This is a genomic window from Nocardia anaemiae NBRC 100462 (assembly GCF_001612725.1).
GTDB classification, from domain to species: domain Bacteria; phylum Actinomycetota; class Actinomycetes; order Mycobacteriales; family Mycobacteriaceae; genus Nocardia; species Nocardia anaemiae.
The window spans coordinates 115,344-173,014 of the sequence record NZ_BDAZ01000001.1; the positions used below are offsets into that span (position 1 = coordinate 115,344).

Below are 57,671 nucleotides of genomic sequence, written 5' to 3' on the forward strand. Positions count from 1 at the left end.
GGCCAGCGCCAGAGTCTTCCTACTGAGCCTCGCGGTGGTCGACGATCTGCTCGCCATCATCCTGATCGCGGTGCTGTTCACCACGACGCTGTCGGCGCTGTGGCTGCTGGCCGCGGCGGCCTGTTTCGCGGGGTGGGCGCTGGCCCAGCACAAGCGGATCTCGACACCGCTGCTGTATGTGCCGCTCGCGCTGGTCTCCTGGTACGCGCTGCACGAGGCGGGCATCCATCCGACCCTGGCCGGTGTCGCGCTAGGCCTGCTCACCAGGGTGCGCAAGGACCCTGGTGAGACCGAAGCCCCCGCAACGCGGCTCGAGCATATGATCCAGCCGATCTCGGCCGGACTCTGCGTGCCGCTGTTCGCCTTGTTCGCCTCCGGAGTTCGGTTGGACGGCAAGGTTTTCCAGCAGCTGTTCAGCGACCGGCTGGCACTGGCGATAATTCTCGGATTACTGCTCGGCAAGACCCTCGGCATCTTCGGAATCAGCTGGGTGGCAATCCGATTAGGCATTGCCGAGCGTCCGGCCCACCTCGGCTACCGAGACATGTTCGCCCTCTCGGTGCTCGGCGCGATCGGCTTCACCGTTAGCCTTCTGGTGGCAGAACTCGCGCTGACGCACGTCGGTGACGGCTCGGCCGTCGAATTGGCCAAAGCCGCGGTATTGGTGACGTCAATGGCGGCGTCGCTCGCGGGTTCGGCGCTACTGTTGCGGCGTGGGCGTGTCCACCAGGCGCGGCGGGACGCGCGTGCGATAGAACGAGAGACCGAGGCGGAAGCAGTGCCGGGACAGGGAGAAGGGTCGACCAAGTGAGTTTCGCAAACGGCGGTAACGGGGATGAGTCGCGTCGCGGCCGCACTGTCACCTCGATTCCCCTCTCGGACGCCAACCCGGTCGGGTCGAGGAGCTTCGGCACACTGGTCCGCGATGCCACCGAGCAGATGTCGACGCTGGTGCGCGCCGAGGTCGAGTTGGCCAAGGCGGAGGTGACCGGGGAGATCAAGAAGGGGCTGCAGGGCAGCGTCTACTTCATCCTCGCGCTGACCGTGCTGCTGTTCAGCACCTTCTTCTTTTTCTTCTTCCTCGGCGAGCTGCTCGATGTCTGGCTGGCGCGCTGGGCGGCGTTCCTTATCGTGTTCCTGCTGATGATCGTCGCGACGGCGGTACTCGCCCTGCTCGGCTATCTGCGGGTCAAGAAGCTGCGGGCGCCGGAGAAGACGATCGATTCGCTCAAGCAGGCGCGCACGGTGCTGCCGAGCGGATTCGGCTCGCACGAGGAGCACCTCGCGCTCGCGGAGCCGACGCTCGAGCAGCCGTCGAAGTAGCGGCCGGGCGGCGCGGCAGCGTCGACTAGGCGGTGAGCCGGACCCCTACTAGGCTCGGTCGGCGTGTCGTCGAACTCATTTCCCGATCCGTCCAGCGTCCGCTACGACGGTCCGTGGACGCATCGGGACGTGCACGCGAACGGCATCCGCTTCCATGTCGTCGAGGCCGCGCCGGAGCGCACGGACGCACCTCTGGTCGTCCTGCTACACGGATTCGCCGACCTCTGGTGGTCCTGGCGGCATCAACTGACCGGACTCGCCGAACTCGGCTACCGCGCGGTCGCGGTGGATCTGCGCGGCTACGGCGACAGCGATAAACCGCCGCGCGGCTATGACGGTTGGACGCTCGCCGGTGATATCGCCGGACTCATTCGAGCGATGGGTTATTCCGAGGCCACACTCGTCGGACATGCCGACGGCGGACTGGTGTGTTGGACGACCGCGGTGCTGCATCCACGGCTGGTGCGCTCGATCGCACTGGTGAGCTCCCCGCATCCGGCCGCCCTCAAGAGCGCGGTGCTGCGGGATCGGCGGCAGCGGCGCACCTGGCTGCCGAATTTCCTGCGCTATCAGCTGCCGCGCTACGGCGAACACCTGCTGACCACCGGCAACGGTTTCGAGGTCGAGCGGCTGCTGCGGCAGCGCGTGAGCCGAACCTGGTCGGGCACCGGGGAATTCATCGAGACGGCCGATCGGATGCGCTCGGCCATCCAGATTCCGGGTGCGGCGCACTGTGCGCTGGAATATCAGCGCTGGGCCTTCCGCAGTCAATGGCGACCGGACGGTCGGCGGTTCATGGCCACCATGCGGGTGCCGATCCATATTCCGGTGCTCGCCATGCGCGGTGAACTCGACAGCTACATCCTGCCCGCGACCTTCCAGCGCGGCCGCCGGTTGTCACCACAGCGGCGCCAGGTCGTGATTCCGGGCGCGGGTCACTTTGCGCACCAAGAGAACCCGGACGCCGTCACGACAGAGTTGGCCAAACTGCTCACGTAAACGAGCGGCAACAGCTCGATCGGTGATATTAAGCGAACAGGCTCCCGATTCCGGCTCTCTGTCTGGATCGGCATTGGCCCGGTGCTGATACCGCACCGGGCCAAGCATCAACTACGAACCCTCGTCACGAAGCACCGCGGAGTCGGATCGATGGAACAGCCGACAACCGAGCGGAGGCGGTCAGTAGTCGAAGTAAATCCTCGTCACGATCTCGTCATTGAGGTTGAAGCTTTGGCCTTCACCGAAATCGTGGCGACCCGACTGCTCGGTTTCAAACCAACCTTTGTGTTTCACGGTTTCGATGTAGTAAGCGGGCAGACGTTCCGGAAAGTTCATCGACGTACGGCCTCCGTAGAAGCACTCGAGTGAAAGACCTTCCGAGGTCCGGCCGTGGTAATAGACGCAGAGTCGGTCCGCGTATGGGTCGTCCGCTGCCGCAGTTCCGATGGCAAGCGCCCCCAGACCGATCGACATGGTGACTGCTGCGGCCGCCGCCACCCAAGTTCGCCGAAGCTTACTCAACATGATTCATTCCTCCAGTGATACCCCCGGAGGACCAGCACTGCACCGTAAGTTGGTGGCAGCCTTTAGGATTCACTACCGCAGGGTCCCCCGGCGCCCTGCTTCGTACACAGTAGCAGTGAATCGCGTATGTCGGCCTACCATCCGAACCCACCGGCTGAGCGAGCTGGCACAACCAGTTGAACCCACTTATCATCAGGCGGCCGAGACGCCGTACCTGCCCGATCAGCTGAGCACGCAGGCTCCTGTCTCAACCGACGTCCTCGATGCCGGGGCTGCGTCGAGCTGGGAGCGGACTTCGGAGAGGGTCAGTACATAGCCGGTGTCGTCGTCGGTGACGGCAGCACCGAACACGATACCGAGCAGCCGCCCCTCGGTATCCACCAGCGGTCCACCGGAATTGCCTGCACGCACCTTGCCGCGGATTGTATAGACCTCTCGTTCTACTGTGCCGTTGCGATAGATGGTCGGCCCCGTCAGGTCGAGGACCTCTCGCACCCGTGCAATGCTCGCCGAATACAACCCTCCCCCAGGGTAACCAAGCACGATGGCACTGTCCCCAGATCGTGCGGGCGACGGAGCCTCGGAAATAGCCGGGGCGGTGAGCCCGGGAACGGCGAGCACCGCGACGTCTTTGGATGGATCGAACAGCACCACGGTGGCGTCCAATTGTCCGCCGCCAAAGTCCACCTTGATGGAGGTCGTCCCAGCAACCACGTGGGCGTTCGTGACGACACGCTCGGGTGCAGCCACGAAACCGGAACCCTCGAGCGCCCGCTGACAACTCGGGGCGACGCCGTGGATCCGCAGCACGCTCTGTTGCAGCGCGGCGGGGACCGGGCTACCGATCAGACCAGGATCGGGCGGTTCGACCGCCGCGATCGGCGCACGACCGAACGGTCCGATGACATCCGGCAACCCGGAAGTGTTGAGCAGCCTGGAGAATTCGTTCGGCAGCCGCCGCAGCCAATTCGGCGAGACATCGTTGACGTCGGCGAGCACCTTCGACCCATTGATGGCCGCGGCGATGGCGGGCTGGGACGAGGTGGCCAGCGGCAGCGCCAGCAGCCACGCGGTGACCAGCACCGCGACCGCCTGCAATACCGCGCCGACGACGCTGTCCACACTGCGGGTGAACGGATGTCGCATACCGCCGCGCGCGGCCCGGCCGAGCACCATGCCCGCGACCTCACCAACGATGACCAGCACCACGATCAACAGCACGCCGGTGAGCACCCGCGGTCTGCCCTCGTCGACGTGGATCAGGATGTGCGGCGCGATGAGAATGCCCGCGACCGCGCCGAGTACGACGCCGAGGAAGGCCAGCGCGGAAGCCACCGCGCCCTGGCGCCAACCGGAGGAGGCGGCAAGCAGCGCGAGCAGCACCACCGCGATATCGAGCCAAGCCGATGAACTCATAACGTCATCCCTACGGCCGCCAGCGCGGACTCTAGATCGCGGACATCGCTGTGGTCCCAGTCCCGTTCCCACCCAGCGGATTTGCAGATGCCCGCCAGAATGCCGCCGGTCAGTCCCCACACCAGCATTCCGTCCACCTGGAATGCCGGACTCTGATAGCCGAGGCTGCCGCGCACCATGAAGCGATTCGCCGGGTCCAGCAGATCGGCGAGGGGCACCCGCACGACGCGTTCGGTCTCGGTGTGGTTGACCACGCTGACCGCCCTCGGGGTGTGCCAGTAGGCGAGCACCGGGGTCACATCGAATCGCGACGGTGGCACGAACAGCTTCGGCAGTACGGCGAAGGGCTCGACGCCCTCGCGTGCCAGCCCGGTCTCCTCACAGGCCTCGCGCAGGGCGGTATCGATGGGTCCGGTGTCGCCGGGATCGACGGCACCGCCGGGAAAGGCGACCTGACCGCGGTGCTGGCGCATGGTGGACGCGCGCTGGGTCAGCAGCACATCGGCATTGGCGGGCAGCCCGCCCGGCGTCTCGGGATCGGCTTCGGGCGAACCGCTGAACAGCACGAGCACGGCCGCCTGCCGCGGTGTGGTGCTGACCGTCATGGCCCGGCGGACAGCACGCGCCAGGGACAATGTGTCGGTGGAATCGGTATTCGGGTCCGCCGCTCGGCGCAGCCACTTCGGGATGCTGTCCGGCATGGGGATCTCGGTCATGCCGCAACTCCCAAATTATTCGCGACCGTATCGGCGATATCGTCGACGCCGTTGAAGGCGCGCACCACCACCTCGGCGACCGAACCATCCGCGCGCAACAGCACCGTTACCGGCAGCACCGCGGGCGCACCGACCGCGGTACGCACCTTGGTGCGCGGGTCGAGGACGCCGGGCAACGTCACCTTCAAATCGGTCAGCAGCGCGAGCGCCCTCGCCTCATCCGGATCGCTGTGCACGGTCAGCACGGTAATCGCGTTTCCGGCCCGTCGCGCGTACTCCTGCACATCCGGCAACTCCTTGGCGCACGGTCCGCACCAGTACGCCCACAGGTTCAGCAATGCCGGTTTACCCGCGAGCGCGGCCGCCAGGTCGACCGATTTTCCGTCGGATAGGCAGGTCAGGCCGAGTCCGGCAAGCGGCCCGTGCCCCACAGCATCCGCCGCGGGCGCCGGACAATTCGCGAGTCCGGCGGCGGTGCGCGCCTCGACCGACGCGCTCGCCAGGGAATTTGCCGAATGGTCGCCGCTGGTCGCGGTGTCATCGTTTTCGCGGGGCCACAACGCGACCGCCAAGGCCACCACGGTGATCAACCCTGCCAGCGCCAAGCGCGCCGCGACAGGTATTCGTCTCACCGGCCCACCAGCTCGAGCAGATGCTCCGCCTCCGGACCCTTCACCAGCTTCGCCGCGATCTCCGGATCGGTCGGCCCGACCCCGAACGATGGACAGTCCTTGGCCAGCAGGCAGACACCGCATGCGGGCTTGCGGGAATGACAGACCCGACGCCCGTGGAAGATCACGCGATGGGACAGCATCGTCCATTCCTTGCGTTCGATCAGCTCGCCGATGGCGTGTTCGACCTTCACCGGATCTTCCTCGGTGGTCCACCCCCAGCGGCGCACCAGCCGACCGAAATGGGTGTCGACCGTGATGCCGGGTATCCCGAAGGCGTTGCCGAGGATGACGTTGGCGGTCTTGCGGCCGATGCCGGGCAACTGCACCAGTTCGTCGAGGGTGTGAGGCAATTCACCATCGAAGCGTTCGACCAGTGCCTGCCCGAGCCCGATCAGCGAACTGGTCTTGTTACGGAAGAACCCGGTGGGCCGGATGTATTCCTCCAGCTCCGCGCGGTTTGCCTCGGCGTAGGCGCGGGCGTCGGGATACCTGGCGAAGACCGCGGGTGTGGTCAGATTCACCCGCTCGTCTGTGCACTGCGCGGAAAGTATTGTCGCGACAGCCAATTCGAGCGGAGTTGTGAAGTCGAGCTCACAGTGCGCGTCCGGAAAGGCTACCGCGAGAGCGCGGTTCATCCGGCGGGCCCTTCGGGTACGGCCGAGCTGGGTTTCCGCTTGTCGCGCTCGGGATTTGCGCTTCGGCGCGGGGACCGCGGCGAGTTGCGCATCGGTCGCCTCGACGGCAGGCGCAGGCCCGCTCACGGCAGCAGTGGAGGGGGAGACACGCACGCGTCCACCATACGGAACCAGTCCACAACGGTGCCCTCCTAGATCTCTTGCCGTGTTCCATCTGAGACCTAGACCGTGTTTACTGCTCGTCATGCAAGGACTCGCTGTGGTGCTCTTCCCAGTGGTGCTGATGCTGTTTGCACTGGGCATGGAGCGGGTCGAGAATCGGCTCCGCAAACTTCTCGAACCCGACGAAGAGGTTCAGCAGTACCTGGACAAGGCAAGCAACGCCGAAGTGAAGGAGCTGACGAAGCTCGGACTGCCCGCCGCGGTGGCACGGATGCGCAAGCGCCGTTCCCGTGGCGAAGAGCTGGACGTCGCACGCGCCAGCTGAATCCCCTACCGACCGGTACCTGGCACGCCGCGCAATCCACTCGTTACGTGGTGTCTGTCACTACACTGCCGTAATGCCGCGTAGACTGCGCTGTTGGCCGATTCGCTTCGGTCCAGGACAGAGCCATTTCCCATAAGGAGCACATTCGTGGACGAGGCCCTCGCCAGAGCAGGCATCTTCCAAGGCGTAGAGCCCACCGCGGTGGCGGCCCTCGCCAAACAACTGCAGCCAGTGGATTTTCCGCGCGGCCATGTCATCTTCAACGAGGGCGAACCCGGCGATCGGTTGTACATCATCACCTCCGGAAAGGTGAAGATCGGACGCCGTTCCCCGGACGGCAGGGAAAACCTGCTGACCATCATGGGTCCGTCGGATATGTTCGGCGAGCTGTCGATCTTCGACCCGGGTCCACGCACCTCGACCGCTACCACCGTGACCGAGGTCCGTGCGGTCACCATGGACCGTGACGCACTCAAGTCCTGGATCGACCAGCGGCCCGAGATCGCCGAGCAACTGCTGCGTGTGTTGGCCCGCCGCCTGCGCCGCACCAACAACAACCTGGCCGACCTGATCTTCACCGACGTCCCCGGCCGGGTCGCCAAGGCGTTGCTGCAGCTCGCGCAGCGGTTCGGTACCCAGGAGGCCGGTGCGCTGCGGGTCACCCACGACCTCACCCAGGAAGAGATCGCGCAGCTGGTCGGCGCCTCCCGCGAAACCGTGAACAAGGCTCTGGCCGACTTCGCGCACCGCGGCTGGCTGCGGCTGGAGGGCAAGAGTGTGTTGATCTCCGACTCCGAGCGCCTGGCCCGCCGCGCACGCTGACGCTCGAACCCCATCGGCGACCGGAGAAACCGGCCGCCGACAAGACGCGCTGCGGCAGGTGGACGCCGTGGCATCCGAACCCGAAAGCACGCTGAGTTCAGCTCGAATGAACTCAGCGTGCTTCGGTGTTCTCGCCGCGCAGGTACTCCAACTGCGCCTGCACCGAACTGCGCGCGGCAGGCCAGAGCCGCTTGTCGACATCGGCGTAGACCTTGCGCACCACCGACATCGCGCCCGCGTTCGGCCCGAGTAGGCGTAACGCCTCGCGCACCTGATCGAGGCGCTCCTGCCGATGCGCGATGTAATACCGTGCGATCGGTTCCAGATCGGGATGATCCGGACCGTGCGCGGGCAGTAGGGTGCGGCCCGAACCCACCTCGACCAGCTTGTCAAGCGATGCCAGGTAATCGGCGAGAGCGCCGTCGGTGGAATCGAGCACTGTGGTGCCGAAGCCGAGGATGGTGTCACCGGTCAACACGGCATCGTCGAGGACGAAACTCACCGAATCCTTGGTATGGCCAGGGGTGTCCAGGACGGTGATCCGCAGTCCGGCGGCCTCGATCACCTCGCCGTCGACCAGCGGCGCATCGGAATCGCGGAGGAATTCGGCGGTCCTGGCCCGCACCGGCGTACCGGTCAGCTTCGCCAGTCGATCGATACCGCCGGTGTGATCATGATGCCGATGGGTGATCAGTGTGAGTGCGATATTGCCGTCGGTGACGCGGGCGATCGCCTCGCTGTGCGCCCTATCCTTCGGTCCCGGATCGATGACGACGTATTCCGATTGCCCCGGACCGCGCAGCAGCCAGGTATTGGTGCCCTCCAGCGTCATCTGGCCGGGATTGTCCGCGAGTACGACCGCCGCGGTCGGCGTGACCTGCCGCAGCTGGCCGTATGCGGGATGGGTGAGCGTCATCGAACCTGTCTAGCGCACTTCGGCGATCAGTTCGACTTCGACGGGGGTGTTGCGGGGCAGCTCGGCGACGCCGACCGCGGAGCGCGCGTGCACGCCCGCATCACCGAAGACCGCACCGAGCAATTCCGATGCGCCATTGATGACCTGCGGCTGATCGGTGAATCCCGGTGCGGAGGCGACGAATCCGACGACCTTGACAATGCGCACCACCGCATCGAGCCCGACCAGATCGTGCACCGCGGCGATCGCGTTCAACGCGCAGAACTTGGCCGCCTCCTTGGCCTGTTCGAGCGAGACCTCCGCGCCGACCTTGCCGGTCGCCGAGAGCTGCCCGTCCACGAACGGCAGCTGGCCCGAGGTGTAGACGAGCGAACCGGTGCGGATCGCCGGAATGTAGGCGGCGACCGGTGCAACGACCGGCGGCAGCGCCAGGCCGAGCTGGGCGAGGTTCTTCTCCCACTGGGTCATAGGTCCAGTCCCTTCGATTACTTGGGGCGCTTGAGGTAGGCGACATGCTGTTCACCGGTCGGACCGGGCAGCACGGTCACCAGTTCCCAGCCGTCGGCGCCCCATTGGTCGAGGATCTGCTTGGTCGCATGGGTCAGCAACGGAACGGTGGCGTACTCCCACACCTTCGAATCACTCATGCTGTTACTTTGGCAGCGCCTTCGGCACTGCGTGTTCGCGGCCCCCTGGTGTCTCGCGTCCGAGCCGTCGAGACTCGCGACTACGTCGCATGCGCTTCGACGACTCGGACGCGAGACGGGCCGCGAACGTCGCTCGTAAGACTCGCTCCGTTGGGGTCGATAGAGGGGCATCTCATCCTGCAGCCTTGAGATCTCACTGTCTGGGACGATTCGTCTGGAAAATGAGGCGCTGACCATATCGCTGGGACGCGGTGTCAGAACGAGTTATAGGCTCGCGATCGTGGGAGTACCAACAGCAGTGCCTATTTCGGCGGAGCCGGGGCTGGAAACGGGTTGGCCGGAGCGCGCGGATAGGGCCCGCCTGCACTATGTCTCCGGCAAGGGGGGAACCGGCAAGTCGACAGTGGCCGCCGCGCTGGCACTCGCGCTGGCCGCGGGCGGGCGGCGGGTGCTGTTGGTCGAGGTGGAGAGCAGACAATCCATTGCCCAGCTGTTCGATCTGCCGCCGCTGCCGCCCACCGAAACCAGAATCGCCACCGCGGACGGCGGCGGCGAAGTGGTCGCGCTCGCACTGGATATCGAGCACGCGTTTCTCGAATACCTGGATATGTTCTACAACTTGGGTTTCGCCGGGCGGGCGATGCGTCGGGTCGGCGCCATCGAATTCGTCACCACGATCGCACCCGGTCTGCGCGATGTCATCCTGACCGGCAAGATCAAGGAATGCGCGGTCCGGGTGGATAAGCTGGGCAAGCCCGTATTCGACGAAATCGTCGTCGACGCACCGCCGACCGGACGTATCGCCAGCTTCCTCGATGTCACCCAGGCCATGGTCGAGGTGGCCAAGGGCGGGCCGATCGCCTCGCAGGCCGAGGGCGTTTCGCGGCTGCTGCACTCCGATCAGACGATGATCCACCTGGTCACCCTGCTCGAGGCACTGCCGGTGCAGGAAACCGCCGACGCGGTCGCCGAACTCACCGCGAATGATCTGCGTATCGGCACCGTCATCGTGAATCGGGCGACCAAGGGTCAGTTGCCCGCCGACGTGCGAAATCGGGCGGCGCAGGGCGATATCGACCGCGACGCCATTCTCGCCGGACTCACCGCGGCCGGAATTTCCCTGTCGGACCAGGACTTCCAAGGCCTGATCACCGAAACCGTCGAACATTCCGCCACTTTGCGGGCGCAGGACGAAAGCGCCGCCGAACTCGCGAAAGTGGATGTATCGCGGATGTATCTGCCCGCGCTGGCCGACGGCATGGATCTCGGTGGCATCTATGAACTTGCCGAACATCTGAGCAAGCAGGGGGTCCGATGAGTAATCCGAATGTGGCCGCGCCACTAGACGTTTCGAGCATTATCGCCGACCGCACCGCGCGGGTGGTGGTCTGCTGCGGCTCCGGCGGCGTCGGCAAGACGACCACCGCGGCGGCCATCGCATTGCGCGCGGCCGAGCAGGGACGCAAGGTCGTGGTCCTCACCATCGACCCGGCACGGCGGCTGGCCCAGTCACTCGGGGTCGCCGATTTGGACAACTCCCCGCAGCGGGTCGCGCTCGGCCCGCAGGCCAAGGGCGAACTGCACGCGATGATGCTCAATATGCGGCGCACCTTCGACGATATGGTGCTCGAGCACACCAGTCCGGAAAAGGCGGAGCAGATTTTCGCCAACCCCTTCTATCAGACGGTCGCCTCCTCCTTCGGCGGTACGCAGGAGTACATGGCGATGGAGAAGCTCGGTCAATTGGCCGGGCGCAAGGAGTGGGACCTGATCGTGGTCGACACTCCGCCGTCCCGCAATGCCCTCGACTTCCTCGATGCGCCCAAGCGGCTCGGAAACTTCTTGAACGGCAGGATGATCCGGGTCATCATGGCTCCCGGTCGCGGCGTCACCCGATTGGTGACCGGCGCGATGAGCCTGGCCGTACGCGGTGTGTCGACCATCGTCGGCGGGCAGATGCTCAAGGACGCGTCGAATTTCCTACAGTCGCTGGAATCGCTGTTTGGTGGTTTCCAGGATCGCGCGGACCGCACCTACGCGATGTTGTCCAAGCCGGGCACGCACTTCCTGGTGGTCGCGGCCGCCGAACCGGATGCGCTGCGCGAGGCGTCGTTCTTCGTCGACCGGCTCTCCACCGAACGCATGCCGCTGGCCGGACTGGTCTTGAACCGGACGCACCCGGTGCTGAGTTCACTATCGGCCGATCACGCGCTGACCGCCGCCGATCAGCTGGCCGAATCCGACCCGCTGACCACCGAGGTACTGCGCATCCATGCCCAGCGGGTCGCCACCGCCAAGCGCGAACAGCATCTGCTGCACCGGTTCACCGGTGCGCATCCGCGGGTGCCGATCACCTCGGTGACCGCGCTGCCCTTCGAGGTCTCCGATCTGGAGGCGCTGCGTGCCGTCGGTGCCCAACTCACCGATGCGCACCTGGTCGAGGTGACCGCCTGAGCCGAAATCGCTGAGCGACTGTGTCATTCTGATGTCGGTTTGATATAGACCCATTAACGAAGCCGAGCCCGCAATCGCGGGCTCGGCTTCATTTCCACGGTTAGATTGCGATTTGATGTTGACGCTGGGCCTGGAAAAAGTCCGCCCAGGACGTCACCTCCGGATGCTGCTTGAGCAACGCACGACGCTGCCGTTCGGTCATTCCACCCCACACGCCGAATTCGACTCGATTGTCGAGCGCATCGGCCCCACACTGCATCAGCACCGGGCAGTGCCTGCAGATCGTCGCCGCCTTGCGCTGCGCCGCGCCGCGGACGAACAGTTGATCAGGGTCTACTTCCTTGCATCGGGCCTGGGCTACCCAGGCGATCCTTGCTTCGGCCTGCTCTACGTCCAATCGAGCGATGGGGGTTGTCATGTGCATTTGGTGTGCCCCTTTGCAGTCCGAACACCGGGTCAACGGCGCTCCAGAATCGCGTGTCAGTCTCGCAGCAACCCAAACCCCGCTGCGAACTGCACCACATTCCACTTTGAGTGTTAGCTCTATCACACTGGGTTCTCAATCTAGGTAAAGGTATGGCCTCTGCGCAAGACCGTCCCGAGACTTTTTGGTACGTCCGTCCCTGCAACCGTGATTCAGAACCGGGCGGTCGACTCGCCCTACGGCCCGCCCCTCCGCGACACGCCGGAATCCGTCCCGCGACACGCCCAATCGGGCAGGCTGCGTCTCGCTGACGCTCGGCTCCGCCCGCCCCGTGCGGCGCTGTGTCAATTGCCCCCTCGTTGCGCTCGCGCGAGAACTCCACGTTCCGCGCTACTCGCAAACACACCCGAGAGCGTCGAATCGGCACCCCGTACTCTTGGTTCGTGCCGATCACACATACGCTCGCGAGGCTGGCCGGCAGCTGCGCGCTGGCCGCCGTGCTCGTCGCCGGGTTGTTGTTCCCTCTCGCAGGTGGTTTCGGGTTCGTCTCCAACCGCGCCGCCGACGCCGTCGACAATGTGTCCGCGGAGTTGGTGGAGGGCACCGTCCCCGCCGTCTCGACCATGGTCGACGCGAACGGAACGCCAATCGCCTGGTTGTACGAGCAGCGACGCTTCGAGGTCCCCAGCGACAAGATCTCCAACGATATGAAGTTGGCGATCGTCTCCATCGAGGATCGGCGCTTCGCCGAGCACGCGGGTGTGGACTGGACGGGCACCATGCGCGCGTTCGTCACCAACACCAGCAGCGGCGAGGTTCAACAGGGTGCCTCCACCCTCGATCAGCAGTATGTGAAGAACTTCCAGCTCCTCGTCGTCGCCAAGACCGACGCCGAGCGCCGGGCCGCCATCGAGACCACGCCCGCGCGCAAACTGCGCGAGATCCGGATGGCGCTCACCCTGGACCGGGAGCTGACCAAGGACGAGATCCTCACCCGATACCTGAATCTCGTCCCGTTCGGTAATTCCTCCTATGGCATCCAGGATGCGGCGCAGACCTACTTCGGCATCGATGCCGCGAATCTGAATGTGCCGCAGTCGGCGATGCTCGCAGGCATGGTGCAGTCCAGCTCGAAGCTGAATCCCTACACCAATCCCGAGGGTGTGCTGCAACGGCGCAATACCGTGCTGGACACGCTGATCCAGAACATCCCCAGCCGCGCCGAGGAGTTCCGCAAGGCCAAGTCCGAACCGCTCGGCGTGCTCCCCGAGCCCAAAGGCCTGCCGCGCGGCTGCATCGCCGCCAACGATCGCGGCTTCTTCTGCGACTACGCGCTGCAGTACCTGGCCAACGCCGGTATCAGCCGCGAGCAGATCAATACCGGCGGCTACACGATCAAGACCACGCTCGATCCTGCTCTGCAGGATTCGGTGAAGCGCTCGGTCACCGAGGCCGCGAACCCGAATCTCGACGACATCGCGCAGGTGATGTCGGTGGTCGGACCGGGACAGGATTCGCATCCACTGCTGGCCATGGCCAGCAGCCGCACCTACGGCCTGAACCGCGCGGCCAATGAAACTGTGCAGCCGCAGCCGTATTCGATGGTCGGCGACGGTGCGGGCTCGATTTTCAAGATCTTCACCACGGCCGCGGCCATGGAAAAGGGCCTCGGCATCAACGCCCAACTCGATGTGCCCGGTCGATTCGAGGCGAAGGGCATGGGTAACGGTGGTGCGCGCGGCTGCCCGCCCGCGACCTACTGCGTGCAGAACGCGGGTAACTACAAGTCGCCGATGTCGGTGACCGAGGCGCTGGCGACCTCGCCGAATACCGCGTTCGTCAAGCTGATCCAGGCCGTCGGGGTCACCCCGACCGTCGATATGGCGGTGCGCCTCGGCATGCGCTCCTACACCGAGGCGGGCAGCTCGGGCCACGGCAACCAGAGCCTGGCGGACATGATCAAGGAGCAGAACCTCGGCTCGTTCACCCTCGGCCCGGTCGCGATCAACCCGCTCGAGCTGTCGAATGTGGCCGCCACCTTGGCTTCCGGCGGCCGTTGGTGCCCGCCCTCGCCGATCAAGGAGGTGATCGACCGCTCCGGTAAGACGGTGCCGCTCACCCAGCAGGCGTGCGAGCAGGTCGTCGATCCCGGGCTGGCGAACACCCTGGCCAATGCCATGGGTCAGGACGACATCAGCGGCACTGCGGCCGGCGCGGCGCGAGCGACCGGCTGGAACGCCCCGCTGTCGGCCAAGACCGGAACCACCGAGAGCCACCGCTCATCGGCGTTCCTCGGCTTCACCAACTCACTGGCGGCCGCGGCCTACGTCTACGGCGACAGCCCGACACCCGGTGAGATCTGCTCGTTCCCGCTGCGCGGCTGCGGCGACGGCAATCTCTTCGGTGGTAATGAACCCGCTCGCACCTGGTTCAACGCGGTCAAGCCGGTGCTCGGGAACTTCCCGCCACCCGCGCTGCCACCGCTGGACGACAAGTATGTGCGCGGGTCCAATCAGGCTCAGGTCCCCGATGTCGCGGGCATGACACAAGGTCAGGCGACGGCGGCGCTGGTGGCCGCGGGCTTCCAGGTCTCGCCGGTGAACGGCGTCGGTGCGCCGCCGAAGGGCACGGTGATGGGGACAGCGCCGAACGGGTCGGCGATTCCCGGCTCGGTGATCACCATCTATATCAGCGATGGGACCGAACGTGCGCCCGCACCGGCACCCGGACCGGCACCGGCGCCCGGGCTTCCGATTCCGGGCATTCCCGGCATACCGGGACTGCCGAGTATTCCCGGATTCCCAGTGCCGCGATAGCGTCTGGTGACAATACGAAAGCCGCCGACCCGGATCCCGGATCGGCGGCTTTCGTATATGTATGGCTACAGGCGCGCCTTCACGGCGGCCGAGATCCGGGAGCCGTCGGCCTTACCGGCGGCGATCGCGGTGGCGGCCTTCATGACCTGGCCCATCTGCCGCATGCCCGGCCGCTCGCCTAGTTCCTGGGCGACCTGCGCGATCGCGGTATCCGCGACATCGGCGACCTCGGCGTCGGTCAGCTGCGTCGGCAGATATTCATCGATGACGCGCGCCTCGGCGTGTTCGTTGGCGGCCAGGTCACCACGCCCGGCCTGGGTGTAGACCTCGGCCGACTCGTTGCGCTTCTTCGCCTCTTTCTGCAGTACCGCGATGACCTCGGCGTCGGAGAGCTCACGCGCCTGCGAGCCCGCGACCTCCGCGGTCTGGATGGCGGCGAGCAGCATCCTGAGGGTGGCGAGGCGCAGCGTGTCCTTGGCTTTCATGGCGGCGGTCATATCCGCGCGCAGCTGCGATTTGAGTTCCGACATGTGCCACACGGTAGCCGTTTCCCTGTTCCCGGCCCACTACATTCGGCGCTCGACCCGAATCCACCGTGCCAGCCGTAGCGACTGTTTGCCGGGTCGCTCGAAACGACCAGTCGACCGCTTGTGCGGAAACACACTCAGCGTTCCGCACCGGGGTCACCTATGCTGGGCAAATGCCCGTAATCTCGACCTCCGCCATCCGACGAACCGCGTTGGGAGCCGCCGGGGCCGCGGTGGCCGGTATCGGCTACGCCTCGCTGATCGAACGAAATGCCTTCGTACTGCGCGAGGCCACGATGCCCGTGCTACAGCCGGGCTCGTCGTCACTACGGGTGCTTCACATCAGCGATCTGCACATGATGCCTGGTCAGAAGCTCAAGCAGCAGTGGCTGCGTGAGCTGGATCGGCTGGAGCCGGACCTGGTGGTCAATACCGGCGACAATCTTTCGCACCAGAAGTCGGTGCCCGCGGTGGTGCAGGCCCTCGGCGGATTGCTTTCCCGCCCAGGCCTTTTCGTTTTCGGCAGCAATGACTATTTCGCGCCGGTGCCGAAGAATCCGGCGAAATACTTCAAGAAGGACCACCGCCGGGTGTACGGCGCGCCGCTGCCGTGGAAGGACCTGCGCGCGGCATTCACCGAGCGCGGCTGGCTCGATCTGACCCATGTCCGCCGTGATGTCGAGGTCGCGGGCATTCGCATCGCCAGCGCGGGCGTCGACGATCCGCACCTGCAGCGCGATCGGTACGACACCGTCGCCGGTGCGCCCAACCCGCTCGCCGTGCTGAGCATCGGCCTGACCCACTCCCCGGAGCCCCGGGTGCTGGACCGTTTCGCCGCGGACGGCTACGACCTGGTCATGGCCGGACATACCCACGGCGGCCAGCTGTGCCTGCCCGGATACGGTGCGCTGGTCACCAACTGCGGCATCGATCGCTCGCGGGTGAAGGGCTCGTCCAAGTGGGGCGCGCACACCCAGCTGCACGTCTCCGCGGGACTGGGCACCTCGCCGTGGGCGCCGTACCGGTTCTGCTGCCGCCCCGAGGCGACATTGCTGACGCTGGTCGCCGCACCGCCCAAGCGTCCCAATGCCGATAGCGGACAGGGCGTTTCACCCTCGGAAGCCATCGCACACTGAGTTCCGCTAAGGTCCTTTGCCGAGACTGACGTCAGGCAGGGGATAACGTGAGCGATCTCGACGACCGGCGCGAATCCGGTACGCCGTATCAGCAGCCTTATGGCGCAGAGCAATTCAGCCCTGTGCCGGGACAGCCCGGATCCGGGCAGTCCGATGCCACGCAGTCGGTGGCCGACGCGTCGCACGGCACATTCGGCGCGCCGGTCCAGCTCGATCCGGCCGTACTGTCGCCGTTCGGTCCCGATCCCACGGCCACACGGTGGCACGGCGGCGTCCCACCGGCGCCGCCGATGCCGTGGCAGCCCGAGCAGCAAACCGCAAGTGCGCCTGGTCAATTCGATCCGACCCTACAGTGGACGCCGCAGCCCGCTCCGGCATGGCAAGCGGCGCAATTCCAGCCCGCTGCAACACCATCCGGGCCGTATGGCGGGATGCAACCGCCCCAGGGCCCGGGCTCGAATGCCCTCTTCGGTGACCGATTCGCATCGGACTTGGCCGTCGCGTCGAGCGCGAACCGTCCGAGCCACGGGCGACGTGGCGCATGGATCGCCGCCGCGGTCGCGACGCTCGTGGTCGCGGGCGGTGCGACGGCGGCGATCGTCACGGCCAACCATGGATCGGATGACACCGCGGCACAGAATCCGGTTCCGTCGATGGTGAGTGCACTCACCTCAACGGGTTCGCATACGTCGACCCATCCGAGCACCACCAATCCTGCCCCCGTCAATAAGGAGCCCCCGGTCGTACCCGGTTACCAGGTTGTGGTGGCCTCGGACCTCGGAGCCGCCTATGACGTGCCCGCCGACTGGACGGTGGCTCCCGACGGCAAGGTCGGCGGTTTCGGCGAACCGCCCAATGCCGTCACCGGTAAGGGGCTGGCCACCGAGGGTAAGAGCTACTGCCCCGGCTCGACCCGCACCGTGGCCTTCCTGACCGGCTCCACCGACACCGATTCGGCAACCGCCGCAACCGAACTCGGCACTAGAACGGCCAAGATCGCCTACACCGACTCACCCGGTGGCACACCCGGCGCCGCCCAGCCGCTGCGCTCGCTCGACGGCTCCCAGCAGGGCATGTTCGTCGAGACCAAGGGCACCGCGACCAAGGTCAATCCGGGCTGTGCGACGGAGTATTCGATCTACACCTTCGCGACCCCAACCGATCACGGCAATTTCGTCATGGTGATCGCGGCCGACACCGGCGTCCCCAATGCCGTCGACGCGGCGACCGCGATGCGCATCTTCACCAGCATTCGACCCCATGGAGGCTGATTGACCTGCGGGTTTAACGTCTGGACCTGAGCTGTTGTAAGCTACTCCAGGTTCGCTTCACGGGGTGTGGCGCAGCTTGGTAGCGCGCTTCGTTCGGGACGAAGAGGTCGCAGGTTCAAATCCTGTCACCCCGACTCGTGGTTGAGACGAATGGTTCCGCCCCCGGCCCGCACAGGTCGGGGGCGGAGCTGTTTACGCTGGTCGGCTCGGCGGTCCGGGGTGGGCCACCACACCGCGCAGGCAATGACCGCTAGTAGCCCGCAGACCAGGGCGAGCAAGCCAACGATCACGAACGCATCCATCCATACCTCCCGAGACTTCTCGTAGGTGCACCCGGCGTCGCGACGGATCGGCACCGACCGGCGGCACGCGAGTGCCCGGCTGTCATCAGCCTGCTGGGACAATGTGTCCTGCGGTGGTGCGGCGATGTTGCCAAGTGTTGCTGTCTGCTCCCCCTCACTGTGCACCGCCGGTGCGAAATTCCGGAAGGCGGCGCGCCGGTGGAATGCGCGACGGTTCCGATATGTCCCCGGTCGTCCCATATGGGCGGTGAGCAGAGTCTTACCGCTTGCTAACGTGCGGTCATCTCGATGAAACGCGAGGTCCATAGCGTATACACGCATGTCGACACGGGTGGCCACACTGGCGGATGCGGCGGGACGGCCGCTGCGGGACGTTGTCTATACGACTTTGCGCGGCGAGTTGATGAACGGTGATATCCGGTTCGGCGAGCGGCTGACCGAGCCCAAACTGTCGACCCGGTTCGGTATCTCGCGGACGCCGGTCCGGGAGGCGTTGACCATGTTGTGCTCGGACGGGCTTTTGCAGCGGGAGGAATACGGCTTCACTCCGGTGCGGCCGAGCATTCCGTTGATCCGCGACCTGTACGAGCTGCGAATCACCTTGGAGCTCGGCGGAATTCAGCGCGCTATCGATAATCCGGCAATCGTGCACGATCATGCGCTGCTGACCGCCGAGCGCGCGGCCTGGCTGGCCCTGCGGGCGGATCCGCCCGAGCAGGAGCCCGGTTTCGTGGTGCGGGACGAGGAGTTCCACGTCACCCTGCTGACGGCGGCGGGCAATGCCGAGCTGGTGCGCTCACTGAAGGCGGTGAATTCGCGGATCCGGCATGTGCGGATGTACGACTTCATGGTCAACAACCGGATCGAGACCACCATCGCCGAGCATCTGGGAATTCTGGATGCCGTTCTGGCACAAGATCTTCCGTTGGCATATCGACTGCTGCACACGCACATCGGCGAATCGCTCGATGTCGTACTCGATCGGGTCACGCGTGCCATAGCCGCGATGTCCTTGGCAACTGAATAGGGAGTTTCGGTGACACTGGAATTCGATACGGTTCTGGTCGCCAATCGCGGCGAAATCGCCTGCCGGATCATGCGGACGGCGCGTGCGATCGGGCTGAAGACCGTCGCCGTGTACTCCGACGTCGATGTCGGTGCGGCGCATGTCGAAATCGCCGATGTCGCAGTGCATCTGGGGCCGAGTCCGGCGGCCGAGTCGTACCTGCGCGCGGACCGGGTGATCAATGCGGCACTGTCGACGGGTGCCGGTGCCATTCACCCCGGATACGGATTCCTTTCGGAGAACGCGGATTTCGCGACCGCGGTGACCGATGCCGGGATCGCATTCGTCGGGCCGACGCCGGAGCAATTGCGCATCTTCGGCGATAAGAACATTGCTCGCGAGACCGCTGAATCCGTTGGGGTGCCGTTGATTCCGGGTACCGGGCTGCTCGAATCGGCCGAGCACGCGATGGCCGAGGCCGAGCGCATCGGCTATCCGGTCATGCTCAAGGCGGTCGGTGGCGGCGGCGGTATCGGCATGCAGGCCTGCGGTAATGCCGATGAGCTTCGGTCGGCGTACGCGCGTGTGCAGCGTTTGGCCGCGACGAATTTCTCCTCGACCGGCGTGTTCCTGGAGCGGTTCGTGGCGCGGGCCAGGCATATCGAGGTGCAGCTGTTCGGTGACGGTCGCGGACGGGTGGTGAGCCTCGGCACCAGGGATTGTTCGCTGCAGCGGCGCAATCAGAAGGTACTGGAGGAGGCGCCCGCACCCGGATTGGCGTCGGAGCTGTCGGAACAGTTGCTCGCGGCGTCGCGGGAGTTGGCCAGGTCGGTGCGGTACCGATCGGCGGGCACGGTGGAATTCGTCTATGACGTCGAGCGCGGTGCGGCCTCATTCCTGGAGATGAATACCCGGCTGCAGGTCGAGCATCCGGTGACCGAGGCGATCACCGGGGTCGATCTGGTCGAGTGGATGCTGCGGCTCGCAGGTGGGGACAGCGCGATGGTCGACGACCTGCCCGAGTCCGGACCGGCGATCAGCGGATGGGCCGTGGAGGCACGGGTCTACGCGGAGGATCCGGGACACGATTACCGGCCGAGCGCCGGACTGATCACGGCGGCGACGTTTCCGGGGGATAGCGCGGTTCGGGTCGATACCTGGGTCGCGACGGGCACCGAGGTGAGTCCGTACTACGACCCGCTGCTCGCCAAGGTGATCGCGTCGGGAACCACTCGCGAGGCCGCCCTCGCGGGGTTATCCGATGCGCTGGCCGCGACCAGGATCTACGGGGTCCAAACGAATCTGCCCCAACTGCGGGCGGCGAGCGCCGATCCCGTGGTGCTCGCCGCGGAGCACGTGACGACGACACTGGTCGATATCCGGCCCGCCAGCCATCGCATCGATGTGTTGCGCGGCGGCACCATGACCACGATCCAGGATCATCCGGGCCGAATCGGCTTGTGGCAGGTCGGAATTCCGCCGTCCGGTCCAATGGATGACCTGTCGTTCACCCTGGCCAATATCGCCGTCGGCAACCCGGCCGGTGTGCCCGCGTTGGAATGCACGCTTCATGGACCACAGCTGCGTTTCGCCGATAGCACCGTGGTGTGCGTGACGGGCGCTTCGACCCCGGTCACGGTGGATGGGCAACCGGTCCCGATGTGGCAGCCGGTGACCGTCCCGGCCGGATCGGTCCTCGATATCGGCGCTCCGTCGGACGCCGGACTGCGCACCTACCTCGCGGTGCGCGGCGGCATCGATGCGCCGCTCTATCACGGCAGCGCCGCCACCTTCACTCTCGGCGGTTTCGGCGGCAGCACCGGTAAAGCCGTTGTCGCAGGAGACGTGCTTGGAATCGTCAGAGATCGGCCCGAACTCGCCGAGCCGCAATCGGTTCCGTTCGATGAGCGGCCCGAGTTCACGCACGTCTGGCAGCTGGCCGTCGGTATCGGACCGCAGACCGCACCCGCCTATTTCACCGACGCGGATATGGACCAATTCTATTCGCACCCTTGGAAAGTCGGCAGTCACGCGAATCGCACCGGCATTCGGCTGGAGGGTCCGAAGCCGACCTGGTCGCGCACCGACGGCGGCGACGCAGGCCTGCATCCGTCGAATCTGCACGACAACCCGTACAGCGTCGGAACATTGAATGTCTCCGGTGATACCCCGATCCTGCTCGGCCCGGACGGCCCGAGCCTCGGCGGATTCGCCTGTCCGCTCACCGTGATCTCGGCGCACCGCTGGAAACTCGGACAGTTGCGTCCCGGGGATACCGTACGCTTCGTGCCCGTCGACGATGACCGGGCCACCGCGCTGCGGCGTTCGAACGCCGCACGCGCCAAAGCCGACACTCCACCTGCGGCGCTCGGCCTGCTCACCGGCTCCCGCGGGCCGGTGGGGCAGGATGATCGCGGCGTCCTCGGCACCGTCGCGGCAGGTGCGGATCGTCCGCACGTCGCCTATCTGCGCGGCGGCGATGACAATATTCTGGTCGAATACGGCCGGATGGTGCTGGATCTCGGCCTGCGTATGCGGGTGCACGCACTCGCGCAGGCACTGGCGGGCACCGGCCTGCCGGGCATTATCGATGTGACGCCGGGTGTCCGTTCACTGCACATCCATTTCGATCCCGACGTACTGCCGCAGTATCGGCTGCTGGGCACACTGACCGATCTCGAATCCGAACTGCCCGCGACCCACGATCTCGTGGTGCCAAGTCGCACCATTCGATTGCCGCTGTCGTTCGACGATCCCTCGATTGCCGAGGCCATCGATCGCTACCGCAGCGGGGTCCGCGACACCGCGCCGTGGCTGCCCTCGAATACCGAATTCATCCGCCGCATCAACGGACTCGACAGCGTCGAGGATGTCCGTGCGGCGGTCTTCGATGCCGAATACCTGGTGCTCGGCCTCGGTGATGTCTATCTCGGTGCGCCGCTTGCGGTTCCGCTCGATCCGCGGCATCGGCTGGTCACCACCAAGTACAACCCGGCGCGCACCTGGACGCCATCGGATGCGGTCGGCATCGGCGGCAAGTACCTGTGTGTATACGGCATGGCATCACCGGGCGGCTATCAGCTGATCGGACGGACGGTGCCGATCTGGTCCAGCTACCGGCAATCCGCGCCATTCGAAACAGGCATCCCGTGGCTGTTCCGCTTTTTCGACCGCATCGTCTGGGAGCCGGTGACTCCCGAGCAGCTGCTCGAACAGCGCGCGGCCGCCGCAGCAGGGCGTTTCGATGCCGAGGTCAGCGATGGCACCTTCGCGCTCGCCGACCATCTGCGGCTGCTCGCCGAAAATGCGGAAGCCATAGCGGAATTCGAGACAAAGCAGGCCATCGCCTTCGAGGCGGAGAAGCAGGCCTGGCGTGCCGCAGGGGAATTCGAGCAAAGCGCGACCGTCAACGCGCCCGAATCCGTGACCGACCCACTGGCCGGATTACCGCCGGACGCGACGGTGGTCACCGCACCGATGATCGGCAATGTCTGGCGGGTGGCGGTCGAGGTGGGCCAGCGCCTCGGCGCGGGCGATCCGGTGGCCATCCTGGAGGCGATGAAACTCGAACTGCCGGTATACAGCCCGGGCACCGGCACGGTTCTGAAGGTGCTGGCCACACCAGGCGCGAAAGTGGAACCGGGAACCCCACTAGCAGTGATCGGAGCCGCCGAATGACCGCAGGCGTCCTAGGCAATACCGAAGTCCATGGCACGCCCACCGCACGGGTCGTCGCCGCCTATCGGCGGATCGCCGAGGTCGATCGGCCGGAGGTGTGGATCACCTTGCGCGCCGAGGCCGATGTCGCCGCCGAGGCCGCTGCCGTCGAGCAGCGGCTCGGCGCAGGTGAATCCTTGCCGCTGGCAGGGGTATTGGTCGCGGTCAAGGACAATATCGATGTCGCGGGACTGCCGACCACCGCGGCCTGTCCCGAATTCGCCTACACCGCGCAGGTCACCGCGGCGGCGGTCGAGCGGCTGGTCGCGGCGGGCGCACTGGTCCTTGGCAAGACCAATCTGGATCAGTTCGCGACCGGGCTCGTCGGTACCCGCAGTCCATACGGTGCGGTACGCCATGCGCATGATCCGAAGTTGATTTCCGGCGGTTCCAGTTCCGGATCGGCGGTTGCCGTGGCGCTGGGTATCGCGGATGTCGGAATCGGTACGGACACAGCGGGTTCCGGACGCGTGCCCGCCGCACTGCACGGAATCGTCGGTATCAAGACCACTTTGGGGATCATTCCGGCGCACGGGGTGGTTCCGGCGTGTGCGGACTACGACGCGGTAACAGTCTTCGCCACCGACCTCGACCGCGCGGTCGCGGCGGCCGCGGTCATGGCCGGACCGGAATCCAGGGATCCGCGCAGCCGGTCCTGGCCCGCCGATATACCGCTCGCCGCGCCGGAGACCATCCGGCTGGCTGTCCCGCGCGCCGAGGATCTCGTCGCGCTCAGTGATTCGTACCGAGATGCGTTCGCCCGCACCGTTTCCGCGGTGACGAGGGCCGGAATCATGACCGATGAGGTCGATATCTCGGTGATGCTCGATGCCGCACTCCTGCTCTACGACGGCGCGATCGTCGCGGAACGCTATGCGGCCGTCGGCGCATTCCTCGATACCGCACCGGCGAGCGCCGATCCGACCGTGACAGCGATTATCAATGCCGCGCGCGCGAAGACCGGCCCCGGATTCGCGGCCGATCTGGACACCTTGGCGCGGGCCAAGGCCGCGGCGGCGCAGACATTGCGGGGCTTCGCCGGACTGCTGTTGCCGACGACCACGGAGCATCCGAGTATCGCTGCGGTACAAGCAGATCCGTTCGGCATCAACCGCCGCATGGGCACCTTCACCAACTTCTGCAATCTGCTGGATATGGCGGCCGTCGCCGTCCCCGGCCAACCCACCGCGACCGGCACGCCGTTCGGAGTGATGGTCGTCACGCCCGCCTTCAGCGATCAGGTCGCCATCGATATCGCCGCCCGCATCATCGGCGCGGACAACACCCCGACACTGGTCGAAGACGGTGTCGACCTGGCCGTCTTCGGGGCACACCTGCGTGGCCAGCCGCTGCACTGGCAACTAGCGGAGATCGGCGCGCGATTCACCGGCGAAATCCGTACCACCGACGCCTACCGACTGACCGCACTGGACACCACGCCCCCCAAACCGGGATTGGTTCGCCACGGCGCGGGCCTCGGCGCGCCGATCGTCGGCGAACTGTTCCGGGTATCAGCAGCGGGTCTCGGTCGCTTCCTAGCCGCGCTGCCCGCCCCGATGGCACTGACCAGCATCGAATTATCCGATGGACGTGCGGTTATCGGCTTCGCGTGCACCTACGACGCCGCGGGTACCGCCACCGATATCACCTCGTTCGGCGGCTGGAAGGCGTACCTGCAGAACCAGAACTTGCTGCTCGGCTAACTGCTCGTGGCCCGGCCGGGCCGGTCACCCCTCGTGAACCGGCCCGGCCACATACACCCTTGGATGGGATCGTCGGCGCGCACCGAATGGTTACCTTCGGCAGCGGCGACTGATTCGCCGGTCAGCTCCGGGAAGAGCCATCCGAAGTGGTTGCCCCCGATAAAAAGCGCCAGCCGGGACGGTCACCCCTCGCGGACCGGCCCGGCTGGCACTACCCCCGTGACGCGACCTGTTACCCCTCGTGAACAGGTCGAGTCCGGTTCCCCACCCCCGGTGGTGGCTTGTGTTGCGGTGTTGACACAAACAATGCCGTCGCGGGCTTGTTGGGCACTTAAGAAGACCTTGCAGGAGAAAAAGCGCAGGTAGCCGCTTTATTTGCGGAAGTTCCCGACAAGTTTGCGGCGCGTCGGCGCGAATCGGCGGATGATGGAGATTGAGGCGCCAAGGAGAATGGGAGCGGCGATGGAAACCGTGGTTGTCTGGGTGCTGGCCACCCTGCTCTATTGGTGGGGCCTGTTGTAGTTCCGAGGCCTGGGGCCCGCGGAATCCTGCCCCCCGCACAACGAAAGCTCCGCCTCCGACCGAAATGGTCAGGGGCGGAGCAGTTTTCAGACCTGAGTTATCAGCCGTCCAGTCCGGCGCGGACACCCTCCTCGACGCGCTTGCCGAGCTCGGCGTCCACGTTCTTCCAGTATTCGAAGACTCGGGACAGCACCGGCTCGCGCACACCGCCGAGCACATGGCCGACGATATTGTCCACCAGGCGATCTCGCTGCTCGTCATCGAAGACCTCACGGACCAGGGTGCCCGCCTGGGTGAAGTCGCCGTCCTCGGCGTGCTCGATATAGCCAGCGCGTACCACCGTCGGCTCGAACTCCCAGACGCCGCCATCGGGCGCCCGCTCCGGATCCGCGTGCGGGCCGCCGAACGAATTCGGCGCGTAGACAGGCACATTCGCGTCGTTGTAGTCGTAGCACATCGCGCCCTCCTTGGAATAGGAGTTCACCTGCGCGGCCCGTGCGCGGTTCGGCGGCAGCTGCGCGTAGTTGGTGCCGATGCGATAGCGGTGCGCGTCCGCGTAGGCGAATACCCGGCCGAGCAGCATCTTGTCGGGCGAAAAGCCGATGCCGGGAACGACATTCGAGGGTTCGAAGGCGGCCTGCTCGATATCGACGAAGTAGTTGCCCGGATTGCGGTTCAGGGTCCACTTGCCGACCTCGATCAGCGGGTAGTCCCGATGCGACCACACCTTGGTCAGGTCGAACGGATTGAAGCGGTAGCCCTGCGCCTCGGCGACCGGCATGACCTGCACATACAGGGTCCAACTCGGGAACTCGCCGCGCTCGATCGCCTCGTGCAGATCGCGGCGGTGGTAGTCGGCGTCCGCACCGGCGAGGCGATCAGCCTCGGCTTGGGTCAGGTAGTCGATGCCCTGATCGGTCTTGAAGTGGTATTTCACCCAGAAGCGCTCGCCCGCGGCATTGATCCACTGGTAGGTGTGCGAGCCGTAGCCGTTCATGTGACGGTAGGTCTTCGGGATGCCGCGGTCGCCCATCAACCAGGTGACCTGGTGCGCCGTCTCCGGACGCAGGGTCCAGAAGTCCCACTGCATATTGTGATCGCGCAGGCCGCTGCCGGGCAGGCGCTTCTGCGAACGGATGAAATCCGGGAACTTGATGGGGTCCTTGATGAAGAAGACCGGGGTGTTGTTGCCGACTAGATCGTAGTTGCCGTCCTCGGTGTAGAACTTCACCGCGAAACCCCTTGGGTCGCGCCAGGTGTCGGGACTGCCCTGCTCGCCCGCGACGGTGGAGAACCGCGCCAGCGATTCAGTCCGCGCACCGGGCTGGAAGAGCTTGGCCTTGGTGAAGCGGCTCACGTCATTGGTCACCATCAGCTCGCCGTATGCGCCCGCGCCCTTGGCGTGCACGATCCGCTCCGGTACCCGCTCCCGGTTGAACTGGGCGAGCTTTTCGATGAGGTAGTGGTCGTGCAGCAGGATCGGGCCCTGGGTGCCCGCGGTGAGTGATTCGTTGTCACTCGATACCGGCGTTCCGGTGTTGGTGGTGGTCGGCTTGGTCATCGGCGGCTTCCTTCGCTGAGTGGCTGGGTACGGCAGGTCGGGCACAGACCCCAGAAGACGACCTCGGCCTCGTCGATCGCGAACCCGTGCGCGTCCTCGGGTTCCAGGCAGGGTGCTGCGCCCACGACACAGTCGATATCGACGACCGTCTCGCAGCTTCGGCACACCAGGTGGTGATGGTTGTCCGCGACCCTGGTCTCATACAGCGCGGGCGAACCGGCCGGTTCGATGCGCCGCAGGAGTCCCGCGTTCACGCAGGCCCGGAGCACGTCATAGACGGCCTGCGTGGATACCGAGCCCAAAGTTTCGCGGACGGTGGCGGCCACCCGATCGGCATCCGAATGCGGCAGGGCCTCGACCGCATTCAGCACTGCGATCCGCGGGGCGGTAACCCGCAGACCAGCCGCGCGCAGCCGTTCGCGCGGCTCGGTGGTGTTGGTGTGCATGCATACGATGGTTATCCCTTTTCTTGAATTAGTCAATAATTTGGTTGGATCAAGATAAGGTGTCCGCAGCGGATGTGACGGCGGCCACAGAATCGTCGGCCGGTTGGCTGCTTCGATCGCAAGCCGCACGCCGATGGCGCGAACTCCGGGGACACAGCTGACACCCCTCGAGGACGAAATTGCCGCGCGTCTCGAGGACGCAGATCCTGTGCGCCACTGGGACGCAGATGACGCGTGGTGCCAGGGGCACACCCGTGCCGCACACCTGAGCACCGAGATGCCGCACACCCCTGCCGCGCTCTTCTGGGACGCAGATGACGCGCACTTCCGGAAACACCAGTGCCGCACCCCTACGGCGCAGACGACGTGCACCTCCAGTGCGCCGATGATGCGTCCTCCGCCGGACGGTGTGTGGGTTGGTATCGGCTGCGGGGTTCGGTTATGTCTGTTTCAGGAGCGGAACTTCTTGGCTCGCATGTACTTCGCGAGTTCGTCGTAGGTGCCGTCGCCATTAGCGAATTCGATTACGTTGCGGGCGGATTCGAACCACGGTCCCGCGCTCGGCTTGATTTGGCTCAGCGCGGCCTCGATATCGGCCATGCCGACGGGGCGCACGGTGCCGGTGTTGATCGAGTCGGCCATCGCCAATTGTGTTGCGGAGGTGCAGATATGGGCCAGATCGGCACCGGAGAAGTCGTCGGTGCGCCGCACGATGGCCGGGAGATCGATGCCCGCGACGGGACGATCCCTCAGGTGGTAACGCAGGATCGCCCGGCGCGCTTCCGGGTCCGGTAGGCCGACCAGGATCATGCGGTCGAATCGGCCCGGTCGGCGCAGCGCGACATCGAGGTCCCAAGGGTGGTTGGTGGCGCCGAGGATGTAGACGCCGTCGTTGCTGCGAGTGGCCGAATCCATTTCGTTCAGCAGCTGATTCACCACATTGCGCATCCAGGCCGAACCCGACATCTGGCTGCGCTTGTGCCCGAGGGCGTCGACCTCGTCGAGGAACAGCACACAGGGCGCGTTGCGGCGGGCCATTTCGAAGACCTCGTGCAGGTTGCGCTCACCGGAACCGTGATAGATATCGAGGACGTCGGCGATTTCGATCGGATAGAAGTTCGCGCCGAGCTCACCGGCGACCGCCGAAGCGATGAAAGTCTTACCGCAGCCGGGTGGGCCGTAGAGCAGCAGTCCGCCGCGCGCGGAAGTGCCGAATGTCTTGGCGAATCCGGGATTTCGGAGCGGGCCGAGCAGGGTGAGTTCGAGCTGACGCTTCACATCCTGCATGCCGCCGACATCGGCCAGTTTGACCGTGGGCTTTTCGAACACACCGACGTCGGAGTCGGTGACGAATTCGCGCGAGCCCTCATTGATGAATGCAGGGGCGACGATATCGCCGAGCTGCTCTTCCGCGGCCGCCCAATCATATTGCGGTCCTGGCTCTTTCGCCTCATCCGGTGCAGACGGGGTCGAAGGCGCACTGTCCGTCTGGGGCGATCGAGTCGGTACCTGGATGTCCGGCGCACCACCGGAGAGCGCGATCGTGCACTGCTGCAACAACTCCAAGACCCGGGCATGCCCAGGTTCCTGAGCGAGCGCGGTCGCACACTGGGCCAGCGCCTCGGCATGGCGACCACGGTCGATCAGCAGCTCGATCACCCGCACCCGCAGCGCGAGCACCTCCGGACTGCGTTCCAGAGCGGCCAGCATTTCGGTCAGCACCAGATCCTCGGACACGCCGATCCCCCTCGTCACCTCATGAGCTCGTCGATTCTAGATTGCGATGCGCGAGTCCGTATCGACCCGACCCGCCACCCACGGGTATGCCAGTCCCCGCCGAGCGCGGTATACCGCACACAGCCGACTCACTTAAACCAATCGGTCGGTTTAGGTCTGCGGCCGCGAATTCGCAGGCAGGCCCGCCCAACGCCTCGCTCCTGAAGTGTCATCGGCTCGACGTGCACTTCTAGATCGACCTGATGACCGCAACCGTAGCGATAGCGCGGTGTCGGCGCTGCTCAACGCCCGCACCAAGCTCAACGGGCTGAGCGTGATCTCGGCGACGACATGCTCATTTTCACTTGCCTGCACTTCGCCAGCGAGGCCTCTTAGTGCGACGAGGTGCTGGCGCTCGAGGACCCGGTGCTGTGCAAGCTCGTCGACGTCCTCGTGCGCATCGGGAACCACGACTTCGACGATCTGCCTGCGCGGGGCCGCCCCAGAGGCAGGTCGGCGCCGCACAGGCGGGTCCGCTCCGCATAGGTTCCCGCTACAGAGGCTGGTCGGCGCCGCACAGGTAGCTATCCCGGCAGCTCCGTTGCACACGTGCGCCCGCTGGACAGGCAGGTCCGCACTACACAGGTGGCTAGGTGTGTTCAATCTTGTGGAGGGTCTCGGTGGGATCCGACCAGGCGAATTTCGTTGTACGCATCACATCCGAATTCGTGGAATAGATCCGGGCGGCGGACCGTTGATCACATCTGTCGACGTCCGGACAGCCCCGGGCCTCACCCCATTCGTCGCTACGAGCGACCACTCGCCGAGAGGCGCTTGTGGGACGTCGGCACCCGAGTCGTGACGTTGGCGTGGCGTCCGGCGACTCAGCGCCGCCAGGTTTACCTACCTGGCGGCGTTTCATATTCAGCTCAACTCGTGGTCGACCGCGATGTGGTCGATGATGCAGGCCATGGCAACGCACGGCGACGCTCTCCGACGCGGGCTCGGACTCACCGACTCGGTGGTGATCGGGCTCGGCGCGATGGTGGGCGCGGGCATCTTCGCCGCGCTTGCTCCCGCGGCGGGCGCGGCGGGTAGTTGGCTGCTGCTCGCCTTGGCGGTTGCCGCACTGCTCGCATACTGCAATGCGACCTCCTCGGCACGGCTTGCGGCGCGGTATCCGGTATCGGGCGGGACGTATGTGTATGGGCGTGAGCGCTTGGGTGCGTTCTGGGGATACCTCGCAGGGTGGGGATTCGTCGCGGGTAAGACCGCATCCTGTGCGGCGATGGCGCTGACGGTGGGCAGCTATGCGTGGCCGCAACATTCGCGGGTCGTCGCGGTCGCGGCGGTTGTCGCGATCACCGCGATCAACTACACCGGCGTGCAGAAATCGGCGCTGGCCACCCGGATCATCGTGGCGTCGGTACTGGTCGTGCTGGCGCTTGTCGTCGGGGTTGGAGTGTTCGGAAACCATTCCGCCGCAACGGTTCTGCCGGACCGGATCGGGCCGCGCGGGGTCTTGCAGGCCGCGGGATTACTTTTCTTCGCCTTCGCGGGATATGCCCGCATCGCCACCCTCGGCGAGGAGGTGCGCGATCCGCAACGCACGATTCCACGGGCCATCATGATCGCACTCGGACTCACGCTGGCGCTCTATGCACTGGTGGCGGTTGCCGCGTTGGAGGTACTCGGATCGTCGGGGCTCGCGCATGCGATCGATCCGCTGGCCAGGGTCGTCTCGTCGGCCGGGGTATCTGGGCTGGCCCCGGTGGTCCGGGTCGGTGCGGTGCTGGCGGCGACCGGGTCGCTGCTCGCGCTGATACTCGGGGTCTCGCGCACGGTGCTTGCCATGGCACGCGACAGATATCTGCCGGGTGCGCTGGCGGCGGTGCACTCGCGCTTCGGTGTGCCGCATCGGGCGGAGTTGGTCGTCGGTGCGGTGGTCGCGGTCATCGCGGGGACCTTCGATTTACGTGCGGCCATCGGGTTTTCATCATTCACGGTGCTGGTGTACTACCTGATCGCCAACGTCTCGGCGGCCACCTTGACCGCGGCGGAGAATCGTCCGGCACGCTGGGTGCCGCTCGTCGGCGCGGCGGGGTGCGTGACCGTCGCGCTGTCGCTGCCCATTGGTTCGGTGCTGAGCGGACTCGCGGTCCTCGGCGTCGGCGCTGGCTGGTTCGCGGTGCGTACACACCGCTGACGTCGGGTCGGCACTTACGCTCGGTTCGGCGCTGACCGGAGTGCGGTCCATGGTGTGGGCGCTGGCCGCAGCGCGGTACGTAGACGCCCCTGACGCCTGGCTTGCCACTCCCACTCCGGTCGATGCCGACTCGACTCGCCGTCCATGGCGGTGACGCTGGCCGCAGCGCGGTGCGTTGACACCGCTGACGTCTGACTTGCCACTTCCACTCCGGCGGTGCCGACCCGGCTCGTTGCCCATGGCGTGGGTGCTGGCCGCAGCGCAGTGCGTACACCCGCTGACGTCTGACTTGCCACTCCCACTCCGACGGTGCCCGACTCGACTCGCCGTCCATGGCGGTGACGCTGGCCGCAGCGCGGTGCGTACACGCCGCTGACTTCGAGCTCTCACTTCCACTCGATTCCGTGCTGACCGGATCCGCGGTCCTCGCCGTGGGTGCCAACTGGTGCGCGGTGCGGCCACGCCGCTCACGTCGTCCAAAGTGCGGATCGAACTAAGTGGCGGCCGACGCGTTATGACCTCGACGGCACACCGAGTTGGCAATTGACTGAGACACATTCAGCCTGTTGCCCGGTCTGGTGAGGTTGGGCGCGATAGCCTCATGCGCATGGGGCGCATCTACGGATTCCTGGCCGGAATCGCAGCGGTATCGCTGGTTGCGGGAAGCGTTTTCGCCGGAGGTGCGCAAGCCGCGCCCACCGAGCAACTGTCATGTGGGGTGTCATCCGGGCGGGAACCGGAACGGGCGGCGCCGGAACAGGTCGGACTCGATTCGGGTCGGCTCGCGGCGGCACTGGAGTTCGCGAGCGGGCGTAACCGATTGAATGTTCAGGTTTTCCGGCACAATTGCCTGATCGGCGAGGGCCCCACGAACGATCAGACCGGCAATGTCGCCTGGAATATCTGGAGTGCGACGAAGAGCGTAGTTTCAGTGCTCGCCGGAATAGCCTGGGATCAGGGAAAACTCGATATCGAAGCGCCGATCGGCCGGTATCTGCCGCCCGGACTCGGTGATGAGCAGCATCGGTCGATCACCGTCGAGAACCTGCTGACCGAATCCTCCGGCATGAAAGTGGGCGTGCTCACCGAGGGCGTCACCGGGGTGTTTCCGCTCGATCCGAATAGTGCCGTGCAGGCGCTCGGGGTGCCGTTGGACAATCCGCCGGGCGCGGCATTCAGCTACAGCCAGCGCAATGTCGATCTGCTCGCCTATGTCATCGAATTGGCCGTCGGGGAACCGCTGCAGCAGTTCGCGCAGCGTGAGCTTTTCGATCCGCTCGGCATCGAACGCGGCGATTATTATTGGGCGCGCGATCGCGCCGGGAACACCTATGGATATGCCCATCTGCTGATCCCGCCGAACGATTTCGCCAAACTCGGGCTGTTGGTGAGCAATAACGGGAGCTGGGGCGGCCAGCAAATCGTTTCGCAGACGTATCTGCACAGGGCGCGCCAACCATCAGCGGCGAACGAGTGCTACGGCTATCTGTTCTGGATCGGGCCGGGCTGCGCCGAGACCGCCGACTACCTGCCTGCCGACATTTACTCGATGTCGGGACTCGGCATGCAGAACGTCTTCATCATGCCGAGCCTGGATTTGACGGTGGTGTGGACCGGAGTCTTCGGAAACGTCAGTAACGAGGGCATTACCGGAATTGTGCAGAACACCGCCGAGTTGCCGTACGAATTCTTCCGTCGACTGTTCGCGGCCTTCGACGTCCGGCCGGTGCCCGATCCGGGTCCGTATATCGAGCCGCCGCTGCAACTGGATCCGAGGCGATTCGTGGATACGGATCTGCTGCTGGCCGTATTCGGTATCGGACCTGCGGCGTATCCGGGCTGCAATGTCTTCAGCTGCCTGAATTACCCGTTGGCGCCGCCCTTCGCCGACACCGCACCCGGCTGCGCAATCCTGGTCTGCCTGGGTCCGGATCCACGCACGCCGGGCATCCGCTGAATCACACGCCGAAGAACGGAATATCGCCTTCCTTCGCGCCCTGTGCGAAGAAGTGATCCGGCGAGACCGCGATGAACAGGGCATTGCCCTCGGCGATGAGTTCACCGTCGTGTTCGAGGCGAGCGTGGATATGCAACTTGCGCTCGCCTTCGCGCCGATCGAGGATCGCGGTCACGATCATCGGCCGGTGCAGCGGTGCGGGACGCACAAAGTTCACCTCCAGTTTGGCGGTGACCGCTGGAACGCACATGGAGGTCGGCACCGTGCCGGAGGCCTCATCGAGGATCGCGGCGACAACCCCACCGTGCGCGACACCCGGTGCGCCCTGGTGGCGTTCATCGAGGGTGAAATGTCCGATGACGCGGTCGTTTTCGAGGTTCAGTGCGATGCCGACAGCCGCCGGATTACGTGGTCCGCAGCCGAAGCAGCCGTCCACATGCGACGGCAGCGGGCCGTCGGGCATGGGGCTGTTCAAAGGATTCGGCGGGCGCACAATGCTTTCCGCGCTCTTGCTCACGCCGCCTCCGCAGCACGTCGAATGTTGTTCATGATCTGGCCTTTTCGCCGCAGCGCGACAATGCGGGTGATGGTGCGCAGCGGCGGTGGTAGCACTCGATCGACGCCACGGATCACGGCGGCGTAGCGGCGCAGCCAGCACTCGTCACGCGCGGTCCATTCGAGGCCGAGCCGCTCGCGCAGGACCGGCGGCAGCACACCGGTATTCACCCATACCGCAAGCGGTCCGACGATGCGCCACATCAGAAGTTTCCACAGCCACGCCGGGATCGGCGCTTGCACGGGCGGTCGCGACATCGTCTGCAGTACATCGTCGACGGTCGGGTGATGTTCGAGCCGTTCGCGCACGACGCGTTCGAACCACATCTCGAAGGCCGGAAGATCTACGGGCACAGCGTGTTCCGGCAGTCCGGCCAGTAGCGCGGTGTGCCGCCAGCCGTCGTACAGGTCGGCGCGCTGCGATTCGGTGAGTCCCGATCCGAAACGGGTCGCGACAATTTCGGTGGCCCAGTGCGCGGTGGCGAGGACGAAGAAGTAGGCCTCGGGTTCCCAGGCGTGATAGCGCCGACCCGCGTGATCGACACCGCCGATGCCCTTGTGCATGGCGCGGATATCGCGGCCGTAGGCGGCGGAATCGTCGCCGTAGAAGGCCAGGGCGAGGGTGGGCCAGTACGAGCGGTCGAAGCGTCCGATCGGATCGGTTTTGAAGATCGAATGGTCGGCCACGCCCGAGCCGATCACCGGGTGCGCTACCTGCAGTAACAGCGCGCTCGGGGCGAGCATGATCAATCGCCAGTCCGCGGCGAGGCGGGCGGTCAGCGAATCCTTGCTCAGGCCGGGTAGGTCGGCGTGCAACGCATTCGGATCGGACGCTTCGGCGAGTCCGGTCATACTCACCCCTCAATTAGGAATCAATTGTCTCTTGAATCAAGCTAGATTCAGGAAACAAATGTGTCAAGATAGGCGGATGACGCGCACGTATGGCGGGGTATCGGCTGATCAGCGGCGCGCGACCCGGCGCGACCAGCTACTGGAAGCCGCATTCGAGGTTATGGCGACCGAGGGGGCGAGCGGATTGACCATCCGCACCGTCGCCAAGGCCGCCGGACTGTCCACCCGGTTCGTATACGAGAGCTTCACCGATCTCGACGATCTGATCGGGGCCGCATTCGAGCTGGCTTTTCGCCAGTTTTCGAGCGCGGTCGGCGAGGCGGCCGCGAGCGCTGCGCCGGACAGTCGGGCGCAGGTCACCGCGGTGGTCGAGGCCATGGTGGATTTCTTCCTGGCCGCACCCGCGAAGGGAAAGATCCTGTCCACCAAGGCATATGGGCATCCGGCCGTTGCCGAGCGGCGGCTTGCGCGCTCGGAGGATGTGTCGCGCGCGTTCCGCGGGATATTGTCGGCACTCGTACCCCACCGCGATCCGGACGATCCCACCATCGACCTCACCGCGCGCTTCCTGGTCGGCGCTTTCGGCGACACCGTCACCGCCTGGATCCAGCAAGCACTGCCCTACCCCCGCGACAAATTCGTGCACGACAACGTCGAACTTTTCCTCGGCACCATCGCCACCCTCGAGCACCTGTGACAGGAATCCCGCGCTGCCACCTGCCGGGGGAAATCACTCTGCCGCACAGGTTTGACGACGTCGCATAGCGGGTGACTACCTCGCACACCCTAGACCCTGTGCGAGGTAACGAAAGCCTGTGCGCGAGCGCGCTCTGCCGCAAAGGTTCTAGCACGCCGCATAGCGAGTGACTACCTCGCACACCCTAGACCCTGTGCGAAGTAGTGAAAGCCTCTGCGGGAGCGCGTCAGAGGAGGGTGAGCCAGTTGTGGGGGGTGGGGGTGTGGAGGGCTGCGGTGTGGCGTTTGCGGAGGGTTTGGGTTAGGGGGCCGGGGTGGCCGTTGGAGATGAGGCGGCCGTCGACTTCGGTGACCGGGGAGGTGCCGGAGGAGGTGCCGGTGACGAAGACCTCGTCGGCTATGTAGAGCTCGGTGAGGTCGATGGTGCGTTCGACGGTCGGGATGCCGTCTTCGGCGGCGAGGGTGAGGATGGTGCGGCGGTTGATGCCGTCGAGGATGTCGCAGGAGACATCCGGGGTGATCAGGGCGCCGTTGCGGACGAGGAAGATATTGGCGGCGCTGAGTTCGCAGACGTGGCCGTTGCCGTCGAGGAAGACGCAGTCGTCATATCCGCTGTCGATGGCATCCTGCTTGGCGAGTACCGAATTGACGTACGCACCATTGACTTTCGCGCGCGATGGAATCGCATTGTCCGGAATGCGCCGCCAGGGACTGGATTTCACCCGCATGCCGTCTTGGGGCACGATCGGCACCGCGTCGTAGACGAAGATGCTGACCTGGATGGCGCAGCCACGGACCCTGGTGCCCGGAATCGATTCGACGACATGCACTGTCGCGCGGACGAATACATCCTCGGTCGGCGCATTGGCCGCGATCAGGTCGACGATCGCCGTGCGGAATCGGGCGAAGTCCCATTCGGCGGCGAACCGGTCGATGCCGATGATCTTGCAGGATTCTTCGAGCCGCCGGAAATGGTCGTCGAGCCGAAATGCGGTACGTGCCGATCCATCCACATGCACCGGGAACACTGTGTACACACTGAGGCCATACAGCACCGCCGATGATGCGACGGCGACGGAGGCCTTTTCCGCGTCGATGAGCCGGTCCCCGAAGTACACCTGTGGATAAGGATTCACCATCGGCGCAGGCTAACAGTCGGCACGCGGGCGGAGCGACGGAATTTCGCACCGCCCGGGCCTTCCCAATCAGTTATCCACAAGCCGGGCGAAGCGCGCCGTATCCATGTAGTCGCGGAACAGCGTGACCTTGCCATCGCGAACCCGAATGACATTGACGGAGGTGCGAACTCGCGCCCGGGCGGCGCCGGGCACCGTCATATCCACCTCGTTCTCCACGAAAACCACTTCGGGATCGGCTGTTTCGTACACCTGTGGATAGATCCTGTGCACCTCGATACCGGACATCCCGGACCAGCGCTGCGCGAGATACGCCCGGATCTCCTCGCGCCCGACCAGCCGGGTCGGCATCCCAGGGATGACGAAGGGAATCTCGAATACCGCATCCGGGGCGAGCAGCTCGACGAACGCGTCGGCATCGCGAGCGGGCAGCCCGTGGAACATGCGTTCAACCAGCTCACGAGGGGTTTCCATCGAAGTCTCCACCATGAGTACACCTGCTTCAATTAAGCGGAACGTTGACCCCGCTTATCATCCGGAACGACCGCCCCGCTTGTCAATGCCTGCAGTAAACTCGGCCTGGTGACCGAGCGCAGCGACGGAACCACCGACACAGCGGTCGCCGCGGAGCCGAGCCCCAGCGATCGCGAGGAACCACGCCCGCTGCGCGCAGACGCGCGCCGCAATCGCGATCGAGTACTCGCCGCCGCCCAAGAGGCCTTCGCCGCCCAGGGCATTTCGGTCCCACTCGACGAAATCGCCCGCCGCGCAGGCGTCGGCGCGGGCACCGTCTACCGCCACTTCCCCACCAAGGAAGCCCTTTTCGAAGCCGCGATCGTGGACCGCGTCGAGCGCATGATCAGCTACGCCCGCGAACTCGCCACCGCTCCCGACGCTGGCAAGGCCTTCTTCGACTTCCTCGACCGCATGGTCGCCGAGGGCACGGTTAAACGCGACCTAGCCGAAGCCGTGGGCGCCGACGCCCCCGAATACCGCAAACCCGCCCACGACCTGAACGCCGCCATCGCCGAATTACTGACCCGCGCACAACAATCCGGGGACGTACGAAGCGACATCGATATCGACGACCTCATGCGCGTCGTAAAGGGCACCTTCCTGGCCGCCAACACCGCCAACACCACCGCGGCGCAACGCCGCCGCACCTTCGCGATCGTGTTCGACGGGCTTCGCCCGCACTGACCCCGCCCGGCACAGCCTCGAGCTGCCCGCTCAGCTATCACGCCGTGTTCGAAATTTGAATACGTTCATTCAGAACACTGGGCGTTTCGACCGACCACGACCACACCAACCGAAGGAACGACACCGAATCCGTCGGTTGATCGAAGCCAGATACGAGACGGCATTCCGTCGCCACACCGGGCTCGGGTTGTCGCCAGCCGCATCCGTCAGCGTCGCTATCCGGTCCCTGATCCAAACCTACTGTGGGACAAGCCCGCTCGCCTCGACTCCGGTCCCATTCATTGTCGAGGCGAGCAGGCAGACCTCTATCGGCTCGCACCTTCCCGATCACCGCGGACTGTGGACAAATCGTGGCGTGCAGTGCGGCAAGCCACGACGATGATCTTGCGAGCCGCGCGACCTTCCGGGCTGGGCATCAACGCGTAGTTGTGCGGAAGCCCCGGGCCCTCGTGGTAGTCGACCGGTATGCCAGCGGCTTCGGCGCGGGTGGTCAGCGCTCTGGCGTCGGCCAGGACCATTTCGTGGGTGCCGCAGAAGATGGTCAAGGGCGGCAGCCCCTCGAGGGGGCCGAACACTGGGCTGACACGCGGGTCGCGCAGGTCGAGGCCGTCGGCGTAGATCCGCGCGATCTCGGCCATGCCGGGCCGCTGATGCAGTGGATCGACCTGTTCGAGCGCGGGCAGTGCCGGATCGGACAGGGTGGCATCGAACCACCCGGAGATCAGCACGACCCGCGACGGTTGCGGCCCACCCTGATCGCGCACGGCATGCGCTGCCGCCAGCGCCAGCAGACCGCCTGCCGAATTGCCCATGACCACGGTCTTCCCGGACCCGCGCTGCTCGATCGTGCGGGTGACTATCGCGGCGGTGGTGGCCACCATATCCGCGGCGCCGCTATGCGGGATCAGCGGATAGATCAGGACCACGACCTCCGCCGGAATGGCGGCGGCGAGTTCGCGGACGAAACTCCAGTGCGGGCGCACGATCTCGGCGAAAAAGCCGCCGCCGTGCAGGAAAACCACGCTGACGTCGGTGGGTCCGGTGTTCGGCGTGATCCGGAATACCGGCCAACCGTCGAGATCATCCCGGGTGACGCTCGCCGCCTTGCGCAGAAATGCCGGTGGCCGTACCTCTTTGACGCGACGGTCGCGCTTTTCCAGCGCCGCATGAACCCCTTCCGCGCTGCCGAGCATCTGCTTCTGACCGCGCGATGCCAGCAGTGCGGTGATGGCTCTGGTCTGCCAGCTCGGCTTCGCGGCAACTCCGTCGGTTGTCATATCCGTTCATCTTCCTGTCGTCGCGGCTCGCACCGGCTGATCGCGCCGGGCACCGATTAGCCTGACGAACATGACCGGTACCGCGCTTTCACAAACCTGCGGTGCGCCGGTCGTGTGGACGCGGCCCGGGCATACCGGATATCTCGGTCCGGAACTGGGCGTCGGGATGCATGCCACGTCGATCGCATATCTGGGCCTGAGCCTGGACGGACCGTTCGCCGTGGAGACGGCGGCGGATGAGCCGATCATCACTCGCAGTGTGTTCATACCGGCTCGGGTACCAGCCCGCATTGTCTCGGATGGCCGGATCGCGTTACTGTTCGCCGAACCCGGCAGCGCGATGATCGCCGGAGTCATCACCGGATCGGGTAGCAACGTCGAGTCCGCGGCTGTCGATCCGAGCGCCGAAGCCGTCCTCATCACCGCCGCCCGCGCCGGTGTCGCCGAGCTGGAGCGTCTGATATCGGTTCCGCAACCGGCCATCGACCCGCGCATCGATGCCATCGTGCGCGACATTCGAGAAGACCCGACCGCGCATCTGCGCGCCGAGCACGCGGCCGAGGCCGCTGGAATGTCGGAAACCCACTTCCTACGAACCTTCGCCGCACACACCGGCACCACATTTCGCCGCTACCGCCAATGGGCGCGGCTGCGAATGGTTTTCGCGAGTCTGGCCGCAGGGCACGACCTCACCCGCTGCGCCGCCGATGCCGGATTCGCCTCGCCGTCACACCTGAGCGAAACCTTCCGGCGCACATTCGGGCTGTCGCTGACCGAACTACTCAGCTCGTCGGTGACATTCGATATTCGATGACCGGAAAGCCAACGGGCCGTTCAGATCTCGCGATCGGAACGGCCAGTTCAGTCAGCGCTGAGCCAACAGGACTTCGGCGATCTGAATGGTGTTGAGAGCGGCACCTTTTCGGAGATTGTCGCCCGAAATGAACAGCGCGAGGCCGCGGCCATCCGGAACACCCGGATCCTGGCGGATGCGGCCGACGAGGGAGTCGTCCTTGCCCGCGGCGGCCAAAGGCGTCGGCACGTCGGTGAGTTGGACGCCGGGGGCCTTGGCGAGGATTTCCTTGGCGCGCTCGACCGAAATCGGTTCGGCGAATTCGGCATTCACCGACAGCGAGTGGCCGGTGAAGACCGGGACGCGCACGCACGTGCCGCTGACCAGCAGCTCGGGCAGGCCGAGGATCTTGCGACTCTCGTTGCGCAGCTTCTGGTCCTCGTCGGTTTCGAAGGAGCCATCGTCCACCAGCGAACCGGCGAGCGGGATCACGTCGAAGGCGATCGGCGCGACGTACTTGTTCGGGGCCGGGAACTGCACCGCACTGCCGTCGTGCACCAGCTTCTCGGCGTCGTCGACAACGGCGCGCACCTGCGAGGCCAGCTCCTCGACACCGGCAAGGCCGCTGCCGGAGACCGCCTGGTAGCTCGAGATGACCAGCCGCTGCAGACCCGCGACCTCGTGCAGCGGCTTGAGCACCGGCATCGCGGCCATGGTCGTGCAGTTCGGGTTGGCGATGATGCCCTTGACCAGATTGCGGGTCTGCTCCGGATTCACCTCGCTGACGACCAGCGGAACCTCGGGATCCTTACGCCAGGCCGACGAGTTATCGATCACGGTGACACCGGCCGCCGCGAAACGCGGGGCCTGCACACGCGACATGGTGGCGCCAGCGGAGAACAGCGCGATATCCAGGCCGGTGGGATCGGCGGTCTCGGTGTCCTCGACCACGATCTCGCCGCCGCGCCACGGCAGGGTCTTACCCGCCGAGCGGGCCGAGGCGAAGAAACGCACCTCATCGGCCGGGAAGTTACGCTCCTCCAGCAGTTTTCGCATGACGGCGCCGACCTGTCCGGTCGCGCCGACGACTCCTACCCGTACACCCATTGGTTATCGTCCTGTTCCCGCGTGGACGACGGCGACCTCGTCGCCGCCCAGATCGAAGGCCTTGTGCAGCACCTGCACGGCCTCGTCCAGTTCGGTGTCCTTGACCAGCACCGAGATCCGGATCTCGGAGGTGGAGATGAGGTCGATATTCACGCCCGCGTTCGCCAGCGCCTCACAGAAGGTGGCGGTGACGCCGGGATGGCTCTTCATACCCGCGCCGACGAGGGAGACCTTGCCGATGTGGTCGTCGTAGAGCACCTGCGAGAAGCCGATCTCGTCCTGACGCTTGGTCAGCATCTCCACCGCACGCGCGCCCTCGGTCTTGGGCAGGGTGAAGGTGATATCGGTCTTGCCGGTTTCGATCTTGGAGATGTTCTGCAGGACCATATCGATATTGATCTCGGCGTCGGCGATCGCGCGGAACACCTTGGCGGCGTAGCCAGGTTCGTCCGGTAGGCCGACCACGGTCACCTTGGCCTCGCTGCGGTCGTGCGCGACGCCCGTGAGGATTGCTTGCTCCAAGGGGATGTCCTCCATCGATCCATAGACGTAGGTGCCGGGCTTGTCGGTGTAGGACGAGCGCACATGCACCGGAACGTTGTAGCGGCGCGCGTATTCCACACAGCGCAGCATGAGTACCTTCGCGCCGCAGGCCGCGAGCTCGAGCATCTCCTCATAGGAGACCTGCTCGAGCTGCTGCGCATCGGGCACGATCCGCGGGTCGGCGGTGAAGACGCCGTCCACATCGGTGTAGATCTCGCAGACGTCGGCATGCAGCGCCGCGGCCAGCGCGACCGCGGTGGTGTCGGAGCCGCCCCGACCGAGCGTGGTGACGTCGCGGCTGTCCTGGCTGACGCCCTGGAAACCGGCGACCAGCACGACCAGACCCTCGTCCAGCGCGGCGCGCACCCGGCCCGGGGTGACGTCGATGATCTTGGCGTTACCGTGCGATCCGGTGGTGATCACACCCGCCTGCGAGCCGGTGAACGAGCGAGCCTCGGCGCCGAGCGAATGGATGGCCATGGCGACCAGCGCATTGGAGATGCGCTCACCCGAGGTGAGCAGCATGTCCATTTCCCGAGCCGGTGGCGCCGGCGCCACCTGCTGCGCCAGATCGAGTAGCTCATCGGTGGTATCGCCCATGGCCGAGCAGACGACCACCACGTCGTGGCCCTGCTTCTTCGTCTCGACGATCCGTTCAGCGACGCGCCGGATACGCTCGGCGGTTGCCACCGAGGATCCTCCGTACTTCTGAACAACGAGAGCCACGACAGGGTCCTCCAAGATCGACAATCAGCTGCTAACAGCACCCCAGCGTACCGGCCGCGGTCCAGCGGATTTGTTCCTACCTCCTCGGCCCACGAGTACCGAAGGGGCCGTTCGCGACTCGATCTCGGCCGAAATCGCTGCCTGACTTCGACGATCCTTGTCATCGGAGAGGCCGTGAGCAGACCGCATCACACAGCACACGTTGATGCGTCAACTAACTCGGACGCCGACTCGCCACCGACGCCGTCCGAGCCCGCGCTCGGTCCGCAAAACAGCTCGAGCACCGAACGAGTTACGCGGTAGTTCGCCTTCAACCGACTGCACGAAACCTCGGTGCCGAACGGGCGGCGGACACCGACTGGGCACGAGGAGGACGATGTAGTCCATGAAAAGCACGGTGATCGAGGTGACCACGGGACGGTCCGAAGTCGTGTACGACATCACCCCGCAGTGCGCGTCATTCGCGCGCGAGGCGGGCGCGGACGGATTGCTGCACATCTTCGTCCCGCATGCCACGGCCGGGATCGCGATCATGGAGCTCGGCGCACGCAGCGATGACGACCTGCTCGCCGCATTGCGCGACCTACTGCCCGCCGACGATCGCTGGCGACATGCGCACGGCTCACGCGGGCACGGCCGCTCCCACGTAATGCCCGCACTGATCCCGCCCTACGCCACCGTCCCGATCATCGGCGGCGCACTCACCTTGGGCACCTGGCAATCAATCGCCCTGGTCGACCTCAACATCGACAACCCAGACCGCCAACTCCGCCTCTCCTTCCTCCCCGGCTAGGCCCCAGCACAGCTGGACAGACGATCACGAGCATCCTTGGTGGCATCGCCCGAGAGACCACTCGAGCAACACATGGTGATCATCCGTCCAATTTCCTGGTCAGCCAGGTGACCTGGGTGCCGTTGTGGAATTCGGTGCGTTTTGTCGGGGTGAATAGGGTGGGGGTGAATTCGCCTGCGAAGGCTGGGGTTCCGGTCGCTGCTACCACCGGATAGCTCTTGATGACGAGCTCATCGATCTCGCCGAGCAGGTGCGCGGCGAGCTTGCCGCCACCGGCCAGCCAGATATCCATGCCATCCTCCCGCTTCAGACGGCGCACCAGGCCGACCGGATCGCCGTCGACCAGTTCGACAGTCGGGTCATCGATGCGGCCGAGGGAACTCGAGACGATGTACTGGCGCATATGCGCGTACGGGCTGGTCACGCCGATGGCCTGGGCCGGAGCATAGGTTCCTCGACCCATCATCAAGGTGTCGAACTGCTGATTCGGCGCGTCCACCGCGAGCCCGAGATGCGGGCGCACATGAGTCGGCAGCGTCTCCGGATAATCGGCCTTGATCCAGTCCAACATGTCGTTCCCGACTGGATAGAAGCTGATGTCGTCGCCGGGCCCCGCGATGTAGCCGTCGAGGGACATGCCGACAAAGTAAATGAGTTTTCGCATATGACTGTCTCTTTCGTGAAGCCGGATGGTCAGGCCCGGGAGAACCAGGTGACCTGCGCGCCGTTGCCGAACTCCCGGCGCTGGGTCGGTGCGAACAGGGTGGGGTTGAACGCACCCGTGAAGGCGGATATGCCACCGCCCGCGACGACCGGGTAGCTCTTGACGATCATCTCGTCGAGTTCGTCGAGCAGCGCCCCGGCCAGCTGGCCGCCGCCACACAGCCAGATATCGCCGCCCGGTTCGGCCTTCAGCCGTCGCACCAGCCCGACCGGATCGCTCGCGACCACCTCGACCTGCGGATCCTCGACCGGGCCGAGGGTGCTCGATATGACGTACTGCCGCAAATGCGCAAACGGACTTGTGACCCCTTCGGACAGGCCGGGCTCATAGCTCCCGCGGCCCATCAGCACGGTGTCGAACCGCTTACTCGGCTCGTCCACCGCCATCCCGACGTGGGGCCGCACGTGAGTCGGTACGAGGTCCGGGTACCGCGCCGTGATCCACTCCGTCATCTCGGCGTCGAGCGGATAGAAGTCGTACTCCCCTGCCGGACCCGCGATATAGCCGTCGAGCGATACGGCCACGTAGTAAACGAGTTTTCGCATATCAATACCGCCTGATCCGTTGTACTCTGCTTGAAGTGGTTTCAAGGTAGTACTACAGATGGAGTGGTGTCAAGTGCGAACGAATCCGGAGCGGCGGCAAGCCCTGCTCGATGCGGCGATCGAGGTGTTGGCGAAGGAGGGGGCGCGCGGGCTCACCTTTCGCGCGGTGGACAAGGAGGCCCAGGTGCCCGCGGGGACGGCGTCGAACTATTTCGCCAACCGCGACGACCTGCTGACCCAAGTGGGCGGGCGATTCTACGAACGCTTGACGCCCAGCGCCGCGACCATGGCCGACCTCACGACCGGCCCGAAGACGCGGGCGCATATCACCGAGCTGATGCGCGAGACAGTCGGTCGCCTCGAGGCCTTCCGGACCGGCTACCTGGCCATGCTCGAGCTGCGCCTGGAGGCGACGCGGCGACCGGAGTTGCGCGCGGTCATGACCGAGGCGGTGCGCGCGGATCTCGATTTCAATGTGCGCAACCATCTCGAAGCCGGGCTGCCCGGCGACGAAAAATCGGTGATGCTGTTGTATCTGGCGCTGAATTGGCTGATCGTGGATCGGCTGACGCTGCCGGGAATCTTCAGCGAGGCACAGAGCCAGGAACTGATCGCGGCCGCGGTCGATCGACTCGTCGGTGACGAGCGAAACGCCGCGCAGTACGGGGAACCCTTGTGACACGCGTCACTGCCATTCGATAATGGGGCGATGATGGCGAATGTCGGAGACCGGCTCCTCGTGCACGGCCACGTTGTGGGACAGAGTGATCGCCACGGCGAAATCGTCGAAGTCCGCGGGCCTCAGGGCGCACCGCCGTATGTGGTGCGATTCGATGACGGGCACGAATCGCTCGTCTACCCAGGTCCGGACGCGATCATCGAACCGACGCCGCACTGAGCCCCGGTCCGAGCGGGCCCGCTCGCCGCGGGCCCGTTACCTCCTGCCCAGACGCGAATACCTTGCGCACGATCGACTTACAGCACCGGCGGCAAGTCCACTGGATCCGCCGATTTCGCGGTTCATTCGAAAATACTGAACCGTAACTTGTTCTCGCCGTACATAATCGACCGTGATCCCCCCGAGATATGCGGCCGATGTGGCTTCGGGCACTGCCCGCTCAGTTGACTTGCGAATGTGTCGCTGGGCACAATTTGCCGATGTAGTTGGGCGGGGGCGGAGGTATGGAATGCGTACAAAGACCGATATCCGTTTCGTCGTCGACGCCGATCCCGAGCAGGTAATGGATGCGCTGGCCGCGGTCGAGATGCTCCCGGAGTGGTCGACCTCCTACAGCGACGCCCGGGTCGCCAGCCGGGACGACGAGCTGCGCCCGCGCCGGGTATTCGTCAAAGCGGAACTGATGGGCCGGTCGGATCTGCAGGTCCTGGAGTACGAATGGACCGAGACCCGCTCCTCCTGGGAGGTCACCGACAGTACCGAGGGGGTGAAGGGTGGCGGCTGGTTCGAGGTCACCGAAGGCGAGGAGGGCACCGAGGTCTGGTACCATGTCGAGCTCTACATCCCGATCCCCATTCCGGGCATGCTGGTGAAACGGACCATGCGCCGCTCGAATGAGGCCGTGGTACAGAACTTCATCGAGTTCGCCGAGGGCTTCACCGAGAACGAAAACTATCAGGCCGTGTAGAACCCACATGTCGCATACGGATGCGACGATGTGAACATGATCGGTTCCAAACGGGCACGCCTGCTGCCAACGGCAGAGGATGCGTCGGTAACTCAGCTCGAATTGTTCTTCGACCTGGTGCTCGTCTTCGCGTTCACCATGGTCACCGGCCTGGTCGCACACGACACCAGCGCCAAGAACATGCTGCGCGCGGTGCTGGTACTCGCCGTCATGTGGTGGCTGTGGATCGCCTACTCCTGGCTGGGCAATACGGTGCGCGCGGACGAGGGCATCGCACGCGTCGCCATGTTCGTCGCGATGGGCGGTGGTTTTCTCGCGGCGCTCACCATTCCGGAGGCCTTCGACGATGCGAAGGGCGGCTGGTACGGCCCGCTGGTCTTCGCGATCGCGTATCTGATTGTGCGCCTGGTGCATCTGGGCATGTACGTGCTGGCCAGCGCCGAGGATTCGCAACTGCGCAACCAGGTGCTGCGCTGGAGTCTCGGTTCCATCACCATCGGGACCACCCTGCTCGTCATCGCCGCGATGACCGAGGGGACGGCGCAGATCGTGCTGTGGATCGCCGCGATCGTCGGCGATATGGGCTGGACCCTGCTGGCGGGCGAGGACTGGCGGTTGAACTCGGCCAGCCATTTCGCCGAACGCTACGCGCTGATCACCATTGTGGCGCTGGGTGAATCGATCGTCTCGATCGGCATCGGCGTTGCCGGGCTGCCCATTTCGTGGCCGATCGCGGTCGGCTCGCTACTCGGACTCGCGGTTTCGGGACTGCTGTGGTGGGCGTATTTCGATGTGGCGGCGCTGTCGGTGGAGCACGAGCTGCGGCGGGCCGAGGGCGAGCGGCAGATCAAGATCGCCCGAAACTCCTACACCTTCTGGCATTTCCCGATGATCGCCGGGATCATCGGGCTCTCGCTCGGACTGAAGAAGGTGCTCTACTACGTCGGCGACGCATCGGCGCACAGCCTGAAAGATTCGCTGTCCGGCATACCGCTGTTCGCGCTGTACGGCGGTGTGGTGCTGTATCTGATCGCGTTGGTCGGGTTCAAGCAGTACGCGACCGGGAACGTCACGGTGCCGCGACTGGTGGCCGCCGTACTGCTGCTAGCGCTGATCCCGGCGGCCTGCGCACTGCCCGCGCTGGCGTCACTGGGGCTGCTGTGCGGTGTACTCGTGCTGCTGATCGTCTGGGAGACAGTGCGTTACGCGCAGCCGCGCGATGAGATCAGGCACGCGGCACACGGCTGAGGTGGTAGCGCACGGTGTGTTCGTGCGGTGTCGGGCCGACGTGGGACGGCTCGACGCGCACCCCGGCGTGCACGGCGTCGCGGATCTGATCCACGTTCTCGCGGATCATGTCCGAGACCAGTTCATCGGTGCGGGGATCGGCCAGCACCTGGAAGACGATGCGGAATGTGGTGTCGGCGACGAGCCGGATGATCTCGTCGTGGAACGGGATGTAGCGGACCCGTCCGGCCTGCGGATCGTTCTTGATGAGTTCGAGGATCATCTCGTCCATTTCGGCGCGGTTCTCCTCCAGCGCCGCCGCGATATTGCGGGTGTAGTGGCCCGCGCGCAGTACCTGCGCGACCTCGTCCAGGATCGCGATCGTCATGGGGCGCTTGATGACTTCGACGATGGTCGTCACGAAGCGGTTCAGCACCGCGGCGGTCACCCGGTCGCCCAGCGCCCGATCGGCGACCCGGCCGACGCGCACCGCGATCACCACGATCCGCAACAATCGGAATCCGCGGAAGAACGGGCTGGTCACCGGGATCATGCCGAGCACTTCGTACCAATAGACGAACGGAAACGTCCACGGCCAGCCCGCACGGCGCCAGCGCCAGAGGAACTCGACGGCGAATACCGCGCATACCGAGTAGTCGACCACCACGATCACGCGATAGGTGTGCGCGGATACGTCGAAGAAGGTGACCCAGGTGACCAGCACGACCGAGACGATCGCCAGCGCCAGCATCACCAGGTCCGACCACAGCGCGGGCGGCTTGCGTGGAAAATCCAGCTTCGGCCCGTCATCGAGGCCGGGCGTGGTCGGCCTGATCGGTGTTGCCACGTAAGGATCCCTTCGACGCCGAACGGTCCCGCCGACAGTAATACGCGCCGCGCCGGGCTACTTCCCAGCGCGGATGATGGCCTCGATATTGCGCTCGGCCAGCGCGGTGATCGTGAGCGACGGATTCACCGTGCCGGTGCTGCCCGGGATGGCCGCACCGTCCATCACGTACAGGCCGGGATGACCGTGCACGCGACCGTTGCCGTCGGTGGCCCGACCGAGCACCGCACCACCGAGTGGGTGCGCGGTGAAAAGCGCGTTCGCGTCGTAGCCGAGTGCGCCGTATTCGACCAGAGCATTGGAGCGTTCGGCGATCCGGTGATCGACCGCGCGGGCGGCCGCCACGACATCGTCACGATTCTTGGTCGACCAGGACAGCCCGACCGCATTGCGGGCGCGGTCGTAGCCGAAGCGGGCACGGGCCGGATCGAGCACCATGCCCAGGGAGGCGAGCGCGCCGGTCTCGAACGGAATGCCTGGGATATACCAATTTTCGAGCGTGAGCGGCACCGCGGATTCGTCGAGGATCCGGCTCGCGCTCGGCACGCCCTGACCGAAACCGGCCAACTGGCTGGCACCGCGAGCCAGCACCACATCACCGTTGGTTCCCCAGCCATCGCCGATGTGCTCGTTGAGGTTCGGCAGTGCGCCGGTCGCCTGGGCCCGCACCAGTAGCTCGGAGGTACCGATCGAACCCGCGCCGAGGAACAGGCGATCACAGGTCAGGGTGCGGGTGCAGATCACCTCGCCGGTCGGCGAAAGCTTTGTCACGCTCACCGAATAGCGGCCGCCGGACTCCTGCGCGATGGCGTCGACGCGGTGCCCCGGATAGACGGCGGAGTTGCCGGTGTCCTGGGCGTAGCGCAGATAGTTCTGGTTGAGGTCGAACTTCGCGCCGTTGGAGTTGCCGAGATTACTGCGCGCCACCGTCGCGGAAGGCTTTGTGGTGCCAGCGATTTCACCGCGCACAACATCCCAGTTGAAGATCGAGTCATTGGCGACCGGCTCGTAGCCCGCCCTGCGCACCTGCTCATCCCAGGCTCGGGAATGCGCGAACGGCGAAGCGGCGTAGATGTCGGCCGGAATAGGACTGAGCCGCAACATCTCCCGCACGCGCGGGTAATAGACGCGCTCCATTTCGCCGTAATCGACTGTGCCGCCGAAGACGTGGTCGAAGAAGCGGCGCTCGGGCGCGACCATCGCACCGGAGAAGATGACCGAGCCGCCACCGACCGCAGCCGCCCGCCACACGTCGATGCCCGGGTACTGCGTGCAATCGAGCACCCCGCCGAAGCTCGCGAAATGCATCGGCACCTTGGTGACGCCGGTGAAGTTGGTGCGATGCCAGAAGCCGCGGCCGTCGGGCAGATCATCGCCGGTGAAGATTTCCCGCCATGGGTCGTTCGGCCAGCGCGAGCCCCGCTCCAGCACGGTATTGGCGATTCCGGCCTCGGCAAGGCGCAGTGCGGCGACCGAGGCGCCGAAGCCGGAGCCGATGACGATCGCGGGCGAATGATCGGGCGGATCGGGAAGTGGCGCAAAGATTTCCGGGACCCACATGCGGAAAAGGTTGTCCCAGATCGGGTCTGCGGCATCGGCTGTCGCCCTACCCAGTGCGGTACTCGCGACACCCAGCATCGCGGCCGCACCGGCTGCCTTGAAGAAGGCACGTCTGTGCACCCTGGCCACCTCCCTCATCACGCATGGCCGAGCGCAGACTACCGGGATTCGGGAGTCCTGAACAGTGCTGGCGGAGGAATACCGACGATCTTGGTCGAGCGGTTTCCGGTACTGGCGTTTCAGTCGGTGAACGGGGCTTTGTCCGGCTTGCAGGTAGCGCCGGGCGCTGGGAGTTGCAGGTCCACGAGGTAGTGCTCCTGAAGACGGGCCGCGCAGTCGCTCACCACCATGTGCCCGTAACCCCCCTCGACGATAACCAGCCTGGCATTGACCAACTCCTGCTGGGCCCGGCGGGCCGCCGTCAGCGGGGTGACCGGATCGAAGCGGTTGTTGAACAGCAGGGCGGGTTTATCCGAGCGCAGAATCCACGGACCGGTGATGCGCTGCGGATAACCCTGGGCAGCCGCCCAAGCACCGCAGGCCTGGCGCAGATACAGCCACATGGCACCGTAATGCGGTGCGGCGCCAGCGAGTTCGGCTGCCATCGCGGGCCACTGCTCCGGTTCGTGGCCGAAGCTGTTGTCCGCACACGAGATCGCGATGAAGGCATCGAGGAAGTCCTCGGTGAAACCGCCCGCGTCCAGAATCTGTTGTACGACATCGGGATTGCCCGCCGGACCGCGTTCCAATTCGGTGAGCAGTTCGGCCAGCGCGGGCCAGCCCTCCTTCGTGTCGTAGAGCATGGTGGCATGCGCGGGCAGCACCTCGGTGAGGGTCACCGCGCGGGTGTGCGCGCCCTGACCGACCACGATCGGCCCCTGACGCAGCCGGTCCAGTACGGCGTCGTTGCGGGTGCGCAGTGCGGCCGCATCGGCTTTGGTCGGCCCCGCGAAGACGCAATGCGGTTGTCCCGCTTCGGCACACAGCCGCAGGAACTCCGCGAGCACCTCCTCGGTGCCCGCCGCGGAGTCGGCGATCTGCCCGCGCGAATCGTTGGTGTAGGCGTCCGGGTCGATCATCGAGCCGAGTTGCAGTGCGCGCACCCGGTCGCCGAAGAGCGCGCCGTACACCTCGCCCAGATAGCTCGCGTAGGACCCGCCCGTGTAGGTCATGGTCGTCTCGCCGACCGCGCGACGCAGCAGATCCAGATCGCGGGCGGCATCGACGGTGGTCAGATGGGGTAACAACGCCGGGCTGTGCGCGGCGCAACCGGCGGCCAGTTCGCGGGCCTCGCGCGCGGCGACGGCCTCCTGTTCGGCATTCGTCGGCGGAAGCAGGAAACCGGACCAGAAGCGGTGCTGCTCTTCGGCATTCGCGAAACAACGCACCTGACCACTGCGGCCGATACCGCGCTGATCGAAGGTGATCACATCGAATCGACGCGCCACCTCACCGGAGAACAGCACACCGTGACTCGCCCATTTGAAGCCGGAACCGCCGGGGCCGCCGACCGCGGTGAACAGGGTGCCGATGCGACGGTCCGGATCGGCGGCGGGCTGTTTGACGACCGCCAGCGCCAGCGTCGCACCATTGGGCTGCGCGTAGTCGATCGGGACCGCGGCCGTCGCGCACTGATACTTGCTCAACTCCGATTCGGGGCACTGGCCCCAATCGAGTTTCGGCGTCGGCGCCGCATCGGCCTGCGCGACCAGTTCGGCGACCTGCGAGACCGCCTCGCTCGGCCGGGAGCACGAGACCGATGCCGACACCAATACGGCCCCCAAAACCAACCCGACGATCTGCCACCCGCGCATACCGATCATCCTGCGTTGCGAAGCGGGCCGCCGTCGTCCTCCTTTGGGACCAATCCCCCTGCGCCACACCCCTGATCGTGCCGCGCCGTTCGGTAAGGGATCCGCCCGACGCACTCCCGAGACGCGCACTACACCGGTCGAGTTCGCCGCGGGCGCCGCGTCAACTCACCGCCGCAGTTCGGGCAGATGCCGTTCATCGCCGCCGTGCACGGATCGCAGAAGGTGCACTCATAGCTGCAAATATGCGCGAGACCGTCGAGCGCGAGGGCCACCTCGCAGCGCTCGCACACGGCTCGCATCTCGAGCGCCATGCTCCCTCCTCCATCTCCGATGATCCACTACGACTGCCGCACAGACTATTGCTCCGATATGTACGGCCGGGCTAGGTCATCAGCAGTCGGACGACGGCGATGCTGCCGACCACGACGATCACCGCACGCAACGCGGTGGGCGGCATCCGCCTGCCCATCTTCGCCCCGAGTACGCCGCCGATGATCGAACCGACCGCGATGAGTGCGGCGACCCGCCAGTCGACATCGGCGATCACCGTGAACACCACCGCGGAGACCGCGTTCACCAGCAGACCGAGCACATTCTTTACCCCGTTGAGCCGCTGGATGTCCTCGTGCACGAACACCCCGAGCAAACCGATCAACAACACGCCCTGGGCCGCGCCGAAATAACCGCCATAGATGCCACACAGAAATATCGCGACGTACAGGATCAGGCCACCGTGTTCGGGCGCCGGACCGGTGTCGGCCGCCCGACGTTCCTTCACCCAGCGCGCCAGCCGCGGCTGGACCACGACCAGGATCAGCGCCGCGATGATCAGCACCGGCACGATCGCCTTGAAGGCCGCGGCGGGCAGGACGAGTAGCAGGATCGCGCCGGTGGTGCCGCCGAGCAGCGACGCGCTGCCGAGCCGGACCAGTCTGGCCCGCTGCCCCTCGAGTTCGCGCCGATATCCGTACGCCCCGCTGACCCCGCCGGGTACCAGACCGATGGTGTTCGACACATTCGCCGTGACCGGCGGAATTCCGAAGGCGAGCAGCACCGGGAAGGTGATCAGGGTCCCCGAGCCCACAATGGTGTTGATGCCGCCCGCCGCTATGCCCGCGCCGAAGACCGCCAGTTGTTCAAGCCAAGTCATGTGAACCTACTTCCAGCCGGTCGGAACGCTAATCGTTAGGTCGGATGACCGGACGATGGGGACCGGGCTTTCGGCGACGCGTCCTGGCACGGTAAACTCGCCGACATCATGCAGCGGGCACTTCTTCTCGGCCGCCGCGACGGGGTCTGATCGGACCGGCCTCCCGTCGCGGGGTTCTGCCGCGCCGGTCGACCCGATAACTGGGATCCACCACACCCTGGAGAAACCGCATGTCCCCCGCTGACGCCTTCGTATCCGGCTCGCGCACCATCACGGCTCCGAGCAAGCCCGCCCCCGCCGACCAGCCCGCCTGGAACCGGCAGAGGAACTCCTCCATGCCAACCTTCCGCTACCGACCGTTCGCGGAGGAGGTCGAGCCGATCACACTGCCCGACCGCAGCTGGCCGGACAAGATCATCGACCGTGCCCCCGGCTGGTGCGCCGTCGACCTGCGCGACGGCAACCAGGCCCTGATCGACCCGATGAGCCCGGCCCGCAAGCGCCGCATGTTCGACCTGCTGGTGCGGATGGGGTACAAGGAGATCGAAGTCGGCTTCCCGTCGGCCAGCCAGACCGATTTCGACTTCGTCCGCGAGATCATCGAGGACGGGGCGATTCCCGACGACGTCACCATCCAGGTGCTGACCCAGTGTCGCGCCGAACTGATCGAGCGCACCTTTGAGGCGTGCGCCGGTGCGGCCAATGTGATCGTGCACTTCTACAACTCGACCTCGGTCCTGCAGCGGCGTGTGGTGTTCCGCGCGGACCAGGCGGCGGTGAAGAAGATCGCGACCGATGCCGCGAAGCTGTGCCTGGAGGTCGAGCAGCGCTACCCGGACACCAACTGGCGCTACGAGTACAGCCCGGAGTCCTACACCGGCACCGAGCTGTCCTACGCCAAGGAGGTGTGCGACGCGGTCACCGAGATCATCGCGCCCACCCCCGACAAGCCGATGATCATCAACCTGCCCGCGACCGTCGAGATGGCGACCCCGAATGTGTACGCCGATTCGATCGAGTGGATGAGCCGCAATCTGGCGCGCCGCGATTCGATCGTGCTGTCGCTGCATCCGCACAACGACCGGGGCACCGCGGTGGCCGCCGCCGAACTGGGCTACCAGGCAGGTGCGGACCGCATCGAGGGCTGCCTGTTCGGCAACGGTGAACGCACCGGCAATGTCTGCCTGGTGACGCTGGGCATGAACCTGTTCTCCCGCGGCGTGGATCCGCAGATCAACTTCTCCGATATCGACGAAATCCGCCGCACCGTCGAATACTGCAACCAGCTGCCGGTGCACGAGCGCCACCCCTACGGCGGCGATCTGGTCTACACGGCGTTCTCCGGCTCGCATCAGGACGCGATCAACAAGGGCCTGGACGCGATGAAGACCGCGGCCGACGCCGCCGCCTCCGATGTCGACGACATCGTCTGGGAGGTCCCGTACCTGCCGATCGACCCCAAGGATGTGGGCCGCACCTACGAGGCCGTCATCCGGGTCAACTCGCAGTCCGGTAAGGGCGGCGTCGCCTACATCATGAAGACCGACCACGGGCTGGTACTGCCGCGGCGACTGCAGATCGAGTTTTCCCAGGCGATCCAGAAGATCACCGACGGTGAGGGCGGCGAGGTTTCGCCCAAGGAGATGTGGGATGTCTTCGCCGAGGAATACCTGAGCCCGATCCGGCCGCTGGAGCGGATGCGTCAGAAGGTGACCGCCTCGGAGACCGACGGCGGCGTGGACTCGATCACCGCGGTGGTGAAGGTCGAGGGTGTCGAACAGGAGATCACCGGCGCGGGCAACGGACCGCTCGCCGCATTCGTCGACGCGATCGCGACGGTCGGATTCGAGGTGCGGGTGCTGGATTACTCCGAGCACGCGATGTCCGCCGGTGACGACGCCCAGGCCGCGGCGTATGTGGAGTGCGCGATCGGCGACAAGGTGGTGTGGGGCGTCGGCATCGCCACGTCCATTACGACCGCGTCGCTGCGCGCGGTGGTGTCGGCGGTGAACCGGGCGCACTGACGCGCGGGCGGTTGGGACAGATCCCTGGGCCGAGGTCGTTCGGGGCCGGGCTGGTTCGGGGCCAGATTCCATTCGGGACAGGTTCGTTCAGGGTCTGGCTCCTTCAGGGCCGGATTCATTTGGGACCGGGCTCATTCGGGACCTGATCGTTCGGGACCGGGCTCGTGTCAGCGCTCTTCGGAACCCGGCCACTGGCCTTCGTTGAAAATCGGCCACCCATCGACGATCGGAAGGGTGGTCTCAGTGCAGGTTCGGGCGGCAGTTCAGGTATCTCCATACGGAGAGGGCCGGTCGGTGTGGGCGATCGCGACCCAGGTTGGGCAGCTCGCGGGACACGGTTTCGCGGGCGAACAAGTCGGACTCGCCTCCGCGGTATCAGCGGGTGGCGAGTCCGTCGGCGTTCGATGAATTCGGAGCCGCTGGTGCGGGGCCGGGCGTGTTCAGGGCCGGACTCGTCCAGGACGGGGGCTCGTTCGGGACCGGATCCTTTGGGGCTGAGGTTGTTCGGGTCGGTCCGAGCGATCCGGCACCTCGGCTCAGACCGCGGAGTACGGTGAGAAGAGGACGCCTGTTGGTGACGACTTGTCGCCGCATCGGGCGTCCGATTCTCGAACTCGCTGTTGGACAGGGTTTTCGAGTTGCGGCTGGTCGCGCGGGTTCACGCGACGCGGCGGCTGTGTATACCACGGCGCGGGGCCGAGTACCCCGTGCTAGCGTTGATTCGCATTCAAGCGCCGAGCTCTCTGCTCGAATTCCCGAGCAGATGGGGGAACTGTGACAACTAACGACCACAACCCGACTTCTCCGCCCTGGCTGCAGAGTCATTCGGTGGATACGGCCGAGGTCACCACCGACTCCTCGGCGCCGGATGAAGCAGCCGAATCCGTACCCGTCGATGCGGAGCCCGCAACCGACGAGCATGAGGCCGCCGAGGTTACCGAAGAGTCCGATGGGTCCGAACAGTCGGAGTTCACCGGATACCCCAGCGGGCCAACGGAACAGACCAGCTACCCGCAGGCCGGGGTGCCGCAACAGCAGTACGGACCGCCCGAGGTTTTCGCGCCGCCCGGAACGCCGTACAACACCGGTCAATTCGCGCAGCAGTATCAGCCGGGTCCCGGTCAGAGCGGTAACCATCCGGTGCAGCCCGAGCCGACCTATGGCGAGTACCGCCAGGAGATCGGGCCCGATGGGATGGTTCGGCGGGTCCCGGCGGAGAGTCAGGCCGAACCGCCGATCTACAGCTGGGCGCCGCCACCGCCGGTGCAGCAGCCGCCGATGTATCAGCAGCCGCCCATGGGACAACAGCATCCGATGGGGCAACCGCCCGTGGGTCAGCAACCGCACGCCGGGCAGCTGCCGTACGCCGAGCAGGGACCGGGCACCGGTCTGATGCCGTACGGCGAGCAAGGGCCGGGCACCGGGATGGTGCCGTATGCCGAACAGGGCCCGCCGCCGGGTTGGCAAGGCGGCCCGCCGAATACACGGCAGCCGTTCCAGCCGCAGCATGTGCCGCAGCCAGGCCAGCCGGGACATTCGGTCAATGACCTGAACCTGCTCAAGCGAGCGCGCAAGGCGCCGCGCAGTGGCTGGCGGCGGGCGGTGCACAAGGCCTCCGGCGGCATGATCAATCCGGGTGAGTCCGCGGCGGATATCGTCTACCGCGATCTCGTCGACCGGGTGAATCAGCCGGTGCGCGGCGACTATCGGATCGCGATTCTCTCGCTCAAGGGCGGCGTCGGCAAGACCACGACCACGGTCGGGCTCGGATCGACGTTCTCCTCACTGCGTGGCGACCGGGTCATCGCGATCGACGCCAATCCCGACCTCGGCACCCTGGCGCATCGCGTGCCGCGGCAGACCCGCTCCACCGTGCGCAATCTGCTCGAGGATCAGCACATCACCAGGTACTCCGATGTCCGGGCGCATACGTCCCAGGCGCCGAGTCGACTGGAAGTGCTTGCCAGCGAACAGGATCCGGCGGTTTCCGAAGCCTTCAGCGAGGCCGACTACCGCCAGGCCATCAGCATCCTGCAGTCGTTCTACAACATCATCCTCACCGACTGCGGTACCGGTCTGATGCATTCGGCGATGGCCGGTGTGCTCGATATGGCCAGCTCGCTGGTGCTGGTGACCTCACCCGCGATCGACGGCGCCCGCAGCGCCTCGGCCACCCTGGACTGGCTGGACCACCACGGCTACGGCAAGTTGGTCGAGCGAACCGTGGTGGTGGTCAACGCATCTCGCCGCGGCGCCTCCACCGTCGACCTGGACCAGCTACGCAAACTGTTCCTCGACCGCACCCGCGCGGTCCAGGTGGTGCCCTTCGACGACCACCTCGCCGAGGGCGCGGAGATCGACCTGGAACTGGTGAGCAAACCGACCCGACGTGCCCTCCTGGAACTGGCCGCCATGGTCGCCGACGATTTCGGCTACATCGGCAACCAACAGTACCGCCCAGGCCCACCCCGGCACCACTAGTTGCTCGGCAGGTTGTCGGGCCCACATCCGAGCCCGAAACCTGCCGCGTGTACCCCGAAATTCAACTGCCGCACAGCAATCGACACCCTCGCACCGGGTGCAGCCTGTGCGACAGCACCACACGGTGCGCGCCACCGGATTCCACCGCTGGGTAGTGCGCGCGGCGCATGCTTTGTGACGGTGCCACACGTTGTCCGCCAACAGTTTCTGGCCGCGGCATCAGCCGCGCGAACGCGACAACAGTCGCCAGCGCCGTGATCGGCGAGCATGCCCGAGATTCGGCTGGCGCATAGGGAGGCGCGTAGCGGCCAGCCTGTGCGAGTCGGAGCCCGCCGCGTCCAAGAATTCCGCGACGCACAGGTAGTGAGTGCCGCGCATAGGGTGCAGCCTGTGCGAGGTGATGATTGGTTGTGCACCAGCAGATTCCACTGCGAGTACCGCAGTCGCCATCGTCGTCCACCGTCGTGCCCCACGATTTGGCTGGCGCATAGGTAGTGAGCATGGCGCATAGGGTGCGGGGTTTGCGAGGTAGTGAAGGGGTGTGCGGCAGCGGCCTGGTGCGGTGGATGTTGGCGAGGACTCGAGGTGCGCCGGTGTGGAAGGCCTGCAAGGGACGCTTTCGGCGAGGACCAGTGGTGTGGTGGCTCGGAAGGATGAGCTGATGCCCGCCGTCCGTCATGGACCCCACGCCGCGCAGGTCCTCCGCGAGCAGTGCCCGGCCAGGGGCGGCTATTCGGCGGTGACTTCGGCTGCGGCGGTGCGGAAGGCTTGGAGGACGGTGGCTATGGCGGGGCGGGTGGCGGCGTGCGGGCGGGTGGCGAGTTCGTAGAGGCGGGCGGCGCGGACGCCGGAGAGGCGTAGCACGGCGAGGTTCGGGTGGGCCACGGCCCAGCGGGGCATCAGGGCGACGCCGTAGTTCGCGGCGACGAGGGTTTCGATGACGCGGAAGTCGTTGAGGCGCTGGGCAATACGGGGTTGAACGCCGGTCATGGTGGCGATGGAGCGCAGCACGTCGTCGACCGGGAAGCCGCCACGCACGCTGAGCCAGGTT

General features: G+C 65.7%; 53 protein-coding genes and 1 tRNA gene (2 of these 54 cut by a window edge). 26 read left to right on the forward strand and 28 right to left on the reverse strand.

Annotated features, from left to right (window positions below):
- From nhaA to NA5_RS00515, 3 genes are all read left to right on the forward strand, one after another.
- Window positions 1-811 carry the 3' portion of a Na+/H+ antiporter NhaA gene (gene nhaA / locus NA5_RS00505; RefSeq protein WP_062981228.1) on the forward strand. Its footprint begins 449 nt before the window's first position, so 811 of the gene's 1,260 nt are visible here — the last part of the coding sequence; the start codon falls outside the window, past its left edge; the stop codon is at window positions 809-811.
- The gene (locus NA5_RS00510) at window positions 808-1,323 is read left to right on the forward strand and encodes a phage holin family protein (protein ID WP_062980668.1); all 516 of its coding nucleotides are present in this window, start codon (window positions 808-810) and stop codon (window positions 1,321-1,323) included. The genes nhaA and NA5_RS00510 overlap by 4 nt, the downstream gene beginning before the upstream one ends.
- Window positions 1,324-1,386: 63 nt before the next feature.
- Entirely contained in the window at window positions 1,387-2,322 is a 936-nt protein-coding gene (locus NA5_RS00515) for an alpha/beta fold hydrolase (protein ID WP_062980670.1), read from the forward strand.
- Window positions 2,323-2,502: 180 nt separating this feature from the next.
- Here the strand turns inward: NA5_RS00515 and NA5_RS00520 are convergent, their stop codons facing one another.
- The 5 genes from NA5_RS00520 to nth form a co-directional block, all read right to left on the reverse strand.
- Window positions 2,503-2,847 (reverse strand): hypothetical protein, encoded by a 345-nt coding sequence (locus tag NA5_RS00520; RefSeq protein ID WP_157110165.1) that lies wholly within the window; start codon window positions 2,845-2,847, stop codon window positions 2,503-2,505.
- A gap of 222 nt (window positions 2,848-3,069) precedes the next feature.
- Window positions 3,070-4,263, reverse strand: a complete 1,194-nt coding sequence (locus tag NA5_RS00525; RefSeq protein ID WP_062980674.1) for a MarP family serine protease — start codon at window positions 4,261-4,263, stop codon at window positions 3,070-3,072.
- Entirely contained in the window at window positions 4,260-4,979 is a 720-nt protein-coding gene (locus NA5_RS00530) for an NUDIX hydrolase (RefSeq protein WP_245672017.1), read from the reverse strand. The genes NA5_RS00525 and NA5_RS00530 overlap by 4 nt, the downstream gene beginning before the upstream one ends.
- On the reverse strand, window positions 4,976-5,611 hold the full coding sequence (locus tag NA5_RS00535; RefSeq protein ID WP_062980676.1) for a TlpA family protein disulfide reductase: 636 nt from the start codon (window positions 5,609-5,611) through the stop codon (window positions 4,976-4,978). The genes NA5_RS00530 and NA5_RS00535 overlap by 4 nt, the downstream gene beginning before the upstream one ends.
- Window positions 5,608-6,441 (reverse strand): endonuclease III, encoded by an 834-nt coding sequence (gene nth, locus NA5_RS00540; RefSeq protein ID WP_084483777.1) that lies wholly within the window; start codon window positions 6,439-6,441, stop codon window positions 5,608-5,610. The genes NA5_RS00535 and nth overlap by 4 nt, the downstream gene beginning before the upstream one ends.
- Window positions 6,442-6,532: 91 nt before the next feature.
- Between nth and NA5_RS00545 the strand changes: the two genes are divergently transcribed.
- Entirely contained in the window at window positions 6,533-6,775 is a 243-nt protein-coding gene (locus NA5_RS00545) for a hypothetical protein (protein WP_062980679.1), read from the forward strand.
- Between the two features lie 147 nt (window positions 6,776-6,922).
- Entirely contained in the window at window positions 6,923-7,597 is a 675-nt protein-coding gene (locus tag NA5_RS00550; protein WP_011206875.1) for a Crp/Fnr family transcriptional regulator, read from the forward strand.
- A 112-nt stretch (window positions 7,598-7,709) separates the two neighbouring features.
- On the opposite strand, the gene NA5_RS00555 is transcribed toward NA5_RS00550, so the two are convergent.
- From NA5_RS00555 to sp36, 3 genes are read right to left on the reverse strand one after another with little or no spacing between them, the layout of a single operon-like run.
- Complete coding sequence (locus tag NA5_RS00555; protein WP_062980681.1) at window positions 7,710-8,513, reverse strand: MBL fold metallo-hydrolase; 804 nt, start codon at window positions 8,511-8,513, stop codon at window positions 7,710-7,712.
- Between the two features lie 9 nt (window positions 8,514-8,522).
- Window positions 8,523-8,981: a RidA family protein gene (locus tag NA5_RS00560; RefSeq protein ID WP_062980683.1), complete on the reverse strand. Its 459-nt coding sequence runs from the start codon at window positions 8,979-8,981 to the stop codon at window positions 8,523-8,525.
- Between the two features lie 17 nt (window positions 8,982-8,998).
- Window positions 8,999-9,160: a Sp36 family protein gene (gene sp36, locus NA5_RS40055; protein WP_085998464.1), complete on the reverse strand. Its 162-nt coding sequence runs from the start codon at window positions 9,158-9,160 to the stop codon at window positions 8,999-9,001.
- 298 nt (window positions 9,161-9,458) lie between these two features.
- Between sp36 and bagA the strand changes: the two genes are divergently transcribed.
- Window positions 9,459-10,478, forward strand: coding sequence for an ATPase BagA (bagA, locus tag NA5_RS00565; protein WP_062980685.1), 1,020 nt, complete (start codon window positions 9,459-9,461; stop codon window positions 10,476-10,478).
- Window positions 10,475-11,614: an ATPase BagB gene (gene bagB, locus NA5_RS00570; RefSeq protein ID WP_062980687.1), complete on the forward strand. Its 1,140-nt coding sequence runs from the start codon at window positions 10,475-10,477 to the stop codon at window positions 11,612-11,614. Before bagA ends, bagB begins: the two co-directional genes overlap by 4 nt.
- A 100-nt stretch (window positions 11,615-11,714) precedes the next feature.
- Here the strand turns inward: bagB and NA5_RS00575 are convergent, their stop codons facing one another.
- Window positions 11,715-12,038 (reverse strand): WhiB family transcriptional regulator, encoded by a 324-nt coding sequence (locus NA5_RS00575; protein ID WP_040686051.1) that lies wholly within the window; start codon window positions 12,036-12,038, stop codon window positions 11,715-11,717.
- A gap of 443 nt (window positions 12,039-12,481) precedes the next feature.
- Here NA5_RS00575 and NA5_RS00580 point away from each other — a divergent pair, with 443 nt between their 5' ends.
- The gene (locus NA5_RS00580; protein WP_062980689.1) at window positions 12,482-14,854 is read left to right on the forward strand and encodes a penicillin-binding protein; all 2,373 of its coding nucleotides are present in this window, start codon (window positions 12,482-12,484) and stop codon (window positions 14,852-14,854) included.
- Window positions 14,855-14,919: 65 nt separating this feature from the next.
- On the opposite strand, the gene NA5_RS00585 is transcribed toward NA5_RS00580, so the two are convergent.
- Window positions 14,920-15,384, reverse strand: coding sequence for a GatB/YqeY domain-containing protein (locus NA5_RS00585; protein WP_062980691.1), 465 nt, complete (start codon window positions 15,382-15,384; stop codon window positions 14,920-14,922).
- A 170-nt stretch (window positions 15,385-15,554) separates the two neighbouring features.
- Between NA5_RS00585 and NA5_RS00590 the strand changes: the two genes are divergently transcribed.
- From NA5_RS00590 to atzF, 6 genes are all read left to right on the forward strand, one after another.
- On the forward strand, window positions 15,555-16,517 hold the full coding sequence (locus NA5_RS00590; RefSeq protein ID WP_062980693.1) for a metallophosphoesterase: 963 nt from the start codon (window positions 15,555-15,557) through the stop codon (window positions 16,515-16,517).
- A gap of 47 nt (window positions 16,518-16,564) precedes the next feature.
- Window positions 16,565-17,788, forward strand: a complete 1,224-nt coding sequence (locus NA5_RS00595; protein WP_062980695.1) for a DUF8017 domain-containing protein — start codon at window positions 16,565-16,567, stop codon at window positions 17,786-17,788.
- A 60-nt stretch (window positions 17,789-17,848) separates the two neighbouring features.
- Window positions 17,849-17,922: transfer RNA gene (locus NA5_RS00600), tRNA-Pro, on the forward strand.
- Between the two features lie 487 nt (window positions 17,923-18,409).
- Window positions 18,410-19,117, forward strand: a complete 708-nt coding sequence (locus tag NA5_RS00610) for a GntR family transcriptional regulator (protein WP_062980703.1) — start codon at window positions 18,410-18,412, stop codon at window positions 19,115-19,117.
- Window positions 19,118-19,126: 9 nt separating this feature from the next.
- A complete protein-coding gene (gene uca / locus NA5_RS00615) occupies window positions 19,127-22,774 on the forward strand; it encodes an urea carboxylase (protein WP_062980706.1) in 3,648 nt (1,215 codons plus the stop codon).
- The gene (gene atzF, locus NA5_RS00620; protein ID WP_062980708.1) at window positions 22,771-24,516 is read left to right on the forward strand and encodes an allophanate hydrolase; all 1,746 of its coding nucleotides are present in this window, start codon (window positions 22,771-22,773) and stop codon (window positions 24,514-24,516) included. Before uca ends, atzF begins: the two co-directional genes overlap by 4 nt.
- Before the next feature lie 622 nt (window positions 24,517-25,138).
- Here the strand turns inward: atzF and NA5_RS00625 are convergent.
- From NA5_RS00625 to NA5_RS00635, 3 genes are all read right to left on the reverse strand, one after another.
- Window positions 25,139-26,599: a catalase gene (locus NA5_RS00625; RefSeq protein WP_062980710.1), complete on the reverse strand. Its 1,461-nt coding sequence runs from the start codon at window positions 26,597-26,599 to the stop codon at window positions 25,139-25,141.
- The gene (locus NA5_RS00630) at window positions 26,596-27,045 is read right to left on the reverse strand and encodes a Fur family transcriptional regulator (RefSeq protein ID WP_062980712.1); all 450 of its coding nucleotides are present in this window, start codon (window positions 27,043-27,045) and stop codon (window positions 26,596-26,598) included. Before NA5_RS00630 ends, NA5_RS00625 begins: the two co-directional genes overlap by 4 nt.
- A gap of 450 nt (window positions 27,046-27,495) precedes the next feature.
- The gene (locus NA5_RS00635) at window positions 27,496-28,782 is read right to left on the reverse strand and encodes an ATP-binding protein (RefSeq protein ID WP_062980714.1); all 1,287 of its coding nucleotides are present in this window, start codon (window positions 28,780-28,782) and stop codon (window positions 27,496-27,498) included.
- Window positions 28,783-29,719: 937 nt separating this feature from the next.
- Here NA5_RS00635 and NA5_RS00640 point away from each other — a divergent pair.
- On the forward strand, window positions 29,720-30,967 hold the full coding sequence (locus NA5_RS00640) for an APC family permease (protein WP_084483817.1): 1,248 nt from the start codon (window positions 29,720-29,722) through the stop codon (window positions 30,965-30,967).
- A 607-nt stretch (window positions 30,968-31,574) separates the two neighbouring features.
- On the forward strand, window positions 31,575-32,924 hold the full coding sequence (locus NA5_RS00645; protein WP_062981235.1) for a serine hydrolase domain-containing protein: 1,350 nt from the start codon (window positions 31,575-31,577) through the stop codon (window positions 32,922-32,924).
- 1 nt (window position 32,925) lies between these two features.
- Here NA5_RS00645 and NA5_RS00650 read toward each other — a convergent pair whose 3' ends face one another.
- A complete protein-coding gene (locus NA5_RS00650) occupies window positions 32,926-33,441 on the reverse strand; it encodes a PaaI family thioesterase (RefSeq protein ID WP_062980716.1) in 516 nt (171 codons plus the stop codon).
- A complete protein-coding gene (locus NA5_RS00655) occupies window positions 33,438-34,331 on the reverse strand; it encodes an oxygenase MpaB family protein (protein WP_062980719.1) in 894 nt (297 codons plus the stop codon). The genes NA5_RS00650 and NA5_RS00655 overlap by 4 nt, the downstream gene beginning before the upstream one ends.
- A gap of 76 nt (window positions 34,332-34,407) precedes the next feature.
- Here NA5_RS00655 and NA5_RS00660 point away from each other — a divergent pair, with 76 nt between their 5' ends.
- Entirely contained in the window at window positions 34,408-35,028 is a 621-nt protein-coding gene (locus NA5_RS00660) for a TetR/AcrR family transcriptional regulator (protein WP_062980721.1), read from the forward strand.
- A 226-nt stretch (window positions 35,029-35,254) separates the two neighbouring features.
- On the opposite strand, the gene NA5_RS00665 is transcribed toward NA5_RS00660, so the two are convergent.
- Entirely contained in the window at window positions 35,255-36,166 is a 912-nt protein-coding gene (locus NA5_RS00665) for an aminotransferase class IV (protein WP_062980723.1), read from the reverse strand.
- A 66-nt stretch (window positions 36,167-36,232) separates the two neighbouring features.
- A complete protein-coding gene (locus NA5_RS00670; RefSeq protein WP_218020027.1) occupies window positions 36,233-36,637 on the reverse strand; it encodes a nuclear transport factor 2 family protein in 405 nt (134 codons plus the stop codon).
- A 108-nt stretch (window positions 36,638-36,745) separates the two neighbouring features.
- Here NA5_RS00670 and NA5_RS00675 point away from each other — a divergent pair, with 108 nt between their 5' ends.
- A complete protein-coding gene (locus NA5_RS00675) occupies window positions 36,746-37,363 on the forward strand; it encodes a TetR/AcrR family transcriptional regulator (protein ID WP_084483779.1) in 618 nt (205 codons plus the stop codon).
- A gap of 305 nt (window positions 37,364-37,668) precedes the next feature.
- On the opposite strand, the gene NA5_RS00680 is transcribed toward NA5_RS00675, so the two are convergent.
- Window positions 37,669-38,640: an alpha/beta fold hydrolase gene (locus NA5_RS00680; protein WP_062980727.1), complete on the reverse strand. Its 972-nt coding sequence runs from the start codon at window positions 38,638-38,640 to the stop codon at window positions 37,669-37,671.
- 70 nt (window positions 38,641-38,710) lie between these two features.
- Here NA5_RS00680 and NA5_RS00685 point away from each other — a divergent pair, with 70 nt between their 5' ends.
- Entirely contained in the window at window positions 38,711-39,454 is a 744-nt protein-coding gene (locus NA5_RS00685; RefSeq protein ID WP_062980729.1) for a helix-turn-helix domain-containing protein, read from the forward strand.
- A gap of 51 nt (window positions 39,455-39,505) precedes the next feature.
- Here NA5_RS00685 and NA5_RS00690 read toward each other — a convergent pair whose 3' ends face one another.
- Entirely contained in the window at window positions 39,506-40,540 is a 1,035-nt protein-coding gene (locus tag NA5_RS00690) for an aspartate-semialdehyde dehydrogenase (protein ID WP_062980731.1), read from the reverse strand.
- 3 nt (window positions 40,541-40,543) lie between these two features.
- Entirely contained in the window at window positions 40,544-41,809 is a 1,266-nt protein-coding gene (locus NA5_RS00695) for an aspartate kinase (protein WP_062980733.1), read from the reverse strand.
- Between the two features lie 385 nt (window positions 41,810-42,194).
- Between NA5_RS00695 and NA5_RS00700 the strand changes: the two genes are divergently transcribed.
- A complete protein-coding gene (locus tag NA5_RS00700; protein ID WP_062980735.1) occupies window positions 42,195-42,602 on the forward strand; it encodes a secondary thiamine-phosphate synthase enzyme YjbQ in 408 nt (135 codons plus the stop codon).
- A gap of 79 nt (window positions 42,603-42,681) precedes the next feature.
- Here the strand turns inward: NA5_RS00700 and NA5_RS00705 are convergent, their stop codons facing one another.
- Together NA5_RS00705 and NA5_RS00710 are read right to left on the reverse strand one after the other, a co-directional pair.
- Entirely contained in the window at window positions 42,682-43,266 is a 585-nt protein-coding gene (locus NA5_RS00705) for a dihydrofolate reductase family protein (RefSeq protein WP_062980737.1), read from the reverse strand.
- A gap of 29 nt (window positions 43,267-43,295) precedes the next feature.
- A complete protein-coding gene (locus NA5_RS00710; RefSeq protein WP_062980739.1) occupies window positions 43,296-43,871 on the reverse strand; it encodes a dihydrofolate reductase family protein in 576 nt (191 codons plus the stop codon).
- Between the two features lie 58 nt (window positions 43,872-43,929).
- Between NA5_RS00710 and NA5_RS00715 the strand changes: the two genes are divergently transcribed.
- The 4 genes from NA5_RS00715 to NA5_RS00730 all read left to right on the forward strand — a co-directional run bounded on the left by NA5_RS00715 (window position 43,930) and on the right by NA5_RS00730 (window position 46,765).
- Entirely contained in the window at window positions 43,930-44,550 is a 621-nt protein-coding gene (locus tag NA5_RS00715; RefSeq protein ID WP_062980740.1) for a TetR/AcrR family transcriptional regulator, read from the forward strand.
- 30 nt (window positions 44,551-44,580) lie between these two features.
- Window positions 44,581-44,769 carry a DUF1918 domain-containing protein gene (locus NA5_RS00720; protein WP_040686020.1) on the forward strand — a complete coding sequence of 63 codons (189 nt, stop codon included), beginning with the start codon at window positions 44,581-44,583 and terminating at the stop codon, window positions 44,767-44,769.
- Between the two features lie 289 nt (window positions 44,770-45,058).
- Window positions 45,059-45,517 carry an SRPBCC family protein gene (locus tag NA5_RS00725; protein ID WP_062980742.1) on the forward strand — a complete coding sequence of 153 codons (459 nt, stop codon included), beginning with the start codon at window positions 45,059-45,061 and terminating at the stop codon, window positions 45,515-45,517.
- Between the two features lie 36 nt (window positions 45,518-45,553).
- Window positions 45,554-46,765, forward strand: coding sequence for a low temperature requirement protein A (locus tag NA5_RS00730; protein WP_062981238.1), 1,212 nt, complete (start codon window positions 45,554-45,556; stop codon window positions 46,763-46,765).
- On the opposite strand, the gene NA5_RS00735 is transcribed toward NA5_RS00730, so the two are convergent.
- The 5 genes from NA5_RS00735 to NA5_RS00755 form a co-directional block, all read right to left on the reverse strand.
- Window positions 46,743-47,591: an ion transporter gene (locus tag NA5_RS00735; RefSeq protein WP_245672018.1), complete on the reverse strand. Its 849-nt coding sequence runs from the start codon at window positions 47,589-47,591 to the stop codon at window positions 46,743-46,745. The genes NA5_RS00730 and NA5_RS00735 overlap by 23 nt on opposite strands.
- A 57-nt stretch (window positions 47,592-47,648) precedes the next feature.
- Window positions 47,649-49,271 carry a GMC oxidoreductase gene (locus tag NA5_RS00740; RefSeq protein WP_062981242.1) on the reverse strand — a complete coding sequence of 541 codons (1,623 nt, stop codon included), beginning with the start codon at window positions 49,269-49,271 and terminating at the stop codon, window positions 47,649-47,651.
- A gap of 119 nt (window positions 49,272-49,390) precedes the next feature.
- The gene (locus tag NA5_RS00745) at window positions 49,391-50,965 is read right to left on the reverse strand and encodes an alpha/beta hydrolase (protein WP_062981244.1); all 1,575 of its coding nucleotides are present in this window, start codon (window positions 50,963-50,965) and stop codon (window positions 49,391-49,393) included.
- Window positions 50,966-51,093: 128 nt separating this feature from the next.
- The gene (locus NA5_RS00750; RefSeq protein WP_062980744.1) at window positions 51,094-51,276 is read right to left on the reverse strand and encodes a DUF1272 domain-containing protein; all 183 of its coding nucleotides are present in this window, start codon (window positions 51,274-51,276) and stop codon (window positions 51,094-51,096) included.
- A gap of 71 nt (window positions 51,277-51,347) precedes the next feature.
- Window positions 51,348-52,115, reverse strand: coding sequence for a sulfite exporter TauE/SafE family protein (locus NA5_RS00755; protein WP_062980746.1), 768 nt, complete (start codon window positions 52,113-52,115; stop codon window positions 51,348-51,350).
- A 230-nt stretch (window positions 52,116-52,345) separates the two neighbouring features.
- Here NA5_RS00755 and leuA point away from each other — a divergent pair, with 230 nt between their 5' ends.
- Together leuA and NA5_RS00765 are read left to right on the forward strand one after the other, a co-directional pair.
- The gene (gene leuA / locus NA5_RS00760) at window positions 52,346-54,139 is read left to right on the forward strand and encodes a 2-isopropylmalate synthase (protein ID WP_062980748.1); all 1,794 of its coding nucleotides are present in this window, start codon (window positions 52,346-52,348) and stop codon (window positions 54,137-54,139) included.
- A gap of 828 nt (window positions 54,140-54,967) precedes the next feature.
- Window positions 54,968-56,620: a MinD/ParA family ATP-binding protein gene (locus NA5_RS00765; protein WP_084483780.1), complete on the forward strand. Its 1,653-nt coding sequence runs from the start codon at window positions 54,968-54,970 to the stop codon at window positions 56,618-56,620.
- 729 nt (window positions 56,621-57,349) lie between these two features.
- Here NA5_RS00765 and NA5_RS00770 read toward each other — a convergent pair.
- Window positions 57,350-57,671: the end of a LysR family transcriptional regulator gene (locus tag NA5_RS00770; RefSeq protein WP_062981246.1), read on the reverse strand. It continues 575 nt past the right edge of the window; the window shows 322 of its 897 coding nt (coding positions 576-897); its start codon lies off the right edge, out of view; it ends in the stop codon at window positions 57,350-57,352.

Bases quoted from the DNA above. Each gene is read 5' to 3' on its own strand.
- NA5_RS00520 (WP_157110165.1), bottom strand. From the start codon at position 2,847: ATGTTGAGTAAGCTTCGGCGAACTTGGGTGGCGGCGGCCGCAGCAGTC.
- NA5_RS00525 (WP_062980674.1), bottom strand. From the start codon at position 4,263: ATGAGTTCATCGGCTTGGCTCGATATCGCGGTGGTGCTGCTCGCGCTG.
- NA5_RS00530 (WP_245672017.1), bottom strand. From the start codon at position 4,979: ATGACCGAGATCCCCATGCCGGACAGCATCCCGAAGTGGCTGCGCCGA.
- NA5_RS00545 (WP_062980679.1), top strand. From the start codon at position 6,533: ATGCAAGGACTCGCTGTGGTGCTCTTCCCAGTGGTGCTGATGCTGTTT.
- NA5_RS00555 (WP_062980681.1), bottom strand. From the start codon at position 8,513: ATGACGCTCACCCATCCCGCATACGGCCAGCTGCGGCAGGTCACGCCG.
- NA5_RS00560 (WP_062980683.1), bottom strand. From the start codon at position 8,981: ATGACCCAGTGGGAGAAGAACCTCGCCCAGCTCGGCCTGGCGCTGCCG.
- sp36 (WP_085998464.1), bottom strand. From the start codon at position 9,160: ATGAGTGATTCGAAGGTGTGGGAGTACGCCACCGTTCCGTTGCTGACC.
- bagB (WP_062980687.1), top strand. From the start codon at position 10,475: ATGAGTAATCCGAATGTGGCCGCGCCACTAGACGTTTCGAGCATTATC.
- NA5_RS00575 (WP_040686051.1), bottom strand. From the start codon at position 12,038: ATGCACATGACAACCCCCATCGCTCGATTGGACGTAGAGCAGGCCGAA.
- NA5_RS00585 (WP_062980691.1), bottom strand. From the start codon at position 15,384: ATGTCGGAACTCAAATCGCAGCTGCGCGCGGATATGACCGCCGCCATG.
- NA5_RS00590 (WP_062980693.1), top strand. From the start codon at position 15,555: ATGCCCGTAATCTCGACCTCCGCCATCCGACGAACCGCGTTGGGAGCC.
- NA5_RS00610 (WP_062980703.1), top strand. From the start codon at position 18,410: ATGTCGACACGGGTGGCCACACTGGCGGATGCGGCGGGACGGCCGCTG.
- atzF (WP_062980708.1), top strand. From the start codon at position 22,771: ATGACCGCAGGCGTCCTAGGCAATACCGAAGTCCATGGCACGCCCACC.
- NA5_RS00625 (WP_062980710.1), bottom strand. From the start codon at position 26,599: ATGACCAAGCCGACCACCACCAACACCGGAACGCCGGTATCGAGTGAC.
- NA5_RS00630 (WP_062980712.1), bottom strand. From the start codon at position 27,045: ATGCACACCAACACCACCGAGCCGCGCGAACGGCTGCGCGCGGCTGGT.
- NA5_RS00640 (WP_084483817.1), top strand. From the start codon at position 29,720: ATGATGCAGGCCATGGCAACGCACGGCGACGCTCTCCGACGCGGGCTC.
- NA5_RS00645 (WP_062981235.1), top strand. From the start codon at position 31,575: ATGGGGCGCATCTACGGATTCCTGGCCGGAATCGCAGCGGTATCGCTG.
- NA5_RS00655 (WP_062980719.1), bottom strand. From the start codon at position 34,331: ATGACCGGACTCGCCGAAGCGTCCGATCCGAATGCGTTGCACGCCGAC.
- NA5_RS00660 (WP_062980721.1), top strand. From the start codon at position 34,408: ATGACGCGCACGTATGGCGGGGTATCGGCTGATCAGCGGCGCGCGACC.
- NA5_RS00665 (WP_062980723.1), bottom strand. From the start codon at position 36,166: ATGGTGAATCCTTATCCACAGGTGTACTTCGGGGACCGGCTCATCGAC.
- NA5_RS00670 (WP_218020027.1), bottom strand. From the start codon at position 36,637: ATGGAAACCCCTCGTGAGCTGGTTGAACGCATGTTCCACGGGCTGCCC.
- NA5_RS00680 (WP_062980727.1), bottom strand. From the start codon at position 38,640: ATGACAACCGACGGAGTTGCCGCGAAGCCGAGCTGGCAGACCAGAGCC.
- NA5_RS00685 (WP_062980729.1), top strand. From the start codon at position 38,711: ATGACCGGTACCGCGCTTTCACAAACCTGCGGTGCGCCGGTCGTGTGG.
- NA5_RS00690 (WP_062980731.1), bottom strand. From the start codon at position 40,540: ATGGGTGTACGGGTAGGAGTCGTCGGCGCGACCGGACAGGTCGGCGCC.
- NA5_RS00700 (WP_062980735.1), top strand. From the start codon at position 42,195: ATGAAAAGCACGGTGATCGAGGTGACCACGGGACGGTCCGAAGTCGTG.
- NA5_RS00705 (WP_062980737.1), bottom strand. From the start codon at position 43,266: ATGCGAAAACTCATTTACTTTGTCGGCATGTCCCTCGACGGCTACATC.
- NA5_RS00710 (WP_062980739.1), bottom strand. From the start codon at position 43,871: ATGCGAAAACTCGTTTACTACGTGGCCGTATCGCTCGACGGCTATATC.
- NA5_RS00715 (WP_062980740.1), top strand. From the start codon at position 43,930: ATGGAGTGGTGTCAAGTGCGAACGAATCCGGAGCGGCGGCAAGCCCTG.
- NA5_RS00720 (WP_040686020.1), top strand. From the start codon at position 44,581: ATGATGGCGAATGTCGGAGACCGGCTCCTCGTGCACGGCCACGTTGTG.
- NA5_RS00725 (WP_062980742.1), top strand. From the start codon at position 45,059: ATGCGTACAAAGACCGATATCCGTTTCGTCGTCGACGCCGATCCCGAG.
- NA5_RS00730 (WP_062981238.1), top strand. From the start codon at position 45,554: ATGATCGGTTCCAAACGGGCACGCCTGCTGCCAACGGCAGAGGATGCG.
- NA5_RS00745 (WP_062981244.1), bottom strand. From the start codon at position 50,965: ATGCGCGGGTGGCAGATCGTCGGGTTGGTTTTGGGGGCCGTATTGGTG.
- NA5_RS00750 (WP_062980744.1), bottom strand. From the start codon at position 51,276: ATGGCGCTCGAGATGCGAGCCGTGTGCGAGCGCTGCGAGGTGGCCCTC.
- NA5_RS00755 (WP_062980746.1), bottom strand. From the start codon at position 52,115: ATGACTTGGCTTGAACAACTGGCGGTCTTCGGCGCGGGCATAGCGGCG.
- leuA (WP_062980748.1), top strand. From the start codon at position 52,346: ATGTCCCCCGCTGACGCCTTCGTATCCGGCTCGCGCACCATCACGGCT.